Genomic DNA, 43,928 nt, shown 5'->3' with positions numbered 1-43,928 from the left:
TTCTTGACGACCATAGAGCATTGGAACCACCTGATCCCATCCCGAACTCAGCAGTGAAACGATGCATCGCCGATGGTAGTGTGGGGTTTCCCCATGTGAGAGTAGGTCATCGTCAAGATTAAATTCCAAAACCCCTATCTGCGTATGCAGGTAGGGGTTTTGTTTTTGTTCGCAGGAAATCCGACCCCCAGGGTTTCTATGCAACGGCTCGGTGCATGGCTATCATGCGGACCTCATTGTGAGGCGAGACTTGCATGCTGACGTTGTTAGAGCTTCTTAAAGATGGTCGGTTTCATTCCGGCCAGGCCCTGGGCATTGCCTTGGGTATCAGTCGTAGCGCGGTATGGAAGCAGCTTCAGCATTTGGAAGCTGAGCTTGGCTTGTCCATTCACAAGGTACGCGGGCGCGGGTATCAGCTGGCTGCACCCTTGACGCTGCTTGATCCTCTCGGCATCAGCGCGCGGGCCCCTTCCTGCGACTGGCCCGTTCTGGTCTTCGACTCAATCGACTCCACCAACGCCGAAGCCTTGCGCGCCATCGAGCGCGGCCAAGCTGCGCCATTCCTGGTGCTTGCCGAGCGGCAGACTGCCGGGCGAGGGCGGCGCGGGCGAAAATGGGCCAGCCCTTTTGCGGAAAACATCTATTACAGCCTGGTGTTGCGTATTGAGGGGGGAATGCGGCAGCTGGAGGGCTTGAGCCTGGTCGTCGGGCTTGCGGTAATGCAGGCCTTGCGAGAGCTGGGTATTTCGGCAGCAGGGCTGAAGTGGCCGAATGATGTGCTGGTAGGGCAAAAAAAGATCGCAGGGATATTGCTCGAATTGGTGGGGGATCCCGCTGATGTCTGCCATGTGGTCTTGGGTGTCGGGATTAATGTGAACATGCAGATGACTGACGAGGTTGATCAGCAGTGGACGTCCATGCGGCTTGAGTCAGGCAAGGTATTTGATCGCAATCACCTCGTTGCCGCCTTGGGGGAGAAGCTCCAGGCCTATTTGAGTCAGCATCAGGTCGGCGGATTTTCAGCTATCCAGGCGGAGTGGGAGCAAAATCATCTTTGGCAGGGGCGCGCTGTGTCGCTGATTGCAGGCGTAAACCAAATAGATGGCGAAGTGCTGGGTATTGATAACCAGGGTGCCTTGCGCTTGAAGGTGGGCGGTTTGGAAAAAGTCTTTAGTGGTGGTGAGCTCAGCCTGAGGTTGCGTGATGATTCTTGAGCTCGACTGCGGAAACAGTTTCATCAAGTGGCGGGTGCTCCATGCGGATGTCCGTCGGGTGGTGGGTGAGGGTGTCGTTGATTCGGATCTCGCTTTGCTGGAGAGCTTGGAGGCGCTCAAGGGGATCGCTCTCAAGTTTTGCCGGTTGGTCAGTGTCAGGACCCCTGAAGAAACCCAGGCGTTGATTGCGCTGCTCACGCAAGCTTTCGGTGTGTCGGTGGTCTGTGCGGCGCCGGCTCGCGAAATGTCTGGTGTCCGTAACGGGTATGAGGAATTCGAGCGGCTGGGGCTCGATCGTTGGCTGGCGATGCTCGGCGGGTTTCACCTGGCCTCGGGTGCCTGCCTGGTACTCGATTTCGGTACTGCAGTCACTGCCGACTTCATTGCCGGCGATGGGGAGCATCTCGGCGGCTTCATCTGCCCGGGAATGCCCCTGATGCGCAATCAGTTGCGGACCCATACTCGTAGAATCCGCTATGGGGATCTCGCCGCTGAGCGCGCCCTGGAAAGTCTCGTCCCGGGTCGCACCACCGTCGAGGCAGTGGAGCGAGGGTGTTCGCTGATGCTCAGGGGTTTTGTCCTGACCCAGCTGGAGATGGCGCGCAGCTACTGGGGGGAGGATTTTACTGTGTTCCTCACTGGGGGGGGATGCAGATCTGGTCTCCGGGATCGTGCCCGAGGCCAGGGTGGTTCCAGACCTGGTGTTCGTAGGCTTGGCTATGGCATGTCCCCTGTCCTGAGGTTTTTATGCGTTGGTTGTTCCTGCTGCTGCTCGTTCTCAATGTGTTCTATTACATCTGGCACCAACAAGAGGCGCCTCTGCGTGCGAAAGATGTAACGCCGTTGAGCTTGTACCGAGGTTCGCAGCAGGATATCCGCCTGTTGAGTGAGGCGAGTGACGCGGCTCGAGATAAAGAAAAATCGCCCCGGGCGGATGATGGTTGCCTGTATCTGGGCGGTTTTGCACGTCAGGACGCCGCGCAGGCGGTCGAGCGGCGATTGAATGGCATGGAAATCAAATTCCAGTCATTGCCGAAGGATTCCGCTGAATCTGCAGGTTACTGGGTGCGTGTGGCACCCGAAAGCCGGCGTTGGCTGGATGATTCGCAGCTGAAAAACCTTTCCAAAGAATTCAATGAGTTAAAACATAAAATAATGCCATGCGAGGGGGTTGCACCTGCTCAATAGTTTGCATAGAATGGCGCCCGCTCCGCAGTGAACACCTTTAACGGTTAACGCTGCGAAGCGAGGTCAACGCAGCTAACCTCAGGTTTTTAATGAGAAAATGCTTGACAGAAGGCCGGCGTAGTATAGAATGCCGGCTCGCTTAGGAGGGGTTCCCGAGCGGCCAAAGGGATCAGACTGTAAATCTGACGTCTACGACTTCGAAGGTTCGAATCCTTCCCCCTCCACCATTTTTAGCGAGAGCTGCAAGCCTCGCGGGTATAGTTTAGTGGTAGAACCTCAGCCTTCCAAGCTGATGATGCGGGTTCGATTCCCGCTACCCGCTCCAAGTTTGCAGATCCTGCAAAGTGTTACGCTCTTGTAGCTCAGTTGGTAGAGCACACCCTTGGTAAGGGTGAGGTCAGCGGTTCAAATCCGCTCAAGAGCTCCATATAACAAGGCAGATATGAAAATATCTGCCTTTGTTTTAATGGTCTGGTTGTGTTTCGTTGTCCCTGAGGGTGGTTTGAGCCCCGGTGCTGGCGGAGTGCAAAGGTCATTGAGTAAATTGTTGTAAAGTCTTTTTCGGGCCGGCATAATGGTCGGCCTGATTTTGTTCTAGGTCAGTAGCTCAATTGGCAGAGCGACGGTCTCCAAAACCGTAGGTTGGGGGTTCGATTCCCTCCTGACCTGCCAGATTCACTTGGTGGGTTTGGCTTTCTTTTCACAGGATCTTCATAGATGACTCCTAAAGCTGAAGCTCAAGGCTCTCGCTTCGATCTGCTCAAGTGGCTAGTAGTGGCTGCTTTGGTGGTTGTTGGCGTTGTTGGCAATCAGTATTACTCTGCTTCGCCGATCCTGTACCGTGTACTTGCTTTGCTTGTCATTGCTGCTGTAGCTGCCTTTGTAGGCCTGCAGACAGTCAAGGGCAAGTCTTTCTTTGTGCTGGTGAAGGAAGCTCGCACCGAGATTCGTAAAGTCGTATGGCCAACTCGCCAAGAAACCACGCAGACCACGTTGATCGTTGTGGCTGTTGTCCTGGTTATGGCGTTGCTGTTGTGGGGGCTTGATTCCCTGCTCGGCTGGCTTGTTTCCTTGATTGTCGGCTAAGGGTGTCCCGTGGCTAAGCGTTGGTACGTTGTGCATGCTTACTCCGGTTACGAGAAGCATGTCATGCGCTCGTTGGTAGAGCGCGTAAAGCTGGCTGGCATGGAAGATGGCTTCGGCGAAATTCTGGTTCCCACTGAAGAAGTGGTTGAAATGCGTAATGGCCAGAAACGCAAAAGCGAGCGCAAATTCTTCCCAGGTTATGTGCTGGTCCAGATGGACATGAACGAGGGTACTTGGCACTTGGTCAAGGATACGCCTCGGGTGATGGGTTTCATCGGCGGTACTGCTGATAAGCCTGCACCGATCACAGATAAAGAGGCAGAAGCGATTCTGCGTCGTGTTGCTGACGGTAGCGACAAGCCGAAGCCGAAGACGTTGTTCGAGCCGGGCGAGTCGGTACGGGTCAACGACGGGCCGTTTGCCGATTTTACCGGCACGGTTGAAGAAGTTAACTACGAAAAGAGCCGGATCCAAGTGGCAGTGCTTATTTTCGGACGCTCTACTCCGGTAGAGCTTGAGTTCAGCCAGGTCGAAAAGGTCTAGCTGAGCAAGCATCCCAACCCCGCAGCCTCAGGCTGTGGGGTTTTGTCGTCACTGGGATAAACGCGCAAGTAACCGGGGAGCCTTTCGAGGCGTTTGAACCCGTAATTGGAGTGCCTCATGGCCAAGAAAATTACCGCTTACATCAAGCTGCAAGTGAAGGCCGCTCAGGCTAACCCAAGCCCACCTGTTGGTCCTGCTCTGGGTCAGCACGGCGTGAACATCATGGAATTCTGCAAGGCTTTCAACGCCCGTACTCAGGGTATTGAGCCAGGCCTGCCGACTCCAGTGATCATCACTGTCTACAGCGACCGTAGCTTCACGTTCGAAACCAAATCCACCCCTGCTTCGGTTCTGCTGAAGAAGGCGGCCGGTCTGACCAGCGGTTCCGCTCGTCCGAACACCGTTAAGGTTGGCACCGTGACCCGTGCTCAGCTGGAAGATATCGCGAAAACCAAAAACGCGGATCTGACTGCAGCTGATATGGATGCAGCCGTGCGTACTATCGCCGGTTCTGCTCGTAGCATGGGCCTTAACGTGGAGGGTGTGTAATGGCTAAGCTGACCAAGCGTCAAAAGGCTATCGCCGGCAAAATCGAAGCAGGCAAGTCCTACAACTTTGTAGACGCTGCCGCCCTGCTGGCCGAGCTGTCGACTGTCAAGTTCAGCGAGTCGTTCGACGTTGCTGTAAACCTGGGTGTTGACCCGCGTAAATCCGACCAGGTCGTTCGTAGCGCTACTGTGCTGCCACACGGCACTGGCAAGACCGTTCGCGTTGCCGTGTTCACCCAGGGTCCAGCTGCCGAGGCCGCTCTGGCTGCCGGCGCTGACCGTGTAGGCATGGACGACCTGGCTGCCGAAATGAAAGGCGGCGACCTGAACTATGACGTAGTGATCGCATCCCCGGATGCCATGCGCGTTGTAGGCCAGTTGGGTCAGATCCTCGGTCCACGTGGCCTGATGCCTAACCCTAAAGTCGGCACCGTAACCCCAGACGTAGCTACCGCGGTTAAAAACGCCAAGGCTGGTCAGGTTCGTTATCGCACCGACAAAAACGGCATCATCCACACCTCCGTTGGCAAAGTCGGCTTCGATGCCGTCAAGCTGAAGGAAAACGTTGAAGCCCTGATCTCTGATCTGAAGCGTATCAAGCCGGCTTCCTCGAAAGGCATTTATGTCAAGCGCATCACCCTGAGCACCACCATGGGCCCGGGCCTGGTCATCGACCAAGGTTCGCTGGAAGCGTAAGACAAAAATTGGCGCAAGCGATTGTGCCAATTGAAAGATTGGGGTCCCTGCCTGGCGGGGGCTATCCAAGACCGTAGGCGACGCAAGTCTTAAACCTCAAGCCTACGCAGATGGTGCTCCCGGTTCCTTACCGAATCAGACACCAAAACGACATCCGGCTTCGGTTGGATGAAACGGTAACAAGCAGGAGTTTTTCCCGTGGCAATTAAACTTGAAGACAAGAAGGCCATCGTCGCTGAAGTCAACAAGGCTGCCCAAGTTGCTCTGTCCGCTGTCGTGGCTGATGCCCGTGGCGTAACAGTAGGCGCTATGACCGGACTCCGTAAAGAGGCTCGTGAAGCTGGCGTTTACGTACGTGTTGTACGTAACACCCTGCTCAAGCGCGCCGTTGCTGGCACTCAGTATGACGTGCTCAACGACGTGTTCACCGGCCCGACCTTGATTGCATTCTCCAAAGATCATCCGGGCGCTGCTGCCCGTATTTTCAAAGAGTTCGCAAAAGGTCAGGACAAGTTCGAGATCAAGGCAGCTGCGTTCGAGGGCAAGTTCCTCGCAGCTAATCAGATCGACGTACTGGCAAGCCTGCCGACCCGTGACGAAGCAATTTCTCAGCTGATGAGCGTGATTCAAGGCGCAACCAGCAAATTGGCTCGTACTCTGGCGGCTCTTCGCGACCAGAAAGAAGCTGCTGCAGCCTAAGGCTGAGCGACTCCTTTCAGCGTTTTTTGTTTATTTCGATGGCCGCGTAGGCTGTCACCCCAATACAGGAATTTATAGTCATGTCTCTGACTAACGACCAAATCATCGAAGCAATCGGCGAAAAATCCGTTCTGGAAATCGTTGAGCTGATCAAGGCCATGGAAGAGAAGTTCGGCGTTTCCGCTGCCGCTGCTTCCGCAGGTCCAGCCGCTGTTGCTGCCGTTGTTGAAGAACAAACTGAATTCAACGTCAATCTGGTTGAGACTGGCGAGAAGAAAGTTAACGTGATCAAGGCTGTACGTGAGCTGACCGGTCTGGGCCTGAAAGAAGCCAAGGCTGTAGTTGACGGCTGCCCAGGCATGGTTCTGGAAGCAGTATCGAAAGACGCTGCTGAAAAAGCCAAAGCTGTTCTGGAAGAAGCAGGCGCTAAAGTCGAGCTGAAGTAAGCATCGACTTTGCGTCTCCAGCCCGAGCGTTAAGCGAAAGGCTGATGGCTGGTGGCTCTTGCCACCGGCCTTTTTCCGTTATTGGCAGCCGACTGGGTCGGCGCTGGTAACGAGCTGTAACCACCCGATGCGGTGGCGCAAACCATGGGGTTTGCACGATTTTCTGGCTGCTCCCGTCGGGAGGGGCCAAACAAGCAGGTGACCAAGCTGGGGAACGCTGATGGCTTACTCATATACTGAGAAAAAACGTATCCGCAAGGACTTTAGCAAGTTGCCGGACGTCATGGATGTGCCGTATCTCCTGGCAATCCAGCTGGATTCGTATCGTGAATTCTTGCAGGCGGGAGCGACTAAAGATCAGTTCCGCGACGTGGGCCTGCATGCGGCCTTCAAATCCGTTTTCCCGATCATCAGCTACTCCGGCAATGCTGCGCTGGAGTACGTCGGTTATCGCCTGGGCGAACCGGCATTTGATGTCAAAGAATGCGTATTGCGCGGTGTAACTTACGCCGTACCTTTGCGGGTAAAAGTGCGCCTGATCATTTTCGACAAAGAATCGTCGAACAAAGCGATCAAGGACATCAAAGAGCAAGAAGTCTACATGGGCGAAATCCCGTTGATGACTGAAAACGGTACCTTCGTAATCAACGGTACCGAACGAGTAATCGTTTCCCAGCTGCACCGTTCTCCAGGCGTGTTCTTCGACCACGACCGTGGCAAGACGCACAGCTCCGGCAAACTGCTGTACTCCGCGCGCATCATTCCTTACCGCGGTTCGTGGCTGGACTTCGAGTTCGACCCGAAAGACTGCGTGTTCGTGCGTATCGACCGTCGTCGCAAGCTGCCTGCATCGGTACTGCTGCGCGCGCTCGGCTATACCACTGAAGAAGTGCTCGACGCGTTCTACACCACCAACGTTTTCCACCTGAGCGGCGAAACCCTCAGTCTGGAACTGATTGCTTCGCGTCTGCGTGGTGAAATCGCTGTTCTTGATATTCAGGACGAGAAGGGCAAGGTCATCGTTGAGGCTGGTCGCCGTATTACTGCGCGCCACATCAACCAGATCGAAAAAGCCGGTCTCAAGACCCTGGAAGTGCCTCTGGACTACGTCCTGGGTCGCACTACCGCCAAGGTCATCGTGCATCCGGCAACCGGCGAAATCCTGGCAGAGTGCAACACCGAGCTGAACACCGAGATCCTGGCAAAAATCGCCAAGTCCCAGGTTGTTCGCATCGAAACTCTGTACACCAACGATATCGACTGCGGTCCGTTCGTCTCCGACACCCTGAAGATCGACTCCACCAGCAACCAATTGGAAGCGCTGGTCGAGATCTATCGCATGATGCGTCCAGGCGAGCCGCCAACCAAAGACGCTGCCGAGACTCTGTTCAACAACCTGTTCTTCAGCCCTGAGCGCTACGACCTGTCTGCGGTCGGCCGGATGAAGTTCAACCGTCGTATCGGTCGTACCGAGATCGAAGGTTCGGGCGTGCTGTGCAAGGAAGACATCGTCGCGGTCCTGAAGACTCTGGTCGACATCCGTAACGGTAAAGGCATCGTCGATGACATCGACCACTTGGGTAACCGTCGTGTTCGCTGCGTAGGCGAAATGGCCGAGAACCAGTTCCGCGTTGGCCTGGTACGTGTTGAGCGTGCGGTCAAAGAGCGTCTGTCGATGGCTGAAAGCGAAGGCCTGATGCCGCAAGACCTGATCAACGCCAAGCCAGTGGCTGCGGCGGTGAAAGAGTTCTTCGGTTCCAGCCAGCTGTCCCAGTTCATGGACCAGAACAACCCGCTGTCCGAGATCACCCACAAGCGTCGTGTGTCTGCACTCGGCCCTGGCGGTTTGACTCGTGAGCGTGCCGGCTTTGAAGTTCGTGACGTACACCCGACTCACTACGGTCGTGTTTGCCCGATCGAAACGCCGGAAGGTCCGAACATCGGTCTGATCAACTCCCTGGCCGCCTATGCGCGCACCAACCAGTACGGCTTCCTCGAGAGCCCGTACCGTGTGGTGAAAGACGCTCTGGTCACCGACGAGATCGTGTTCCTGTCCGCCATCGAAGAAGCTGATCACGTGATCGCTCAGGCTTCGGCCACGATGAACGACAAGAAAATGCTGATCGACGAACTGGTAGCTGTTCGTCACTTGAACGAGTTCACCGTCAAGGCGCCGGAAGACGTCACCTTGATGGACGTATCGCCGAAGCAGGTAGTTTCGGTTGCAGCGTCGCTGATCCCGTTCCTCGAGCACGACGACGCCAACCGTGCGTTGATGGGTTCGAACATGCAGCGTCAAGCTGTACCCACCCTGCGCGCTGACAAGCCGCTGGTCGGTACCGGCATGGAGCGTAACGTAGCCCGTGACTCCGGCGTTTGCGTCGTGGCTCGTCGTGGCGGCGTGATCGATTCCGTTGATGCCAGCCGTATCGTGGTTCGTGTTGCCGATGACGAAGTTGAAACCGGTGAAGCCGGTGTCGACATCTACAACCTGACCAAGTACACCCGCTCCAACCAGAACACCTGCATCAACCAGCGTCCGCTGGTGCGTAAAGGTGATCGGGTTCAGCGCAGCGACATCATGGCTGACGGTCCGTCCACCGACATGGGTGAGCTGGCGCTGGGTCAGAACATGCGCATCGCGTTCATGGCCTGGAACGGTTACAACTTCGAAGACTCCATCTGCCTGTCGGAACGAGTTGTTCAAGAAGATCGCTTCACCACGATCCACATTCAGGAACTGACCTGTGTGGCACGTGACACCAAGCTTGGGCCAGAGGAAATCACTGCCGACATCCCGAACGTGGGTGAAGCGGCACTGAACAAACTGGACGAAGCCGGTATCGTTTACGTAGGTGCTGAAGTTGGCGCAGGCGACATCCTGGTCGGTAAGGTCACTCCGAAAGGCGAGACCCAACTGACTCCGGAAGAAAAACTGCTGCGTGCCATCTTCGGTGAAAAAGCCAGCGACGTTAAAGACACCTCCCTGCGCGTGCCTACCGGCACCAAGGGTACCGTCATCGACGTACAGGTCTTCACCCGCGACGGCGTTGAGCGTGATGCTCGTGCACTGTCGATCGAGAAGACCCAGCTCGACGAGATCCGCAAGGACCTGAACGAAGAGTTCCGTATCGTTGAAGGCGCGACTTTCGAACGTCTGCGTTCCGCTCTGGTCGGCCGCAAAGCCGAAGGCGGCGCCGGCCTGAAGAAAGGTCAGGACATCACCGACGAAATTCTCGACGGTCTTGAGCATGGCCAGTGGTTCAAACTGCGCATGGCTGAAGATGCTCTGAACGAGCAGCTCGAGAAGGCTCAGGCTTACATCGTTGATCGCCGCCGTCTGCTGGACGACAAGTTCGAAGACAAGAAGCGCAAACTGCAGCAGGGCGATGACCTGGCTCCAGGCGTGCTGAAAATCGTCAAGGTTTACCTGGCAATCCGTCGCCGCATCCAGCCGGGCGACAAGATGGCCGGTCGTCACGGTAACAAAGGTGTGGTCTCTGTGATCATGCCGGTTGAAGACATGCCGCACGATGCCAATGGCACCCCGGTCGACGTCGTCCTCAACCCGTTGGGCGTACCTTCGCGTATGAACGTTGGTCAGATCCTTGAAACCCACCTGGGCCTCGCGGCCAAAGGTCTGGGCGAGAAGATCAACCGCATGATCGAAGAGCAGCGTAAAGTTGCCGATCTGCGCAAGTTCCTGCACGAGATCTACAACGAGATCGGCGGTCGCAACGAAGATCTGGACAGCTTCTCCGACCAGGAAATCCTGGATCTGGCGAAGAACCTGCGTGGCGGCGTTCCAATGGCCACTCCAGTGTTCGACGGTGCCAAGGAAAGCGAAATCAAGGCCATGCTGAAACTGGCAGACCTGCCAGAAAGCGGCCAGATGCAGCTGACCGACGGCCGTACCGGCAACAAGTTCGAGCGCCCGGTTACTGTTGGCTACATGTACATGCTGAAGCTGAACCACTTGGTAGACGACAAGATGCACGCTCGTTCTACCGGTTCGTACAGCCTGGTTACTCAGCAGCCGCTGGGTGGTAAGGCGCAGTTCGGTGGTCAGCGTTTCGGGGAGATGGAGGTCTGGGCACTGGAAGCATACGGTGCTGCTTACACTCTGCAAGAAATGCTCACAGTGAAGTCGGACGATGTGAACGGCCGTACCAAGATGTACAAAAACATCGTGGATGGCGATCACCGTATGGAGCCGGGCATGCCCGAGTCCTTCAACGTGTTGATCAAGGAAATTCGTTCCCTCGGCATCGATATCGATCTGGAAACCGAATAACACGTGACGCGAATCGAGAGCGGGGCAGGATTGCCCGCTCTCTGCTCCGCCAGGAGGAAAGGCCTTGAAAGACCTACTGAATTTGCTGAAAAACCAGGGTCAAGTCGAAGAGTTCGACGCCATCCGTATTGGATTGGCATCGCCTGAGATGATCCGTTCGTGGTCGTTCGGTGAAGTTAAAAAGCCGGAAACCATCAACTACCGTACGTTCAAACCTGAGCGTGACGGCCTGTTCTGCGCCAAGATCTTTGGCCCGGTAAAGGATTACGAGTGCCTGTGCGGTAAGTACAAGCGCTTGAAGCACCGTGGTGTGATCTGCGAGAAGTGCGGCGTTGAAGTCGCGCTGGCCAAAGTTCGTCGTGAGCGCATGGCGCACATCGAACTGGCTTCCCCGGTTGCCCACATCTGGTTCCTGAAATCGCTGCCGTCGCGTATCGGCTTGCTGATGGACATGACCCTGCGTGATATCGAACGCGTTCTCTACTTCGAGAGCTATGTCGTTATCGATCCAGGCATGACCACCCTTGAAAAAGGTCAGCTGCTCAACGACGAGCAGTACTTCGAAGCGCTGGAAGAGTTCGGCGACGATTTCGATGCCCGCATGGGTGCTGAAGCTGTCCGTGAACTGCTGCACGCTATCGACCTGGAACACGAGATTGGCCGTCTGCGCGAAGAAATTCCGCAAACCAACTCCGAAACCAAGATCAAGAAGCTGTCCAAGCGTCTGAAGTTGATGGAAGCCTTCCAGGGTTCCGGCAACCTTCCAGAATGGATGGTGCTGACCGTTCTGCCGGTTCTGCCGCCAGATCTGCGTCCACTGGTCCCGCTGGATGGCGGTCGCTTCGCGACTTCCGACCTCAACGATCTGTATCGTCGAGTGATCAACCGTAACAACCGCTTGAAGCGTCTGCTCGATCTGTCCGCTCCGGACATCATCGTGCGCAACGAAAAGCGTATGTTGCAGGAAGCCGTCGATGCACTGCTCGACAACGGTCGTCGTGGCCGCGCTATCACCGGTTCCAACAAGCGTCCTCTGAAATCCCTGGCTGACATGATCAAGGGTAAGCAAGGTCGTTTCCGTCAGAACTTGCTCGGTAAGCGTGTTGACTACTCCGGTCGTTCGGTAATTACCGTAGGTCCGACCCTGCGTCTGCACCAGTGCGGTCTGCCGAAGAAAATGGCCCTCGAGCTGTTCAAGCCGTTCATTTTCGGCAAGCTGGAAATGCGTGGTCTCGCGACCACCATCAAAGCTGCCAAGAAAATGGTCGAGCGCGAGCTGCCAGAGGTTTGGGACGTTCTCGCTGAAGTGATCCGTGAACACCCGGTTCTCCTCAACCGTGCACCGACCCTTCACCGTCTGGGTATCCAGGCGTTTGAACCGGTACTGATCGAAGGTAAGGCTATCCAGCTGCACCCTCTGGTCTGTGCTGCGTACAACGCCGACTTCGACGGCGACCAAATGGCCGTGCACGTACCGCTGACGCTGGAAGCCCAGCTGGAAGCGCGTGCGTTGATGATGTCGACCAACAACATTCTGTCGCCAGCCAACGGTGAGCCAATCATCGTTCCGTCGCAGGACGTTGTATTGGGTCTGTACTACATGACGCGTGAAGCGATCAACGCCAAGGGCGAAGGTCGTGTGTTCGCGGATCTGCAAGAAGTTGACCGTGTGTTCCGTGCCGGCGAAGCCGCACTGCATGCCAAGGTCAAAGTGCGGATCAACGAAACCGTCAACGATCGTGATGGCGGCAGCGTCAAGAACACCCGTATCGTCGACACCACTGTCGGCCGTGCGCTGTTGTTCCAGGTTGTTCCACCTGGCCTGTCGTACGACGTCGTCAACCAGCCGATGAAGAAAAAGGCGATCTCCAAGCTGATCAACCAGTGCTACCGCGTGGTTGGTTTGAAAGAGACCGTGATCTTCGCTGACCAGTTGATGTACACCGGTTTTGCCTATTCGACCATTTCCGGCGTTTCCATCGGTGTTAACGACTTCGTTATCCCGGATGAAAAAGCCCGCATCATCAATGCTGCTACTGATGAAGTGAAAGAGATCGAAAGTCAGTACGCCTCCGGCCTGGTAACCCAGGGCGAGAAGTACAACAAAGTGATCGACCTTTGGTCCAAGGCGAACGACGAAGTTTCCAAGGCGATGATGGCCAACCTCTCGAAAGAGAAAGTCATCGACCGTCATGGCGTCGAAGTCGACCAGGAATCCTTCAACTCGATGTACATGATGGCCGACTCGGGCGCACGGGGTTCTGCTGCGCAGATCCGTCAGCTCGCCGGTATGCGTGGCCTGATGGCCAAGCCGGACGGTTCCATCATCGAAACGCCGATTACTGCGAACTTCCGTGAAGGTTTGAGCGTACTTCAGTACTTCATCTCCACTCACGGTGCTCGTAAAGGTTTGGCGGATACCGCGTTGAAAACGGCGAACTCCGGTTACCTGACTCGTCGTCTGGTAGACGTGGCGCAGGATCTGGTCGTGACCGAGATCGATTGCGGCACCGAGCATGGCCTGGTAATGACGCCGCACATTGAAGGCGGTGACGTTGTCGAGCCGCTGGGTGAGCGCGTATTGGGTCGTGTCATTGCCCGTGACGTATTCAAGCCGGGTACCGAGGAAGTTATCGTTCCTGGCGGCACTCTGGTTGACGAGAAGTGGGTCGAGTTCATCGAGCTCAACAGCATCGACGAAGTGATCGTGCGTTCGCCGATCAGCTGCGAAACCCGCTACGGCATTTGCGCCAAGTGCTACGGCCGTGACCTGGCTCGTGGTCACCAGGTGAACATCGGTGAAGCGGTCGGCGTTATCGCTGCCCAGTCCATCGGTGAGCCGGGTACCCAGCTGACCATGCGTACGTTCCACATCGGTGGTGCGGCAAGCCGGACCTCCGCAGCCGACAGCGTTCAGGTGAAGAATGGCGGTACCGTCCGTCTGCATAACCTGAAGCACGTTGAGCGAGTGGATGGTTGCCTGGTTGCCGTGTCCCGTTCCGGTGAGCTGGCGATCGCTGATGACTTCGGTCGTGAGCGCGAGCGTTACAAGCTGCCGTACGGTGCCGTGATTTCGGTTAAAGAAGGTGACAAGGTCGACGCTGGCGCAATCGTGGCCAAGTGGGATCCGCACACTCACCCGATCGTTACCGAAATGAAAGGTACCGTGACCTACGTGGGCATGGAAGAAGGCATCACGATCAAGCGTCAGACTGACGAATTGACCGGTATGACCAACATTGAAGTACTCGACGCCAAAGACCGTCCAGCTGCCGGTAAAGATATCCGTCCTGCTGTGAAGATGGTTGATGACAACGGCAAGGATCTGTTGCTGCCAGGCACTGACGTTATCGCTCAGTACTTCCTGCCAGCCAACGCCCTGGTCGGTGTTGCGGATGGTGCGAAGATTGCGATCGGTGATGTTATCGCTCGTATCCCGCAAGAGACTTCGAAGACCCGTGACATCACCGGTGGTCTGCCGCGTGTTGCCGACTTGTTCGAAGCCCGTCGTCCGAAAGAAGCCTCGATCCTGGCGGAAGTCAGCGGCACCATCGCGTTCGGTAAAGAGACCAAAGGCAAGCGCCGTCTGGTTATTACCCCGAACGACGGTACCGATCCGTACGAAGAGCTGATTCCGAAGTGGCGTCACCTGAACGTCTTCGAAGGCGAACAGGTAAACCGCGGCGAAGTTATCTCCGACGGCCCGAGCGATCCACACGACATCCTGCGTCTGCTGGGTGTGAGTGCGCTGGCCAAGTACATCGTGAACGAGATCCAGGACGTTTACCGTCTGCAAGGCGTGAAGATCAACGACAAGCACATCGAGACCATCCTGCGTCAGATGTTGCGTAAGGTTGAAATCGCTGAATCCGGCGACTCGACTTTCATCAAGGGCGACCAGATGGAGTTGACTCACGTTCTGGTAGAGAACGAACGTCTGGCTGGCGACGAGAAATTCGTTTCCAAGTTCACTCGTGTGTTGCTGGGTATCACCAAGGCGTCGTTGTCCACCGAATCGTTCATCTCGGCGGCTTCCTTCCAGGAAACCACTCGCGTACTGACCGAAGCGGCGGTAACCGGCAAGCGCGATTACCTGCGCGGCCTGAAAGAAAACGTGGTTGTGGGTCGTCTGATCCCGGCCGGTACCGGTCTGGCTTATCACAGCGAGCGCAAGCGTCGCCGTGAAGCGGACAAACCGTTGCGCGTAAGCGCCAGTGAAGTGGAAGCTGCACTGACCGAAGCGCTGAACTCGAGCGGTAACTGAGTTCTGCGGTAAATGAGCGTAAGGCCCTGGTCGCTCCGTTCATCGAATCGAGACAATTTGTCGAGGTTGGATGAGCGGGGAGGTCGGGGCCTTGCCTTGACTGGGGGCAAGATCCTCTTTAGACTCTTGTACCCCTAAATTTGGCGGGAATTCGTTCCTGCCATTTTGCTTTTCTTGCAAGACAATAGCGTCGCAAGACAACAGTGGAGCTAGTAGATGGCAACTATCAACCAGCTGGTACGTCAGCCGCGTAAGCGTATCGTCGAGAAATCCGACGTGCCTGCGCTGCAGAACTGCCCGCAACGTCGTGGCGTATGCACCCGTGTGTATACCACCACGCCGAAAAAACCTAACTCGGCACTGCGTAAAGTATGCCGTGTGCGTCTGACCAACGGTTTCGAGGTTTCCTCGTACATCGGCGGTGAAGGCCACAACCTGCAAGAGCACAGCGTGGTACTGATCCGCGGCGGTCGTGTAAAAGACTTGCCAGGTGTTCGTTACCACACCGTACGCGGTTCTTTGGATACTTCCGGCGTTAAAGGTCGTAACCAGGGTCGTTCGAAGTACGGTACCAAGAAGCCTAAGTAGTAGTGGCTTTTTGTAAAAACCGATTTTCTATTTTTCTGAGTCGATAAGAGTAAGGTCGGAGGCGTCCCGAAAGGGCACCGATTCCGAGCGAACCTGAAGACCGTTTGAGGGCTTATCCATGCCAAGAAGACGCGTAGCAGCCAAGCGCGAAGTGCTTGACGATCCAAAATACGGCAGCCAGATCCTGGCCAAGTTCATGAACCACGTGATGGAAAGCGGCAAGAAAGCCGTTGCCGAGCGTATCGTTTATGGCGCGCTGGAAAAGGTTAAAGAACGCAAGAACAGCGACCCCCTGGAAATCTTCGAGAAAGCTCTCGACGCCATCGCTCCGCTGGTCGAAGTGAAGTCGCGCCGTGTAGGCGGTGCTACTTACCAGGTTCCGGTTGAAGTTCGTCCGTCCCGTCGTAATGCTCTGGCAATGCGCTGGTTGGTAGACTTCGCCCGCAAGCGCGGCGAGAAGTCTATGGCTCTGCGTTTGGCCGGTGAACTGCTGGACGCTGCTGAAGGCAAAGGTGCTGCAGTTAAGAAGCGTGAAGACGTGCACCGTATGGCTGAAGCCAACAAGGCTTTCTCGCACTACCGCTTCTAATTTTAGCGTCACTAATTTTGCGAGGGCTTTATGGCTCGTACTACACCGATTAATCGCTACCGTAACATTGGTATCGTTGCTCACGTGGATGCTGGTAAAACCACCACCACCGAGCGCGTCCTTTTTTACACTGGCAAAAGTCACAAAATGGGCGAGGTGCATGACGGCGCCGCGACCACAGACTGGATGGTGCAGGAGCAGGAGCGTGGTATTACCATTACTTCTGCTGCTATCACCGCCTTCTGGCAGGGTTCCGAGAAGCAGCACAAGGACCAATACCGCTTCAACGTCATCGACACCCCGGGCCACGTTGACTTCACTATTGAAGTTGAACGTTCCCTGCGTGTTCTCGACGGCGCGGTCGTTGTGTTCTGCGGCACCTCGGGTGTTGAGCCTCAGTCGGAAACCGTATGGCGTCAAGCCAACAAATACGGCGTTCCACGTCTTGTTTACGTAAACAAGATGGACCGTGCTGGTGCGAACTTCCTGCGCGTGATCGGTCAGATCAAGCAGCGTCTGGGTCACACTCCAGTGCCGATCCAGTTGGCCATCGGTTCCGAAGACAACTTCCAGGGTCAGATCGATCTGATGGCCATGGAAGCTGTTTACTGGAACGACGCTGACAAAGGCATGGTTCCAGTTCGCAAGCCTATCCCTGCTGAATTGCAGGAACTGGCTGACGAATGGCGCGGCAACATGGTTGAGGCTGCGGCCGAAGCCAGCGAAGAGCTGATGAACAAGTACCTCGAAGGTGAAGAACTCACCAACGCGGAAATCAAGGCCGCTCTGCGTCAGCGTACTATCGCTGGTGAGATCGTCTTGGCTGTTTGCGGTTCTTCCTTCAAGAACAAGGGCGTTCCCCTGGTTCTCGACGCCGTGATCGACTACCTGCCGGCTCCTTCCGACATTCCTGCCATCAAGGGTACCGACCCGGATGACGAGACCAAGGAAATGGAGCGTCATGCAGACGACAGCGAGCCGTTCTCGGCCCTGGCGTTCAAGATCGCTACCGACCCATTCGTGGGTACCTTGACCTTCGTCCGCGTTTACTCGGGCGTGTTGGCCTCCGGCGACGGCGTGATCAACTCGGTCAAAGGCAAGAAAGAGCGCGTGGGTCGTATGGTGCAAATGCACGCAAACGCCCGTGAAGAAATCAAGGAAGTACGCGCTGGTGACATCGCGGCCTTGATCGGCATGAAGGACGTCACCACTGGTGAGACTTTGTGCAACGCTGACAAGCCAATCATCCTGGTTCGCATGGACTTCCCGGAGCCGGTTATTTCGGTTGCCGTAGAGCCTAAGACCAAGGACGACCAGGAAAAAATGGGTATCGCTCTGGGCAAACTTGCTCAGGAAGACCCGTCTTTCCGCGTCAAGACTGATGAAGAGACTGGTCAAACGATCATCTCCGGCATGGGCGAGTTGCACCTGGACATCCTGGTTGACCGGATGCGCCGTGAGTTCAACGTCGAAGCCAACATCGGTAAGCCGCAAGTTTCGTACCGTGAGCGCATCACGAAGAGCTGCGAAATCGAAGGCAAGTTCGTTCGCCAGTCCGGCGGTCGTGGCCAGTTCGGTCACTGCTGGATTCGTTTTGCACCTGCTGACGAAGGTCAGGAAGGTCTGCAATTCCTGAACGAAGTAGTGGGTGGTGTAGTTCCCAAGGAATACATCCCGGCTATCCAGAAGGGTATCGAAGAGCAGATGAAGAACGGTGTTGTTGCCGGCTATCCGCTGATCGGCCTGAAGGCTACCGTGTTTGATGGTTCCTACCACGACGTCGACTCGAACGAGATGGCGTTTAAGGTGGCTGCTTCCATGGCGACCAAGCAACTGGCCCAGAAGGGCGGTGGTGAGTTGCTTGAGCCGATCATGGCGGTAGAGGTGGTTACACCTGAAGACTATATGGGTGACGTGATGGGCGACCTTAACCGTCGTCGCGGCATGATCCTGGGTATGGAAGACACGGTCTCCGGCAAAGTGATTCGCGCCGAAGTTCCGCTGGGTGAGATGTTCGGTTATGCGACCGACGTCCGTTCCATGTCCCAAGGTCGCGCAAGCTACTCTATGGAATTCAAAAAATACAATACAGCTCCGTCGCACATCGTCGAAACTGTTACCAAAAAACAAGGCTGATTCAGCCCCTTTAGGCTAGGAGTTAATTGTCGTGGCTAAAGAAAAATTTGACCGTACCCTCCCGCACGTCAACGTTGGCACCATCGGTCACGTCGACCACGGTAAAACCACGCTGACCGCTGCTCTGACTCGCGTCTGCTCCGAAGTTTTCGGTTCGGCCGTTGTTGCTTTCGACAAGATCGACAGCGCTCCGGAAGAAAAGGCTCGTGGTATCACCATCAACACCGCGCACGTTGAATACAACTCGCTGATCCGTCACTACGCTCACGTTGACTGCCCAGGTCACGCTGACTATGTGAAGAACATGATCACCGGTGCTGCTCAGATGGACGGCGCTATCCTGGTTTGCTCGGCCGCTGATGGTCCGATGCCACAAACCCGTGAGCACATCCTGCTGTCCCGTCAGGTTGGCGTTCCGTACATCGTTGTCTTCCTGAACAAGGCTGACATGGTTGACGACGCTGAGCTGCTGGAACTGGTTGAGATGGAAGTGCGCGATCTGCTGAGCACTTACGACTTCCCAGGTGACGACACTCCGATCATCATCGGTTCGGCTCTGATGGCTCTGAACGGCCAAGACGACAACGAAATGGGCACCACTGCCGTTCGTAAACTGGTTGAGACTCTGGACAGCTACATCCCAGATCCAGTCCGTGTTATCGACAAGCCGTTCCTGATGCCAATCGAAGACGTATTCTCGATCTCCGGTCGCGGTACTGTTGTAACTGGCCGTATCGAGCGCGGTATCGTCAAGGTTCAGGATCCACTGGAAATCGTTGGTCTGCGTGACACTACCGTCACCACCTGCACCGGTGTTGAAATGTTCCGTAAGCTGCTCGACGAAGGTCGTGCTGGCGAGAACTGCGGCGTTCTGCTGCGTGGTACCAAGCGTGACGACGTTGAGCGTGGCCAGGTTCTGGTTAAGCCAGGTTCGGTCAAGCCGCACACCAAGTTCGAAGCTGAAGTGTACGTACTGAGCAAAGAAGAAGGCGGTCGTCACACTCCGTTCTTCAAAGGCTACCGTCCACAGTTCTACTTCCGTACTACTGACGTGACTGGTAACTGCGAACTGCCGGAAGGCGTTGAAATGGTAATGCCAGGCGACAACATCAAAATGGTTGTCACCCTGATCAAGACCATCGCAATGGAAGACGGTCTGCGTTTCGCTATCCGTGAAGGCGGTCGTACCGTCGGCGCTGGCGTCGTAGCCAAAATCATCGAGTAAGCTCTTTTTGAGCAGGCTTCGATGAGTTGAAGAGGCCCCCCGCTCAGCGGGGGGCTTTTTTATTGGGTTGACACCCATATGGGGCGTCTATAGAATTGCGCCTCCTTTTAACGGGCGTATTGCGCTCGGTGGGAATAGCAGCCGGAGTCTGAAATCCAATGCAAAATCAGCAAATCCGTATCAGGTTGAAGGCTTTTGACCATCGCCTGATCGACCAATCCACCCAGGAAATCGTGGAAACCGCGAAACGTACTGGTGCTCAAGTGCGTGGTCCAATTCCACTGCCTACCCGTAAAGAGCGGTTCACCGTTCTGGTCTCCCCGCACGTCAACAAAGACGCGCGTGACCAGTACGAGATCCGTACTCATAAGCGCGTTCTGGACATCGTCCAGCCAACGGATAAAACCGTTGATGCTCTTATGAAGCTTGATCTTGCGGCCGGTGTGGAAGTGCAGATCAGCCTCGGCTAAGACTCGGTCTTAGTCGTGTAACGCTCTGAAATGGGCGGCCATAGCGGGTGAAAGCCCCGTACACTCATGAGGTTTACAACATGACTATTGGTGTAGTCGGTCGTAAATGCGGTATGACCCGTATTTTCACCGAAGAAGGTGTCTCCATTCCGGTCACGGTCATTGAGATCGAGCCGAATCGCGTCACCCAGTTCAAAACTGAAGAGACCGATGGCTATCGTGCAGTGCAAGTCACTGTAGGCGAGCGTCGTGCTTCGCGTGTTACAGCTGCTCAGGCTGGCCACTTCGCTAAAGCGAACGTTGCCGCTGGTCGTACCGTAATGGAATTCCGCCTTGAAGAAGGCGAGTACCAGGCCGGCGATCTGATCAACGCTGAAATCTTCGCCGCTGGTCAACTGGTTGATGTAACCGGTCAGTCCAAGGGTAAAGGCTTCCAGGGTACGATCAAGCGTTGGAATTTCCGCGGGCAAGATAATACCCACGGTAACTCCGTGTCCCACCGCGTTCCAGGCTCTATCGGCCAGTGCCAGACTCCTGGTCGTGTATTCAAGGGCAAAAAAATGTCCGGTCATATGGGCGCTGAGCGCGTGACCGTGCAGTCCCTCGAAGTAGTGCGCGTGGACGCTGAACGCAATCTGTTGTTGGTCAAGGGTGCTGTTCCTGGCGCTACTGGCGGCAACTTGGTTGTACGTCCAGCAGCCAAGGCTCGCGGTTAAGGGGAAGCTGACATGCAATTAAATGTAAATGACGCTCAAGCGATCGAAGTTTCCGAACTGACATTTGGCGGCGAATTCAACGAGACGCTGGTTCACCAAGCAGTCGTGGCCTACATGGCCGGCGGCCGTCAAGGTAGCAAGCAGCAAAAGACCCGTTCCGACGTTCGTGGTGGCGGTAAGCGCCCATGGCGTCAGAAAGGTACTGGCCGTGCTCGTGCCGGTACTATCCGTAGCCCAATCTGGCGTGGCGGCGGTACCACTTTCGCAGCTCGTCCTCAGGATCACACCCAGAAGCTGAACAAGAAGATGTATCGCGCAGCAATGCGTTCCATCCTTGCTGAGCTGGTGCGTACTGATCGTCTGGTTGTGGTTCAGGACTTCGCTGTTGATGCACCGAAGACCAAAGATCTGCTGAACAAACTGACCGGCATGGGCCTGACTGACGTCTTGATCGTGTCTGAAGTGGTTGATCAGAACCTGTACCTGGCTGCTCGCAACCTGCCACACGTTGATGTACGTGACGTGCAAGGTTCCGATCCAGTTAGTCTGATCGCATACGACAAGGTGTTGATCACCGTGTCGGCCGTGAAGAAATTCGAGGAGCTGCTGGGATGAACCAGGAACGCGTATTTAAAGTTCTGCTTGGCCCGCACGTTTCCGAGAAGGCTACGGTTCTGGCTGACAAGAAAGGCCAGTTCGTTTTCAAGGTTGCAACTGACGCAACCAAGCTGGAAATCAAGAAGGCCGTCGAAAGCCTGTTCAGCGTGAAAGTAGAGCGTGTTACTACCCTGAATGTTCTGGGTAAGAGCAAGCGCACTGCTCGCGGTCTGGGCAAGCGTAATGACTGGAAGAAGGCAGTTATCTCCCTTCAGCCAGGCCAAGATCTCGATTTCAGCAGCAGTGCTGAGTAAGGAAGGGGTGCATCATGGCAATCGTTAAATGCAAACCGACTTCCCCTGGCCGCCGTTTTGTGGTCAAGGTGGTCAACCAGGAGCTGCATAAAGGCGCTCCTCACGCACCGCTGCTCGAGAAAAAATCGAAGACTGGTGGTCGTAACAACAATGGTCGCATTACCACTCGTCACATCGGTGGTGGCCATAAGCAGCATTATCGTCTGGTCGATTTCCGTCGCAACGACAAAGATGGCATCACTGCCACTGTCGAGCGTATCGAATACGATCCAAACCGTACTGCTCACATCGCTCTGCTGCTGTACGCAGATGGCGAGCGTCGCTACATCATCGCGCCTAAAGGCGTGAGTGCTGGCGACCAGCTGATCGCAGGTGCCCTGGCACCGATCAAGCCGGGCAACGCTCTGCAACTGCGTAACATTCCAGTTGGTAGCACCGTACACGGCATCGAATTGAAGCCAGGTAAAGGCGCTCAGATCGCTCGTTCCGCTGGTGCTTCGGCTCAGCTGATCGCTCGTGAAGGTGTCTACGTGACCCTGCGTCTGCGTTCTGGTGAGATGCGTAAAGTGCTGGCTGAATGCCGCGCGACCCTGGGCGAAGTCTCGAACTCCGAGCACAGCCTGCGTTCGCTGGGTAAAGCTGGTGCCAAACGCTGGCGTGGCGTTCGCCCAACCGTTCGTGGTGTTGCCATGAACCCGGTTGACCACCCACATGGTGGTGGTGAAGGTCGTACCTCTGGTGGTCGTCATCCGGTATCGCCATGGGGCTTCCCGACTAAGGGCGCGAAGACTCGTGGTAATAAGCGTACCGACAAAATGATCGTCCGTCGTCGCAAGTAAATAGAGGGATACGACAGTGCCACGTTCTCTGAAAAAAGGTCCTTTTATTGATCTTCACCTACTGAAGAAGATCGAAGTGGCGGCGGAAAAGAACGATCGCAAACCAGTGAAAACCTGGTCGCGTCGTTCGATGATCCTGCCACAAATGGTCGGTTTGACCATTGCAGTGCATAACGGTCGTCAACATGTTCCAGTTCTCGTGAACGAAGACATGGTCGGCCACAAACTGGGCGAGTTTGCCGGTACCCGCACATATCGTGGGCACGTGGCAGACAAGAAAGCCAAGCGTTAAGGGGTAAGGAACGATGGAAGTAGCCGCTAAGTTGTCGGGCGCTCGAATCTCCGCCCAGAAAGCCCGCTTGGTCGCCGACCAGATCCGCGGGAAGAAGGTGGGCGAAGCGCTCAACCTGTTGGCTTTCAGCAGTAAGAAAGCCGCCGAGATCATGAAGAAAGTGCTGGAGTCGGCCGTAGCCAACGCCGAGCATAACGAAGGCGCAGACGTTGATGACCTTAAAGTCAGCACCGTTTTCGTCAACGAAGGGCGTTCGCTGAAGCGAATCATGCCACGTGCCAAAGGCCGTGCTGATCGCATCGTCAAGCGGTCTTGCCATATCACTGTCAAGGTTGCTGACAAGTAACGGAGTCGAAGAGATGGGTCAGAAAGTACATCCCATTGGCATTCGCCTGGGAATCGTCAAGGAGCACACCTCCGTCTGGTACGCAGACGGTCGGACTTATGCGGACTATTTGTTCGCTGATCTGAAGGTGCGTGAGTATCTCCAAGACAAACTAAAAAGCGCGTCCGTAAGCCGTATCGATATCCATCGTCCGGCTCAAACTGCACGTATCACCATCCACACCGCTCGTCCAGGTATCGTTATCGGGAAGAAAGGTGAAGATGTTGAGAAACTGCGTCAGGACCTGACCAAACAAATGGGTGTGCCTGTGCACATCAATATCGAAGAAATCCGCAAGCCGGAACTCGACGGTATGTTGGTTGCGCAGAGCGTAGCTCAGCAGCTGGAGCGTCGCGTAATGTTCCGTCGCGCTATGAAGCGCGCTGTACAGAACGCCATGCGCATTGGTGCCAAAGGCATCAAAATCCAAGTGAGCGGTCGTCTCGGCGGTGCTGAAATCGCACGTACTGAATGGTATCGCGAAGGTCGTGTGCCACTGCACACCCTGCGTGCCGACATCGACTATGCCAACTACGAAGCTCACACCACTTACGGTGTGATCGGTGTAAAGGTTTGGATCTTCAAGGGCGAAGTAATTGGTGGTCGCCAAGAAGAACTGAAACCACAAGCACCAGCGCCTCGTAAAAAAGCTGCTAAGTAAGGGGTACGCCAAATGTTGCAACCAAAGCGTACGAAGTTCCGCAAGCAGATGACAGGCCACAACCGTGGTCTGGCTCAGCGCGGTAGCAAAGTCAGCTTCGGCGAATATGCGCTGAAGTCTGTAGCTCGTGGTCGTCTCACCGCTCGTCAGATCGAGTCAGCGCGTCGTGCACTGACCCGTCACGTTAAACGTGGCGGCAAGATCTGGATCCGTGTATTCCCGGACAAGCCTATTTCCAAAAAGCCCCTCGAAGTTCGGATGGGTAAAGGTAAGGGTAGTGTGGAGTACTGGGTTGCCCAGATTCAGCCAGGCAAAGTCCTGTATGAAATCGAGGGCGTTTCTGAAGAGCTGGCGCGTGAGGCTTTTGCCCTGGCTGCTGCAAAGCTGCCGCTCGCCACCGCTTTTGTTAAACGGACGGTGATGTGATGAAAGCGAACGAACTTCGTGAAAAAGACGCGCCGCAGCTTAACGAGCAACTGCTCGGCCTGCTGCGCGACCAGTTCAATCTGCGTATGCAGAAAGCAACTGGCCAGTTGGGGCAGTCTCACCTGCTCCGGCAAGTTAAGCGTGACATCGCTCGCGTGAAGACTGTGCTCAAACAGCAGGCAGGTAAGTAATCATGGCTGAAGCCGAAAAAACCGTCCGTACGCTGACTGGCCGTGTTGTCAGCGACAAAATGGACAAGACCATCACCGTTCTGATCGAGCGTCGCGTAAAGCACCCGATCTACGGTAAATACGTTAAGCGTTCGACTAAGCTGCACGCGCACGACGAAACCAATCAGTGCCACATCGGCGACAAAGTCACTATTCGTGAAACTCGTCCTTTGGCCAAGACCAAGTCTTGGGCGCTGGTTGATGTTCTCGAACGCGCTGTGGAAGTCTAAGGACTAGGGGTCGGAGAAATTATATGATTCAGACTCAATCCATGCTCGATGTGGCCGATAACAGCGGCGCACGCCGCGTTATGTGCATCAAGGTGCTGGGTGGCTCCCATCGTCGTTACGCTGGTATCGGTGACATCATCAAAGTTACCGTGAAGGAAGCAATTCCTCGCGGTAAAGTGAAAAAAGGCCAAGTGATGACTGCTGTTGTAGTCCGCACTCGTCACGGCGTACGTCGTGCTGATGGCTCCATTATCCGCTTTGATGGCAACGCTGCTGTTCTTCTGAACAACAAGCAAGAGCCGATCGGCACCCGTATCTTTGGGCCAGTGACCCGTGAACTTCGTACTGAGAAGTTCATGAAGATCGTCTCGCTCGCCCCAGAAGTGCTGTAAGGAGATCCGACATGCAAAAGATTCGTCGTGACGACGAGATCATCGTGATCGCCGGCAAAGACAAAGGTAAGCGCGGTAAGGTGCTTAAGGTTCTCGCTAATAACCGTCTGGTTATCGGCGGTCTGAACCTGGTAAAGCGTCATACCAAGCCTAACCCGATGTCGGGCGTGCAAGGCGGTATCGTCGAAAAAGAAGCTCCACTGGACGCTTCTAACGTCGCCATTTTCAACGGCGAAACCAACAAGGCTGATCGCGTTGGTTTCAAAGTAGAAGACGGCAAGAAAATTCGTGTCTTCAAGTCGACCCAAAAAGCGGTTGATGCTTGAACACTGCTAGGTAGATAAGACCATGGCACGACTAAAAGAGATTTACTGGAAGGAAATCGCACCGAAACTTAAGGAAGAACTTAAGCTTTCGAACGTGATGGAAGTTCCACGCGTTACAAAAATCACCCTGAACATGGGTCTGGGCGAAGCGGTCGGTGACAAAAAAGTCATCGAGCACGCTGTTGCCGACCTGGAAAAGATCACCGGTCAGAAAGTCGTTGTGACTTACGCTCGGAAATCCATCGCTGGCTTTAAAGTCCGTGAAGGTTGGCCGATCGGCGTCAAAGTGACCCTGCGCCGTGAGCGTATGTACGAGTTCCTGGATCGTCTGCTGTCGATCTCCCTGCCTCGGGTTCGCGACTTCCGCGGCCTGAATGCCAAGTCCTTCGATGGTCGTGGTAACTACAGCATGGGCGTTAAAGAGCAGATCATCTTCCCGGAAATCGACTACGACAAGATCGATGCTCTCCGCGGTCTGGACATTACCCTGACCACCACTGCCAAGAACGATGATGAAGGTCGCGCCCTGTTGCGTGCTTTCAAATTCCCGTTCCGCAACTGATTGGAGTAGGAAAATGGCCAAGATGAGCATGAAAAACCGCGAGCTGAAGCGTCAGCTCACGGTTGCCAAGTACGCCAAAAAGCGTGCAGCACTGAAAGCTATCATCGTTGATCTGAACGCAAGTCCAGAAGCACGTTGGGAAGCTACAGTCGCTCTGCAGAAGCAGCCACGTGACGCAAGCGCTTCGCGCATGCGTAACCGCTGCCGCCTGACCGGTCGTCCACACGGCGTTTACCGCAAGTTCGGCCTTGGCCGTAACAAGCTGCGTGAAGCTGCAATGCGTGGTGACGTACCTGGTCTGGTTAAAGCCAGCTGGTAAGCACTGTCAAAGTCTCGGCGTCCAGGCTCGCAAGATCCTGACCGCCGGTGACCTTGAACTTGAATCAAGCCCCTTTTGGGGCTTGATTCATTTGTGGGGTGTGTCTAGAATACCCGGCTCGCCTGAGCCCGTGCTTTTTTCGCATGGATGGCTCGGCGACACGTAGTAGCCGCAAGGCTAATTTTTTGTGTATTAGGAGCGTCTAGCCCATGAGTATGCAGGACCCGTTAGCGGACATGCTAACTCGAATCCGTAATGCCCAGATGGCTGAAAAGTCCGTCGTAAGCATGCCATCTTCTACTTTGAAGGTAGCTGTTGCCAAAGTCCTGAAGGACGAAGGTTACATTGCGGGTTATCAGATCAGCAGCGAAATCAAGCCACTGCTGTCTATCGAGCTGAAATATTTCGAAGGCCGTCCGGTCATCGAAGAAGTGAAGCGCGTTAGCCGTCCAGGCCTGCGTCAGTACAAGTCCGTCGATGATCTGCCGAAAGTTCGTGGCGGTCTCGGTGTGTCTATCGTCTCCACCAACAAAGGTGTGATGACGGATCGTGCTGCGCGCGCTGCCGGTGTCGGCGGCGAAGTTCTTTGCACTGTGTTCTAAGGGGGGATAAGCATGTCACGCGTCGCTAAGAACCCCGTTAAGCTGCCAGCCGGTGTCGAAGTCAAATTCGCAGGCCAACAGCTTTCGGTGAAGGGTGCCAAGGGCACTCTCGAACTGAACATCCATTCGTCCGTTGAGATTGTTGAAGAAGCCGGTGAGCTGCGTTTTGCTGCTCGCAATGGCGATCAACAGACTCGCGCAATGGCTGGTACCACTCGTGCGTTGGTAAACAACATGGTCCAAGGCGTAAGCCAAGGCTTCGAGCGCAAGCTCCAGCTGGTCGGTGTTGGTTACAAAGCGCAAGCAAAAGGCACAGTGCTGAACCTGGCTCTTGGCTTCTCGCACCCAGTGGATTATGAACTGCCGGAAGGCATCACCGCTGAGACTCCTAGCCAGACCGATATCCTGATCAAGGGCATCGATAAGCAGCTGGTAGGTCAAGTGGCCGCCGAGATCCGCGACTTCCGTCCACCAGAGCCGTACAAAGGCAAAGGTGTGCGCTACGCGGACGAAGTCGTCCGTCGTAAAGAAGCCAAGAAGAAGTAGGGCATAGCAAATGACCGACAAAAAAGTTACTCGACTGCGTCGCGCTCGCAAAGCACGCCTGAAAATGCACGAACTCGAAGTCGTGCGTCTCTGCGTGTTCCGCTCGTCGCAGCACATCTACGCCCAGGTCATTTCGGCCGACGGCAACAAAGTCCTGGCATCTGCCTCGACTTTGGATAAAGAACTGCGTGATGGCGCCACTGGCAACATCGACGCGGCCACTAAGGTTGGCCAGCTGGTCGCTACGCGTGCAAAAGCCGCTGGCGTCTCGCAGGTGGCTTTCGACCGCTCTGGCTTCAAGTATCACGGCCGCGTCAAGGCGCTGGCTGATGCTGCTCGTGAAGCTGGGCTGGAGTTCTAAGTTATGTCAAATAACGACCAAAAGCGCGACGAAGGCTACATTGAGAAGCTGGTTCAAGTTAACCGCGTAGCCAAAACCGTTAAAGGCGGCCGTATCTTCACTTTCACCGCGTTGACCGTGGTTGGTGATGGTAAAGGGCGTGTTGGCTTCGGCCGTGGCAAGTCACGTGAAGTGCCTGCTGCGATCCAGAAGGCAATGGAAGCTGCTCGCCGCAACATGATCCAAGTTGATCTGAACGGCACCACGCTGCAGTACGCAATGAAGTCCGGTCACGGCGCTTCGAAGGTGTACATGCAGCCTGCTTCTGAAGGTACCGGTATCATCGCTGGCGGCGCTATGCGTGCTGTCCTCGAGGTTGCTGGCGTTCAGAACGTTCTGGCCAAGTGCTACGGCTCGACTAACCCGGTAAACGTGGTTCACGCCACTTTCAAAGGTTTGAAGGCCATGCAGTCTCCTGAATCCATTGCCGCCAAGCGTGGCAAAAGCGTCAAGGAGATCTTCTGATCATGGCTACCGTTAAAGTTACGCTGATCAAAAGCATGACCGGCCGCATCCCTAACCACAAACTGTGCGTTAAGGGTCTGGGTCTGCGTCGCATCGGTCACACTGTAGAAGTACTTGATACTCCCGAGAATCGCGGGATGATCAACAAGGCTTACTACATGCTGCGTGTCGAGGGTTAATCGATGAAACTCAATGATCTGAGTCCAGCGCCGGGTTCCCGTCGCGAAAAGCATCGTCCGGGCCGTGGTATCGGTAGTGGTTTGGGCAAGACCGGTGGCCGTGGCCACAAAGGTCAGTCCTCCCGCTCCGGTGGCACCATCGCTCCAGGCTTTGAAGGCGGTCAACAGCCGCTGCATCGTCGCCTGCCGAAGTTCGGTTTCGTTTCCCTGAAGGCCATGGACCGCGCAGAAGTGCGTCTGTCCGAGCTGGCTAAAGTGGAAGGCGACATCGTCTCCGTGCAGTCCCTGAAAGATGCCAACGTGATCAACGTCAACGTACAGCGTGTGAAAATCATGCTGTCCGGCGAAGTTACTCGCGCTGTCACCATCGGAAAGGGAATCGGCGCCACCAAAGGTGCGCGTGCGGCTATCGAAGCAGCTGGCGGCAAGTTCGAGGAATAAATGGCTAAGCAAGGTGCTCTCTCTGCGCTCGGCAAAGGCGGTATGTCTGAACTCTGGGCTCGTCTGCGTTTTCTGTTCCTGGCGATTATCGTCTACCGAATAGGCGCACACATCCCGGTTCCAGGTATCAACCCGGACCGACTCGCGGACCTGTTTCGACAGAATGAGGGGACCATTCTTAGCTTGTTCAACATGTTTTCCGGCGGCGCGCTGGAACGGATGAGCATCTTTGCACTGGGGATCATGCCGTACATTTCGGCATCGATCATCATGCAACTGATGTCCGCCGTCAGCCCGCAACTGGAGCAGTTGAAGAAGGAAGGTGAATCTGGGCGTCGCAAGATCGCCCAGTACACCCGCTACGGCACTGTCGTCCTCGCTCTTGTTCAGGCCATTGGCATGTCCATTGGTCTGGCGGGGCAGGGCGTATCGTTCACTGGTGACTTTGGCTTCCATTTCGTCGCGGTATCCACTTTTGTGGCTGGTGCGATGTTCATGATGTGGCTGGGTGAGCAGATTACTGAGCGTGGTGTTGGCAACGGTATCTCGATGTTGATTTTCGCAGGTATCGTCGCCGGTCTTCCGAGAGCGATCGGGCAGTCTTTCGAGTCTGCGCGTCAGGGTGATATCAACATTTTCGCCCTGGTTGCCATCGGTTTGCTGGCAGTAGCGATTATCGGTTTCGTGGTGTTCATTGAGCGTGGTCAGCGTCGTATTGCTGTTCACTACGCCAAGCGCCAGCAGGGCCGCAAGGTCTTCGCTGCGCAGACCAGCCACTTGCCGCTGAAGGTGAACATGGCCGGTGTTATTCCGGCTATTTTCGCGAGCAGCATCTTGCTGTTCCCGGCTTCGTTGGGTACCTGGTTCGGCCAGTCCGAAGGTTTGGGCTGGTTGCAGGACATCTCGCAGTCGATCGCTCCTGGTCAGCCGTTGAATATTCTGCTGTTTAGTGCAGGGATTATTTTCTTCTGCTTCTTCTATACGGCGTTGATGTTCAATCCGAAAGACGTAGCGGAAAACCTGAAGAAGTCCGGTGCCTTTATTCCGGGCATCCGTCCAGGCGAGCAGTCGGCGCGCTACATTGATGGCGTTCTGACCCGTTTGACCCTGTTCGGTGCTCTATATATGACGGCCGTGTGCCTGTTGCCCCAGTTCCTGGTGGTTGCAGCAAACGTTCCGTTCTACCTTGGCGGGACCTCGTTGCTGATCGTCGTCGTGGTTGTGATGGACTTCATGTCCCAAGTACAATCGCACCTCGTTTCGCACCAGTACGAATCCCTGATGAAGAAAGCCAACCTGAAGGGCTACGGCAGCGGCATGTTGCGCTGAGTACCCCATAAGGTTCGAGGAGTTGGTGATGAAAGTTCGTGCATCGGTGAAAAAGCTGTGCCGTAACTGCAAGATTATTCGCCGCGAAGGTGTTGTTCGAGTAATTTGCAGCGCGGAACCGCGTCACAAACAGCGCCAAGGCTGAGTGTGATCCGCTTGAAGCCCGGCAGCTAGTGCGCTGCCGGGTTGATTATTTGTTATTACAGCGATATTATCTCGCGCCCTATTTCTTGGCTTCCGGGGCGTAGGTAGCTGTCAATTGGAGTCCCACTGAATGGCCCGTATTGCAGGCGTTAACATTCCAGATAACAAGCACACTGTTATCTCGCTGACCTACATCTATGGTGTTGGTCGCACAACTGCACAGAAAATTTGTGCAGTGACTGGGGTAAACCCAGCCGCAAAGATCAAGGATCTGAGCGACGAGCAGATTGAACAGCTGCGTGGCGAAGTGGCGAAGTTCACCACTGAAGGTGACCTGCGTCGCGAAATCAACATGAAAATCAAGCGTTTGATGGACCTCGGTTGCTATCGCGGTCTGCGTCATCGTCGTGGTCTTCCAGTACGCGGTCAGCGTACCAAGACTAACGCGCGTACCCGTAAAGGTCCGCGTAAGCCGATCCGCAAGTAATCGCCCCAGCGAATCGACAGGAAAATTATCATGGCAAAACCTGCTGCTCGTCCTCGTAAAAAAGTTAAAAAGACAGTGGTTGATGGCATCGCCCACATCCATGCTTCTTTTAACAACACAATCGTGACCATCACCGACCGTCAAGGTAACGCGCTTTCTTGGGCTACCTCCGGTGGTTCGGGTTTCCGCGGTTCCCGCAAGTCCACCCCGTTTGCTGCTCAAGTAGCTGCTGAACGTGCTGGTCAAGCTGCGCTGGAATACGGCCTGAAAAACCTCGACGTTAACGTCAAAGGTCCAGGTCCAGGTCGTGAGTCTGCTGTCCGTGCTTTGAACGGCTGTGGCTATAAGATCGCCAGCATCACCGACGTGACGCCAATCCCGCACAACGGGTGCCGTCCGCCGAAGAAGCGCCGCGTGTAATCCAGGAGATTGTAAAGAATGGCTCGTTACATTGGTCCAAAATGCAAACTCGCTCGTCGCGAAGGCACCGATCTCTTCCTGAAGAGCGGCGTGCGCGCGATCGAATCGAAGTGCAACATTGAAGCAGCACCTGGTATCCACGGCCAACGCCGCGGTCGCCAGTCCGATTACGGCACCCAACTGCGTGAAAAGCAGAAGGTCCGTCGTATCTACGGCGTTCTCGAGCGTCAATTCAGCGGCTACTACAAAGAAGCTGCTGGCAAGAAAGGTGCAACCGGCGAAAACCTGTTGCAACTGCTCGAATGCCGTCTGGACAACGTTGTATACCGTATGGGTTTTGGCTCTACTCGTGCCGAATCCCGTCAGCTGGTATCGCACAAATCCGTCAGCGTTAACGGTCAGACCGTAAACGTGCCGTCGTACCAGGTTCGTGCTGGTGACGTGGTCGCGATTCGCGAGAAAGCAAAGAACCAACTTCGCATTGTCCAAGCTCTCGATCTGTGTGCCCAACGTGGCCGCGTAGAATGGGTAGAAGTAGACACTGAGAAGAAGTCGGGCGTTTTCAAGAACGTTCCAGCTCGCAGTGATCTGTCCGCCGACATCAACGAAAGCCTGATTGTCGAGCTCTACTCCAAGTAAGGGCTAGAAAATAGGTGCATCCATGCAGATTTCGGTAAATGAGTTCCTGACACCCCGCCATATTGATGTGCAGGTTGTCAGTCCAACCCGCGCCAAGATCACTCTCGAGCCTCTCGAGCGTGGTTTTGGCCACACCCTGGGCAACGCGCTGCGCCGCATCCTGTTGTCCTCAATGCCCGGCTGTGCAGTAGTCGAGGCCGAGATTGACGGTGTGCTCCACGAGTACAGCGCCATCGAAGGTGTACAGGAAGACGTAATTGAAATCCTGTTGAACCTTAAAGGTCTGGCTATCAAGCTGCACGGCCGTGACGAAGTTACGCTGACCTTGTCGAAGAAGGGTTCGGGGGTGGTTACCGCTGCCGATATTCAGCTGGATCATGATGTCGAGATCGTTAACCCCGATCACGTAATCGCTAACCTGGCGTCTAACGGCGCCTTGAACATGAAGCTCACCGTAGCTCGTGGTCGTGGTTATGAACCGGCAGACTCGCGTCAGAGCGATGAAGACGAAAGCCGCAGCATCGGTCGCTTGCAGCTTGACTCTTCGTTCAGCCCGGTTCGCCGTATCGCATACGTGGTGGAAAACGCCCGTGTCGAGCAGCGTACTAACCTGGACAAGCTGGTTATTGATCTGGAAACCAACGGTACCCTGGATCCTGAAGAGGCTATCCGCCGTGCTGCAACCATTCTGCAACAGCAGTTGGCTGCGTTCGTCGACCTCAAAGGTGACAGCGAACCAGTGGTAATCGAGCAGGAAGACGAGATCGATCCGATCCTGCTTCGCCCGGTTGACGATCTGGAACTGACTGTACGTTCGGCTAACTGCCTTAAGGCGGAAAACATCTACTACATCGGTGACCTGATTCAGCGTACCGAAGTAGAGCTGTTGAAGACTCCGAACCTTGGCAAGAAATCCTTGACTGAAATCAAGGACGTTCTGGCCTCCCGCGGTCTGTCCCTCGGCATGCGCCTCGACAACTGGCCGCCTGCAAGTCTTAAGAAGGACGACAAGGCGACTGCCTGATCGTCGTAATCACCGAACGTTGTGTTTGGTAAGGAATGAACCATGCGTCATCGTAAAAGTGGTCGTCACCTGAGCCGCACTAGCTCGCACCGCAAGGCCATGTTTCAAAACATGGCAGTGTCGCTGTTCGAGCACGAGCTGATCAAAACTACACTGCCGAAAGCTAAAGAACTGCGTCGCGTTGCTGAGCCGCTGATCACTTTGGCCAAGACAGACAGCCTGGCTAACCGCCGTCTGGCTTTCGACCGTACTCGTTCGAAAGCTATCGTTGGTAAGCTCTTCAACGACCTGGGCAAGCGTTACGCTACCCGTGAGGGTGGCTACCTGCGCATCCTCAAGTGCGGCTTCCGCACTGGCGACAACGCGCCTATGGCGTACGTCGAGTTGGTTGATCGTCCTGCCGGTGGTGAAGCTGTATCCGCTGAGTAAGACGTCAGTCTGAAACGAAAAACCGGGCCTTGTGCCCGGTTTTTTGTGCGCGCTCGAAAAGCCTTGGCCGTCGCCGTCATGCTAAGGATTAGTATTTTCTATCGGTGCAGGCGATTTAATAAATTTGATGGCGTCGTGTTCCTGGTCGATACTCCGAGTCAGCCGATTAGCCGGCCGTTCAAGACCGACAAAGGATGAGATCGCATGAGCCAAAGTAAAACGCTTACCACCGCCAGTGGCGCTCCTGTCGCCGACAACCAGAATTCCCGTTCCGCTGGCCCTCGTGGCCCGCTGCTGCTCGACGACTTCCACCTGATCGAGAAGCTTGCGCACTTCAACCGTGAAAACATCCCTGAGCGCCGTGTACACGCCAAAGGCTCGGGTGCTTACGGTACGTTCACTGTAACGCGTGACATCACCGGGTACAGCAGCGCCAAGCTGTTTGAGTCCATCGGCAAGCAAACCCCAACCTTCCTGCGGTTTTCCACCGTCGGCGGTGAGCGCGGTTCGGCCGACACCGAGCGCGATCCACGCGGATTCGCCCTGAAGTTCTATACCGAGGAAGGTAACTGGGACATTGTCGGCAACAACACGCCGGTATTTTTCATTCGTGACCCACTCAAATTTCCGGATTTTATCCACACCCAAAAGCGCCTGCCGCAAAGCAACCTGAAAAGTGCGCAGATGATGTGGGACTTCTGGTCGCATTCACCTGAGGCGTTGCACCAGGTCACCATTCTGTTCTCGGACCGCGGCATTCCCGACGGTTACCGTCACATGCACGGCTTTGGTAGCCACACCTACAGCCTGATCAACGCCAATGGCGAGCGGCACTGGGTGAAATGGCACTACAAGACCCAGCAAGGGATCAAAAACCTGGCCCCGGCAGATGCGGCACGCCTGGCCGGTACCGATCCGGATTACGCACAGCGTGACCTGTTCGAGGCGATCGAACGTGGTGATTTTCCGAAATGGCGCGTGTGCATTCAGATCATGACCGAGGCTCAAGCCGCGGCGCACCATGAGAACCCTTTCGACGTGACCAAGACCTGGTCGCAGAAACAATTTCCGCTGATCGAAGTCGGCGAACTGGAACTCAACCGCAATCCGCTGAATTACTTCGCAGAAGTGGAACAGGCTGCGTTCGGTCCGAGCAACATGGTACCCGGCGTCGGGCTGTCGCCAGACCGCATGCTGCAAGGTCGGGTGTTCGCTTACGCGGATGCTCACCGCTACCGTATCGGCACCAACCACCAGCAACTGCCGGTGAACGCGCCTCGCAGTCCGGTGAACAGCTACCAGCGTGATGGGTCGATGGCGTTCGGCGCCAATGGCGGTGCGGCACCTAACTATGAGCCAAACAGCTACGTCGAGTCGCCGAAACAGGCTCCTCGTTATGCCGAGCCTGCCTTGGCGCTGAGCGGCGCGGCGGATCGCTACGATCACCGCGAAGATACCGACTACTACAGCCACGCCGGCGCACTGTTTCGGTTGATGAGCGCTGAGCAGAAAAACCTGCTGGTCAACAACATCGCCGGTGCAATGGCCGGGGTTTCCGGTGATGTGATTGACCGTCAATTGCAGCATTTCTTCAGGGCCGATCAGGCGTATGGAGAAGCAATCGCAAAGGTATTGGGCGTACAGCTTAACGAAGTCTAAACGAGAAGCAGAACCGCCCTCATTTGGGCGGTTTTTGCGTTATTTAAGCTGCTTTTCTCAGAATATCTTCGCTTTTATAGCGCGAAGTGAGTGACCTTGCGCCGAGGTTGGTTCAAACTACAGACTTTAAAGCAGGGAGATGTAGGGCGATGCAAGGCCACCCAGACGTAATCGATTACCTCAACACGTTGCTGACCGGCGAGCTGGCGGCGCGTGATCAATATTTCATCCATTCGCGGATGTACGAGGACTGGGGTTTCACCGAGCTCTACGAACGTATCAATCACGAGATGGAAGAAGAAGCCGGACACGCTGATGCCCTGATGCGCCGGATTCTGATGCTCGAAGGCACACCGCGTATGCGTCCGGACGACCTTGATGTTGGCACCACTGTGCCTGACATGCTCGCTGCTGACCTGCGCCTGGAATACAAAGTCCGCGCCGCGCTCTGCAAGGGCATCAAACTCTGCGAGCAGCATAAGGACTATGTCAGCCGCGAGATGCTGCGGGTTCAATTGCATGACACCGAAGAAGACCACACCTATTGGCTTGAAAAGCAGATGGGTCTGATCAAGTTGATCGGGCTGGAGAATTACCTGCAATCGCAGTTCTGATGCTGCGGAACTGTAGGAGCCCGGCTTGCCGGCGAAGGCGTCCATGAGACCGCTATCGCCAGCAAGCTTGGCTCCCACAGGTTCTTAACAAAAAGCCCCTGTCACCGACAACGTGACAGGGGCTTTTTCATGGGCCGGATTCAGGCCCGATCCCGCTCCAACAACGGCTTGAGGTAGAACCCGGTGTGAGACTGCTTCATCTCCGACACTTCTTCCGGCGTGCCGACAGCAATGATCTGCCCGCCCTTGGAACCGCCTTCCGGCCCCAGATCCACCAACCAGTCGGCCGTTTTGATCACGTCGAGGTTGTGCTCGATGACCACCACGGTATTACCGTGGTCGCGCAGACGATGCAGGACGTCGAGCAGTTGTTGGATATCCGCGAAATGCAGGCCGGTGGTCGGCTCATCGAGGATGTACAACGTCTTGCCGGTGTCGCGTTTGGACAGTTCGCGGGACAGTTTCACCCGCTGGGCTTCACCCCCCGACAACGTGGTCGCCGATTGCCCCAGCTTGATGTACGACAGGCCCACATCCATCAGCGTCTGAAGCTTGCGCGCCAACGCCGGAACCGCGTCGAAGAACACTCGAGCTTCCTCGATGGTCATCTCCAGGGTTTCGTGAATGTTCTTGCCCTTGTACTTGATCTCCAGCGTTTCGCGGTTGTAGCGCTTGCTTTTGCAGACGTCGCACGGGACATAGATGTCCGGCAGGAAGTGCATCTCTACCTTGATCAGGCCATCGCCCTGGCAGGCCTCGCAGCGCCCGCCCTTCACGTTGAAGGAGAAACGTCCTGGACCATAGCCACGCGAGCGGGACTCCGGCACGCCGGCGAACAGTTCGCGAATCGGCGTGAACAGCCCGGTATAGGTCGCCGGGTTGGAGCGCGGCGTACGCCCGATCGGGCTCTGGTCGATGTCGACCACCTTGTCCAGATGTTCCAGGCCCTTGATGCTGTCGTGGGCGGCAGCCTCCAGGGTCGTGGCACCGTTGAGGGCCGTGGCGCTCAACGGAAACAGGGTGTTGTTGATCAGCGTCGACTTGCCCGAACCGGACACGCCGGTCACGCAGGTGAGCAGGCCGATCGGGATGTCCAGGTCGACATCGCGCAAGTTATTGCCGCGTGCGCCCTTGAGCGACAGCGACAACTTTTTATTGCGCGGAGTGCGTTTGGCTGGAACGGCGATCTTTACCCGTCCCGACAAATACTTGCCCGTCAGCGAGTCAGGGTGAGCCATGACCTCGGCCGGCGTGCCTTCGGCGACGATATGCCCGCCATGCACGCCAGCGCCCGGGCCAATGTCGACCACGTAATCGGCCAGACGAATCGCATCTTCGTCGTGCTCGACCACGATCACCGTGTTGCCGATATCCCGAAGGTGCTTGAGCGTGCCGAGCAACCGGTCATTGTCGCGCTGGTGCAGGCCAATCGATGGCTCGTCGAGGATGTACAGAACCCCCACCAGGCCGGCACCAATCTGGCTGGCCAGACGAATCCGCTGGGCCTCACCGCCAGACAGCGTATCCGCACTGCGATCCAGCGACAGATAATCAAGACCCACGTTGACCAGGAACTGCAGGCGCTCGCGGATTTCCTTGAGAATCTTGTCGGCAATCTCACCGCGGCGGCCAGTCAGCTTCAGCCCGCCAAAATATTCGCAAGCATCGCCAATCGGCAGATTGGTCACCGCCGGCAGCGTTTTCTCGCCGACCCAAACGTGCCGCGCTTCGCGACGCAGACGAGTACCACGGCAATCAGGGCAAGGCTGGGTGCTGAGGAACTTGGCCAATTCCTCACGGACCGAGGCCGACTCGGTTTCGCGGTAGCGACGCTCGAGGTTCGGCACGATGCCTTCGAACGGGTGCGAGCGTTTGACGATATCGCCACGGTCGTTCAAGTATTTGAAGTCGACGTTCTGCGAGCCACTGCCATGCAGGATGAATTTCTGCTGATCGGCCGGCAGTTCGTTGAACGGCACTTCCAGGCTGAACTTGTAGTGCGAGGCCAGCGACCCGAGCATCTGGAAGTAATACACGTTGCGCCGGTCCCAGCCGCGTATCGCGCCCTCGGCCAGGGTCAGTTCGCCATTGACCAGGCGCTTGATGTCGAAGAACTGCTTTACGCCCAGGCCATCGCAGGTCGGGCACGCACGGCCGGGTTGTTGAAAGAGAACAGCTTGGGTTCGAGCTCGCTGATGGCGTGGCCGCAGATCGGGCAGGCGAAGCGCGCGGAGAAGATGATCTCTTCACCCGGCTCGTCGTCCATCGGCGCCACCAGAGCGATGCCGTCCGCCAGCTTCAGCGCGGTCTCGAACGACTCGGCCAGACGCTGTTGCAGATCGGGGCGCACTTTGAAGCGGTCGACCACCACATCGATCGAATGCTTCTTCTGTTTGTCCAGCTTCGGCAGCTCGTCCAGCTCGCACAGCCTGCCGTTGACCCGGGCCCGAACGAAGCCTTGTGCGCGCAGCTCTTCGAAAACCGACAGGTGTTCGCCTTTACGCTCGCGGATCACCGGGGCCAGCAGCATCAGCTTGCTGCCCTCCGGTTGCGCGAGGACCAGGTCGACCATCTGGCTGACGGTCTGGGCTTCCAGCGGAATGTCGTGATCCGGGCAGCGCGGAATACCTACGCGAGCGTAGAGCAGGCGCAGGTAGTCGTAGATCTCAGTGATGGTGCCGACCGTCGAACGCGGGTTGTGCGAAGTCGATTTCTGTTCGATGGAAATGGCTGGCGACAAACCTTCGATGGTGTCGACGTCAGGTTTTTCCATCATCGACAGGAACTGCCGGGCGTAGGCCGACAGCGATTCGACGTAGCGGCGCTGCCCTTCGGCGTACAGCGTGTCGAATGCCAAGGAAGATTTGCCGGATCCGGACAGTCCGGTGATAACGATCAGTTTGTCCCGTGGCAGGGTCAGGTCGATGTTCTTCAGGTTGTGGGTTCGGGCCCCACGAATCAGGATCTTGTCCAAAATGGCCTCGCTTGGCGGGCGTCGAAAACGTAGGAGTATACGGCCAAATACTGGATGGATGCACACTGTCAAACGAGCGGATTGTTGCCTTACATGAAGAGTCTGTCAGCGAAGCGCGTCAAAGCGTCGCGATATACCCCGTCAATCGATGGGACTGGTAGAATCGCCGCCGGTTCACATGAGGTTTTTCCATGCACGATCCCCACAGCGAACGCATGAGTGGCAGTGAGACACGCGCAGCAAGCGGTCTGGCCCTGGTGTTCGCGTTCCGTATGCTTGGCATGTTCATGGTGTTGCCGGTACTGGCGACCTATGGCATGGATCTGGCGGGAGCGACCCCGGCCCTCATCGGGCTGGCGATCGGCGCTTACGGCCTGACCCAGGCGATTTTTCAGATTCCTTTCGGTTTCATATCCGATCGCATCGGCCGCCGCCCGGTGATTTACCTGGGACTGATCGTCTTCGCCCTCGGCAGCGTCCTGGCGGCCAATGCCGATTCGATCTGGGGCGTGATTGCCGGACGCATCCTGCAAGGTGCCGGGGCGATTTCAGCGGCGGTGATGGCGCTGTTGTCGGACCTGACCCGCGAACAGCACCGGACCAAGGCCATGGCCATGATCGGCATGACTATCGGTCTGTCGTTCGCTGTCGCCATGGTGGTGGGGCCGCTGCTGACGCGCGCTTTCGGTCTGTCCGGGCTGTTCCTGGCCACGGGCGGCATGGCGCTGTTCGGCATTCTGGTCGTGATGTTCATGGTGCCGCGCTCCACCGGACCGTTGCAGCATCGCGAGTCCGGCGTCGCGCGTCAGGCGCTGCTGCCGACGCTCAAGCACCCGGACCTGCTGCGCCTGGACCTGGGCATTTTTGTGTTGCACGCGATGTTGATGTCGAGCTTCGTTGCATTGCCCCTGGCCCTGGTCGAAAAAGCCGGTCTGCCCAAGGAGCAGCACTGGTGGGTGTACCTGACCGCGCTGCTGATTTCGTTCTTCGCCATGATCCCGTTCATCATCTACGGCGAGAAGAAACGCAAAATGAAACGAGTTTTATTGGGCGCAGTGCTGACGCTGATGCTCACTGAGCTATTCTTCTGGCAGTTCGGCGATAGCTTGCGGGCTCTGGTGATCGGGACGGTGGTGTTCTTCACCGCGTTCAACTTGCTGGAAGCTTCATTGCCATCGCTGATCAGCAAGGTTTCACCAGCGGGCGGCAAGGGCACGGCGATGGGGGTTTATTCCACCAGCCAGTTCCTCGGTTCGGCGCTGGGCGGGATCCTCGGCGGCTGGCTGTTCCAGCATGGCGGTTTGTCGGTTGTCTTCCTTGGATGCGCCGGGCTGGCTGCCCTCTGGTTGGCCTTTGCTGTTACCATGCGCGAACCGCCCTACGTCACGAGCCTGCGCTTGCCGCTGTCGCCCGAGGCAATCCGCGAAGCGGGTCTGGTCGAGCGCCTGATGGCCGTCGTAGGGGTAACAGATGCAGTGATAGTCGCGGATGAAGCGGCCATTTACATCAAATTGGACACAGAACTATTGGATCGCACCACCCTCGAGCGTCTGGTGAACAACCCGGCCGCGACAGCGTGCGAAGCCTAGGAGAACGTTATGGCCCGTGGGGTTAACAAAGTCATATTGGTCGGCACTTGCGGCCAGGATCCCGAAGTTCGCTACCTGCCGAACGGTAACGCCGTGACCAACCTGAGTCTGGCGACCAGCGAACAGTGGACCGACAAGCAAACCGGTCAAAAGGTCGAGAAGACCGAATGGCACCGTGTGTCGATGTTCGGCAAGGTGGCGGAAATCGCCGGCGAATACCTGCGTAAAGGTTCGCAGGTTTACATCGAAGGCAAACTGCAGACCCGCGAGTGGGAAAAAGACGGCATCAAGCGTTACACCACTGAAATCGTGGTCGACATGCAAGGCACCATGCAACTGCTGGGCGGCCGTCCACAGCAGGGCGATCAACAAGGCGGGGGCAATAACTACCAGCAGTCCGCTCCGGCCCCACGCCAACAGGCTCCGCGTCCACAGCAGTCGGCACCGCAACAGTCGCGTCCGGCGCCACAGCAGCAGGCCGCTCCGCAGCCGGCTCCGGATTTCGACAGCTTTGATGACGATATCCCGTTCTAGGATACGGGTTGGACTTTCTTGTAAGGTTTAGCCTCGAAACCCCCGATCAGTCCTCTCGACTGGTCGGGGGTTTTCTTTTGCGCACCAGTTGTAGGAGCCGGCTTGCTGGCGATGAACGATACGCGGTTTACCTGATTAACCGCGCTGCCTGGATCGCCAGCAAGCCGGCTCCTACAGGATCGAGGTCAACGGGATGAAGTCGTTACGTTAGCCCGAGCCGTGTGCAGTTTCTTGTAGCTGTCGATCAGGCGCAGGTGTCTATCGAGCCCCTCCAGTTTCATGCTGGTCGGCGTCAAGCCATGGAAGCGCACGCTGCCGTTGACCGATCCGATCGCTGCGTCCATCCGCTCGTTGCCAAACATCCGGCGGAAGTTGGCTTCGTAGTCTTCGAGTTCCAGGTCTTCGTCCAGCTTCATCTCCAGCACCACGTTGACGGCCTGATAGAACAAGCCACGCTCAACCGTGTTGTCGTTGTACTGCAGGAACATTTCCACCGCTTCTTTCGCCTCTTCAACTTGCTGCAAGGCGAGATAAATCAGCAGCTTCAACTCCAGGATCGTCAGCTGGCCCCAGGCGGTATTGTCGTCGAATTCGATGCCGATCAAGCTGGTGATGTCGGTGTAGTCGTCCAGCTCGCTTTCCACCAGGCGCTCGACCAGCGCTTTCAGTTCATCTTCGTCCAGGCGATGCAGGTTCAGGATGTCGGCGCGGAAGAACAGCGCCTTGTTGGTGTTATCCCAGATCAGATCGTCTACCGGGTAAATTTCCGAATAGTCCGGCACCAGGATGCGGCACGCCTTAGCGCCGATATGCTCGTAGACCGCCATGTACACTTGCTTGCCCATGCCTTCGAGAATGCCGAACAAGGTCGCGGCTTCCTCGGCATTCGAGTTTTCACCCTGGCCGGAGAAGTCCCACTCCACGAACTCGTAATCCGACTTCGAGCTGAAGAAGCGCCACGACACCACGCCGCTGGAGTCGATGAAGTGCTCGACGAAGTTATTCGGCTCGGTCACCGCATGGCCTTCAAACGTCGGCTGGGGCAAGTCGTTGAGGCCTTCGAAGCTGCGGCCCTGCAGCAATTCGGTCAGGCTGCGTTCCAGCGCCACTTCCAGGCTCGGGTGAGCACCGAACGAGGCGAACACACCGCCGGTACGCGGGTTCATCAGCGTGACGCACATCACCGGGAACTCACCGCCCAGGGACGCATCCTTCACCAGCACGGGGAACCCCTGTTCTTCCAGCGCCTGAATCCCGGCCAGGATCCCGGGGTATTTCGCCAGCACATTGGCCGGCACATCCGGCAGGGCAAATTCGCCTTCGATGATTTCGCGTTTCACCGCGCGCTCGAAAATCTCCGACAGGCACTGCACCTGGGCTTCGGCCAAGGTGTTACCGGCACTCATGCCGTTGCTCAGGAACAGGTTTTCAACCAGGTTGGACGGGAAATACACCACTTCGCCGTCCGACTGGCGCACGTACGGCAGTGAGCAGATGCCGCGCTCTTCATTGCCCGAGTTGGTATCGATCAGATGGGAACCGCGCAGCTCGCCGTCACGGTTGTAAATCTTCAGGCAGTACTCGTCGAGAATCTCGGCTGGCAGTGCATCTTTGCGCCCAGGCTTGAACCAGCGTTCATCCGGGTAGTGCACAAACGCTGCGTTGGCGATGTCTTCGCCCCAGAACTGGTCGTTGTAGAAGAAGTTGCAGTTGAGTCGCTCGATAAACTCGCCCAACGCCGACGCCAACGCGCCTTCCTTGGTCGCACCCTTGCCGTTGGTAAAGCACATCGGCGAGTGCGCATCGCGGATGTGCAGCGACCAGACATTGGGCACGATATTGCGCCACGAGGCGATTTCAATCTTCATGCCCAGGTCCGCCAGGATGGCCGACATATTGGCGATGGTCTGCTCCAGCGGCAGATCCTTGCCCACGATGTAGGTGCCCGTCTCGGAATTGGCAGCAGGCATCAGCAACGCCTGGGCATCGGCGTCGAGGTTTTCCACCTCTTCGATCACAAACTCAGGCCCGGCTTGCACCACTTTTTTCACGGTGCAACGGTCGATGGAACGCAGGATGCCCTGGCGGTCCTTGTCCGAGATGTCCGCCGGCAGTTCGACCTGGATCTTGAAAATCTGGTTGTAGCGGTTTTCCGGGTCAACAATATTGTTCTGCGACAGGCGGATGTTATCGGTGGGGATATTACGGGTACTGCAGTACAACTTCACAAAGTACGCCGCACACAGTGCCGACGACGCCAGGAAGTAGTCGAACGGACCCGGCGCCGAGCCATCGCCCTTGTAGCGGATAGGTTGATCGGCCACCACCGTGAAGTCATCGAACTTGGCTTCAAGCCGAAGGTTGTCGAGAAAGTTGACCTTGATTTCCATGGGGGATTACCAGAATAACGGGATAGACGATTTGGCCGCCATTATCCGGCTTTTCAGCGGTAAGTCTTGTGGTTGTCTGGTCCTGAGCCAGGTTTACCAAAAGGCCAATAGCGGGCGAGCGCTACTGGCCTTATGGTTTTGAGGGCGTTTTAGCCGTTGGCGGCCAGGAACTCGTCGGTGGACACCACGCTCGCATAGGCAAAACCCAAGGCCGACATGAAGGCCGCGTGTACGTGGGCTGCCGGAACGGTAAGACCGTTGAATTCCAGATCGCGGGACGCACAGGCGTCATGAATGACGGTGACGGTGTAGCCCAGGTCGGCTGCGGCGCGGGTGATGCCGTCGACACACATGTGGCTCATGCTGCCGACCACCACCAGATCCTTGATGCCTTGCTCGTCGAGGATCGATTTCAGTTCGGTTTCGCGGAATGAATTGACGAAGTGCTTGAGCACGACCGGCTCGTCGGCGCGGTTGAGCACCTTGGGGTGCAGCTTCGCGCCTTCAGAGCCGGGGGTGAAGAACGGTGCGTCGTCGGAGGCGAACTCGTGGCGGATGTGCACCACCGAATCACCGGCGTCGCGAAAGGCTTTGAGCAAGCGTACGGCGTTGTCCGCAGCGGCGTCGGCACCGACCAGTGGCCACTTGCCCTGTGGGAAGTAGTCGTTCTGGATATCGACTACGATGAGTGCTTGCCTGGTCATGATTGTTTCCTCGAAGTGTGTCTTGGTGTGGAATGAAGTATTGGGTCTGGCAGGCCGTCCGAGGATTGGCCGCACCGACAATAA

The 43,928-nt window shown here is 56.2% G+C and carries 48 protein-coding genes, 4 tRNA genes, 1 rRNA gene and 2 pseudogenes; 52 read left to right on the top strand and 3 right to left on the bottom strand.

The features are described from left to right. The first annotated feature begins 2 nt into the window (after positions 1 to 2). The 50 genes and pseudogenes from rrf (at position 3) to bfr (ending at position 35,653) form a co-directional block, all read left to right on the top strand. A 5S ribosomal RNA gene (gene rrf / locus BZ163_RS21625) occupies positions 3 to 118 on the top strand. Between the two features lie 136 nt (positions 119 to 254). Continuing rightward, positions 255 to 1,214, top strand: a complete 960-nt coding sequence (birA, locus tag BZ163_RS21620) for a bifunctional biotin--[acetyl-CoA-carboxylase] ligase/biotin operon repressor BirA (RefSeq protein ID WP_128872510.1) — start codon at positions 255 to 257, stop codon at positions 1,212 to 1,214. After that, positions 1,204 to 1,954 (top strand): annotated as a pseudogene (locus BZ163_RS21615) (pantothenate kinase). Before birA ends, BZ163_RS21615 begins: the two are co-directional and overlap by 11 nt. Positions 1,955 to 1,961: 7 nt before the next feature. Next, on the top strand, positions 1,962 to 2,402 hold the full coding sequence (locus BZ163_RS21610) for a hypothetical protein (protein WP_128872509.1): 441 nt from the start codon (positions 1,962 to 1,964) through the stop codon (positions 2,400 to 2,402). Between the two features lie 142 nt (positions 2,403 to 2,544). Further along, positions 2,545 to 2,629, top strand: a tRNA-Tyr gene (locus BZ163_RS21605). Between the two features lie 24 nt (positions 2,630 to 2,653). After that, a tRNA-Gly gene (locus BZ163_RS21600) sits at positions 2,654 to 2,727 on the top strand. A gap of 26 nt (positions 2,728 to 2,753) precedes the next feature. Beyond that, a tRNA-Thr gene (locus tag BZ163_RS21595) sits at positions 2,754 to 2,829 on the top strand. A 169-nt stretch (positions 2,830 to 2,998) separates the two neighbouring features. Continuing rightward, positions 2,999 to 3,074, top strand: a tRNA-Trp gene (locus BZ163_RS21590). Positions 3,075 to 3,119: 45 nt separating this feature from the next. Next, complete coding sequence (gene secE / locus BZ163_RS21585; protein ID WP_128872508.1) at positions 3,120 to 3,488, top strand: preprotein translocase subunit SecE; 369 nt, start codon at positions 3,120 to 3,122, stop codon at positions 3,486 to 3,488. A gap of 9 nt (positions 3,489 to 3,497) precedes the next feature. Further along, a complete protein-coding gene (gene nusG, locus BZ163_RS21580; RefSeq protein WP_007896622.1) occupies positions 3,498 to 4,031 on the top strand; it encodes a transcription termination/antitermination protein NusG in 534 nt (177 codons plus the stop codon). Between the two features lie 117 nt (positions 4,032 to 4,148). Next, positions 4,149 to 4,580: a 50S ribosomal protein L11 gene (gene rplK, locus BZ163_RS21575; protein ID WP_128872507.1), complete on the top strand. Its 432-nt coding sequence runs from the start codon at positions 4,149 to 4,151 to the stop codon at positions 4,578 to 4,580. After that, positions 4,580 to 5,275, top strand: coding sequence for a 50S ribosomal protein L1 (rplA, locus tag BZ163_RS21570; RefSeq protein WP_128872506.1), 696 nt, complete (start codon positions 4,580 to 4,582; stop codon positions 5,273 to 5,275). The genes rplK and rplA overlap by 1 nt, the downstream gene beginning before the upstream one ends. Before the next feature lie 198 nt (positions 5,276 to 5,473). Beyond that, the gene (gene rplJ / locus BZ163_RS21565) at positions 5,474 to 5,974 is read left to right on the top strand and encodes a 50S ribosomal protein L10 (protein ID WP_008145489.1); all 501 of its coding nucleotides are present in this window, start codon (positions 5,474 to 5,476) and stop codon (positions 5,972 to 5,974) included. Between the two features lie 80 nt (positions 5,975 to 6,054). Next, on the top strand, positions 6,055 to 6,420 hold the full coding sequence (rplL, locus tag BZ163_RS21560; RefSeq protein WP_128872505.1) for a 50S ribosomal protein L7/L12: 366 nt from the start codon (positions 6,055 to 6,057) through the stop codon (positions 6,418 to 6,420). A 220-nt stretch (positions 6,421 to 6,640) separates the two neighbouring features. Next, entirely contained in the window at positions 6,641 to 10,714 is a 4,074-nt protein-coding gene (gene rpoB, locus BZ163_RS21555) for a DNA-directed RNA polymerase subunit beta (RefSeq protein ID WP_128872504.1), read from the top strand. A 64-nt stretch (positions 10,715 to 10,778) separates the two neighbouring features. Then, positions 10,779 to 14,978, top strand: coding sequence for a DNA-directed RNA polymerase subunit beta' (gene rpoC / locus BZ163_RS21550; protein WP_128872503.1), 4,200 nt, complete (start codon positions 10,779 to 10,781; stop codon positions 14,976 to 14,978). Positions 14,979 to 15,194: 216 nt separating this feature from the next. After that, the gene (rpsL, locus tag BZ163_RS21545) at positions 15,195 to 15,566 is read left to right on the top strand and encodes a 30S ribosomal protein S12 (RefSeq protein ID WP_002555494.1); all 372 of its coding nucleotides are present in this window, start codon (positions 15,195 to 15,197) and stop codon (positions 15,564 to 15,566) included. A gap of 118 nt (positions 15,567 to 15,684) precedes the next feature. Then, on the top strand, positions 15,685 to 16,155 hold the full coding sequence (rpsG, locus tag BZ163_RS21540; protein ID WP_002555493.1) for a 30S ribosomal protein S7: 471 nt from the start codon (positions 15,685 to 15,687) through the stop codon (positions 16,153 to 16,155). A gap of 30 nt (positions 16,156 to 16,185) precedes the next feature. After that, positions 16,186 to 18,291 (top strand): elongation factor G, encoded by a 2,106-nt coding sequence (gene fusA / locus BZ163_RS21535; RefSeq protein WP_128872502.1) that lies wholly within the window; start codon positions 16,186 to 16,188, stop codon positions 18,289 to 18,291. A 31-nt stretch (positions 18,292 to 18,322) separates the two neighbouring features. After that, on the top strand, positions 18,323 to 19,516 hold the full coding sequence (gene tuf, locus BZ163_RS21530; RefSeq protein ID WP_007896660.1) for an elongation factor Tu: 1,194 nt from the start codon (positions 18,323 to 18,325) through the stop codon (positions 19,514 to 19,516). 158 nt (positions 19,517 to 19,674) lie between these two features. Continuing rightward, a complete protein-coding gene (gene rpsJ, locus BZ163_RS21525) occupies positions 19,675 to 19,986 on the top strand; it encodes a 30S ribosomal protein S10 (RefSeq protein WP_003186070.1) in 312 nt (103 codons plus the stop codon). 80 nt (positions 19,987 to 20,066) lie between these two features. Further along, the gene (rplC, locus tag BZ163_RS21520; protein ID WP_003186059.1) at positions 20,067 to 20,702 is read left to right on the top strand and encodes a 50S ribosomal protein L3; all 636 of its coding nucleotides are present in this window, start codon (positions 20,067 to 20,069) and stop codon (positions 20,700 to 20,702) included. A 12-nt stretch (positions 20,703 to 20,714) separates the two neighbouring features. Then, a complete protein-coding gene (rplD, locus tag BZ163_RS21515) occupies positions 20,715 to 21,317 on the top strand; it encodes a 50S ribosomal protein L4 (protein ID WP_007896707.1) in 603 nt (200 codons plus the stop codon). Beyond that, the gene (gene rplW / locus BZ163_RS21510; protein ID WP_002555488.1) at positions 21,314 to 21,613 is read left to right on the top strand and encodes a 50S ribosomal protein L23; all 300 of its coding nucleotides are present in this window, start codon (positions 21,314 to 21,316) and stop codon (positions 21,611 to 21,613) included. The genes rplD and rplW overlap by 4 nt, the downstream gene beginning before the upstream one ends. A 14-nt stretch (positions 21,614 to 21,627) precedes the next feature. Continuing rightward, complete coding sequence (gene rplB, locus BZ163_RS21505) at positions 21,628 to 22,452, top strand: 50S ribosomal protein L2 (RefSeq protein ID WP_032884535.1); 825 nt, start codon at positions 21,628 to 21,630, stop codon at positions 22,450 to 22,452. Between the two features lie 16 nt (positions 22,453 to 22,468). Beyond that, positions 22,469 to 22,744, top strand: a complete 276-nt coding sequence (gene rpsS / locus BZ163_RS21500; RefSeq protein WP_002555486.1) for a 30S ribosomal protein S19 — start codon at positions 22,469 to 22,471, stop codon at positions 22,742 to 22,744. Between the two features lie 13 nt (positions 22,745 to 22,757). Next, positions 22,758 to 23,090: a 50S ribosomal protein L22 gene (gene rplV, locus BZ163_RS21495; RefSeq protein ID WP_003103908.1), complete on the top strand. Its 333-nt coding sequence runs from the start codon at positions 22,758 to 22,760 to the stop codon at positions 23,088 to 23,090. A 13-nt stretch (positions 23,091 to 23,103) separates the two neighbouring features. Then, positions 23,104 to 23,790 carry a 30S ribosomal protein S3 gene (rpsC, locus tag BZ163_RS21490; protein WP_003176422.1) on the top strand — a complete coding sequence of 229 codons (687 nt, stop codon included), beginning with the start codon at positions 23,104 to 23,106 and terminating at the stop codon, positions 23,788 to 23,790. Positions 23,791 to 23,802: 12 nt separating this feature from the next. After that, positions 23,803 to 24,216 carry a 50S ribosomal protein L16 gene (gene rplP, locus BZ163_RS21485; protein WP_007943783.1) on the top strand — a complete coding sequence of 138 codons (414 nt, stop codon included), beginning with the start codon at positions 23,803 to 23,805 and terminating at the stop codon, positions 24,214 to 24,216. After that, complete coding sequence (rpmC, locus tag BZ163_RS21480) at positions 24,216 to 24,407, top strand: 50S ribosomal protein L29 (protein WP_008030901.1); 192 nt, start codon at positions 24,216 to 24,218, stop codon at positions 24,405 to 24,407. The genes rplP and rpmC overlap by 1 nt, the downstream gene beginning before the upstream one ends. 2 nt (positions 24,408 to 24,409) lie before the next feature. Then, on the top strand, positions 24,410 to 24,676 hold the full coding sequence (gene rpsQ / locus BZ163_RS21475; protein WP_003176419.1) for a 30S ribosomal protein S17: 267 nt from the start codon (positions 24,410 to 24,412) through the stop codon (positions 24,674 to 24,676). A 23-nt stretch (positions 24,677 to 24,699) separates the two neighbouring features. Next, positions 24,700 to 25,068: a 50S ribosomal protein L14 gene (rplN, locus tag BZ163_RS21470; protein ID WP_002555479.1), complete on the top strand. Its 369-nt coding sequence runs from the start codon at positions 24,700 to 24,702 to the stop codon at positions 25,066 to 25,068. 11 nt (positions 25,069 to 25,079) lie between these two features. Continuing rightward, positions 25,080 to 25,394, top strand: coding sequence for a 50S ribosomal protein L24 (gene rplX, locus BZ163_RS21465; RefSeq protein ID WP_003176416.1), 315 nt, complete (start codon positions 25,080 to 25,082; stop codon positions 25,392 to 25,394). Positions 25,395 to 25,416: 22 nt separating this feature from the next. Then, positions 25,417 to 25,956, top strand: a complete 540-nt coding sequence (gene rplE, locus BZ163_RS21460) for a 50S ribosomal protein L5 (protein WP_003176415.1) — start codon at positions 25,417 to 25,419, stop codon at positions 25,954 to 25,956. A gap of 13 nt (positions 25,957 to 25,969) precedes the next feature. Continuing rightward, positions 25,970 to 26,275, top strand: a complete 306-nt coding sequence (gene rpsN / locus BZ163_RS21455; RefSeq protein WP_003176414.1) for a 30S ribosomal protein S14 — start codon at positions 25,970 to 25,972, stop codon at positions 26,273 to 26,275. 209 nt (positions 26,276 to 26,484) lie between these two features. Then, the gene (gene rpsH / locus BZ163_RS21450; RefSeq protein ID WP_003186040.1) at positions 26,485 to 26,877 is read left to right on the top strand and encodes a 30S ribosomal protein S8; all 393 of its coding nucleotides are present in this window, start codon (positions 26,485 to 26,487) and stop codon (positions 26,875 to 26,877) included. Positions 26,878 to 26,889: 12 nt separating this feature from the next. Next, positions 26,890 to 27,423, top strand: a complete 534-nt coding sequence (gene rplF, locus BZ163_RS21445; protein WP_003176412.1) for a 50S ribosomal protein L6 — start codon at positions 26,890 to 26,892, stop codon at positions 27,421 to 27,423. 10 nt (positions 27,424 to 27,433) lie between these two features. Then, positions 27,434 to 27,784, top strand: coding sequence for a 50S ribosomal protein L18 (gene rplR, locus BZ163_RS21440; RefSeq protein WP_003186037.1), 351 nt, complete (start codon positions 27,434 to 27,436; stop codon positions 27,782 to 27,784). Positions 27,785 to 27,787: 3 nt separating this feature from the next. Beyond that, positions 27,788 to 28,288, top strand: a complete 501-nt coding sequence (gene rpsE / locus BZ163_RS21435; RefSeq protein WP_007943782.1) for a 30S ribosomal protein S5 — start codon at positions 27,788 to 27,790, stop codon at positions 28,286 to 28,288. Positions 28,289 to 28,290: 2 nt separating this feature from the next. Then, positions 28,291 to 28,467: a 50S ribosomal protein L30 gene (rpmD, locus tag BZ163_RS21430; RefSeq protein ID WP_003186033.1), complete on the top strand. Its 177-nt coding sequence runs from the start codon at positions 28,291 to 28,293 to the stop codon at positions 28,465 to 28,467. A gap of 3 nt (positions 28,468 to 28,470) precedes the next feature. Then, positions 28,471 to 28,908 (top strand): 50S ribosomal protein L15, encoded by a 438-nt coding sequence (rplO, locus tag BZ163_RS21425; RefSeq protein WP_064680056.1) that lies wholly within the window; start codon positions 28,471 to 28,473, stop codon positions 28,906 to 28,908. Further along, on the top strand, positions 28,909 to 30,237 hold the full coding sequence (gene secY, locus BZ163_RS21420) for a preprotein translocase subunit SecY (protein ID WP_128872501.1): 1,329 nt from the start codon (positions 28,909 to 28,911) through the stop codon (positions 30,235 to 30,237). It abuts the gene before it with no gap. Positions 30,238 to 30,265: 28 nt separating this feature from the next. After that, positions 30,266 to 30,382 (top strand): 50S ribosomal protein L36, encoded by a 117-nt coding sequence (gene rpmJ, locus BZ163_RS21415; protein ID WP_002555468.1) that lies wholly within the window; start codon positions 30,266 to 30,268, stop codon positions 30,380 to 30,382. A 129-nt stretch (positions 30,383 to 30,511) separates the two neighbouring features. Next, entirely contained in the window at positions 30,512 to 30,868 is a 357-nt protein-coding gene (gene rpsM / locus BZ163_RS21410) for a 30S ribosomal protein S13 (RefSeq protein WP_003186020.1), read from the top strand. Between the two features lie 30 nt (positions 30,869 to 30,898). Continuing rightward, on the top strand, positions 30,899 to 31,288 hold the full coding sequence (gene rpsK / locus BZ163_RS21405) for a 30S ribosomal protein S11 (RefSeq protein ID WP_002555466.1): 390 nt from the start codon (positions 30,899 to 30,901) through the stop codon (positions 31,286 to 31,288). A gap of 18 nt (positions 31,289 to 31,306) precedes the next feature. After that, positions 31,307 to 31,927 (top strand): 30S ribosomal protein S4, encoded by a 621-nt coding sequence (rpsD, locus tag BZ163_RS21400; RefSeq protein WP_003210056.1) that lies wholly within the window; start codon positions 31,307 to 31,309, stop codon positions 31,925 to 31,927. A 22-nt stretch (positions 31,928 to 31,949) separates the two neighbouring features. After that, positions 31,950 to 32,951, top strand: coding sequence for a DNA-directed RNA polymerase subunit alpha (gene rpoA / locus BZ163_RS21395; protein ID WP_003176403.1), 1,002 nt, complete (start codon positions 31,950 to 31,952; stop codon positions 32,949 to 32,951). A 42-nt stretch (positions 32,952 to 32,993) separates the two neighbouring features. Beyond that, a complete protein-coding gene (gene rplQ, locus BZ163_RS21390; RefSeq protein ID WP_008145500.1) occupies positions 32,994 to 33,380 on the top strand; it encodes a 50S ribosomal protein L17 in 387 nt (128 codons plus the stop codon). Between the two features lie 204 nt (positions 33,381 to 33,584). Continuing rightward, positions 33,585 to 35,039, top strand: a complete 1,455-nt coding sequence (locus BZ163_RS21385) for a catalase (RefSeq protein WP_128872500.1) — start codon at positions 33,585 to 33,587, stop codon at positions 35,037 to 35,039. A gap of 149 nt (positions 35,040 to 35,188) precedes the next feature. Next, positions 35,189 to 35,653: a bacterioferritin gene (bfr, locus tag BZ163_RS21380; protein WP_128872499.1), complete on the top strand. Its 465-nt coding sequence runs from the start codon at positions 35,189 to 35,191 to the stop codon at positions 35,651 to 35,653. Positions 35,654 to 35,793: 140 nt separating this feature from the next. Here bfr and uvrA read toward each other — a convergent pair. Continuing rightward, positions 35,794 to 38,627 (bottom strand): annotated as a pseudogene (gene uvrA, locus BZ163_RS21375) (excinuclease ABC subunit UvrA). A gap of 191 nt (positions 38,628 to 38,818) precedes the next feature. Between uvrA and BZ163_RS21370 the strand changes: the two are divergent. After that, complete coding sequence (locus tag BZ163_RS21370; protein WP_128872498.1) at positions 38,819 to 40,216, top strand: MFS transporter; 1,398 nt, start codon at positions 38,819 to 38,821, stop codon at positions 40,214 to 40,216. Between the two features lie 9 nt (positions 40,217 to 40,225). Beyond that, positions 40,226 to 40,750: a single-stranded DNA-binding protein gene (locus BZ163_RS21365; RefSeq protein ID WP_007896798.1), complete on the top strand. Its 525-nt coding sequence runs from the start codon at positions 40,226 to 40,228 to the stop codon at positions 40,748 to 40,750. Positions 40,751 to 40,935: 185 nt separating this feature from the next. Here the strand turns inward: BZ163_RS21365 and BZ163_RS21360 are convergent, their stop codons facing one another. Together BZ163_RS21360 and BZ163_RS21355 are read right to left on the bottom strand one after the other, a co-directional pair. Continuing rightward, a complete protein-coding gene (locus BZ163_RS21360; RefSeq protein ID WP_128872497.1) occupies positions 40,936 to 43,140 on the bottom strand; it encodes an OsmC domain/YcaO domain-containing protein in 2,205 nt (734 codons plus the stop codon). 149 nt (positions 43,141 to 43,289) lie between these two features. After that, positions 43,290 to 43,844 carry a cysteine hydrolase family protein gene (locus BZ163_RS21355; protein WP_128872496.1) on the bottom strand — a complete coding sequence of 185 codons (555 nt, stop codon included), beginning with the start codon at positions 43,842 to 43,844 and terminating at the stop codon, positions 43,290 to 43,292. Between the last annotated feature and the right edge of the window lie 84 nt (positions 43,845 to 43,928).

Source organism: Pseudomonas sp. VI4.1 (genome assembly GCF_002029345.1).
Taxonomy (GTDB): Bacteria; Pseudomonadota; Gammaproteobacteria; order Pseudomonadales; family Pseudomonadaceae; genus Aquipseudomonas.
Note: the sequence above shows the minus strand (reverse complement) of the source record. Positions and strands in the feature narration are given on the sequence as shown.

What these genes read in the sequence shown, in the direction of transcription:
- secE (WP_128872508.1), top strand. Translation starts at nt 3,120, where the DNA reads ATGACTCCTAAAGCTGAAGCTCAAGGCTCTCGCTTCGATCTGCTCAAG.
- BZ163_RS21355 (WP_128872496.1), bottom strand. Translation starts at nt 43,844, where the DNA reads ATGACCAGGCAAGCACTCATCGTAGTCGATATCCAGAACGACTACTTC.
- rpsD (WP_003210056.1), top strand. Translation starts at nt 31,307, where the DNA reads ATGGCTCGTTACATTGGTCCAAAATGCAAACTCGCTCGTCGCGAAGGC.
- rplK (WP_128872507.1), top strand. Translation starts at nt 4,149, where the DNA reads ATGGCCAAGAAAATTACCGCTTACATCAAGCTGCAAGTGAAGGCCGCT.
- rpsK (WP_002555466.1), top strand. Translation starts at nt 30,899, where the DNA reads ATGGCAAAACCTGCTGCTCGTCCTCGTAAAAAAGTTAAAAAGACAGTG.
- rplE (WP_003176415.1), top strand. Translation starts at nt 25,417, where the DNA reads ATGGCACGACTAAAAGAGATTTACTGGAAGGAAATCGCACCGAAACTT.
- rplF (WP_003176412.1), top strand. Translation starts at nt 26,890, where the DNA reads ATGTCACGCGTCGCTAAGAACCCCGTTAAGCTGCCAGCCGGTGTCGAA.
- secY (WP_128872501.1), top strand. Translation starts at nt 28,909, where the DNA reads ATGGCTAAGCAAGGTGCTCTCTCTGCGCTCGGCAAAGGCGGTATGTCT.
- rpsQ (WP_003176419.1), top strand. Translation starts at nt 24,410, where the DNA reads ATGGCTGAAGCCGAAAAAACCGTCCGTACGCTGACTGGCCGTGTTGTC.
- rpsJ (WP_003186070.1), top strand. Translation starts at nt 19,675, where the DNA reads ATGCAAAATCAGCAAATCCGTATCAGGTTGAAGGCTTTTGACCATCGC.
- rpoB (WP_128872504.1), top strand. Translation starts at nt 6,641, where the DNA reads ATGGCTTACTCATATACTGAGAAAAAACGTATCCGCAAGGACTTTAGC.
- BZ163_RS21360 (WP_128872497.1), bottom strand. Translation starts at nt 43,140, where the DNA reads ATGGAAATCAAGGTCAACTTTCTCGACAACCTTCGGCTTGAAGCCAAG.
- rplR (WP_003186037.1), top strand. Translation starts at nt 27,434, where the DNA reads ATGACCGACAAAAAAGTTACTCGACTGCGTCGCGCTCGCAAAGCACGC.
- bfr (WP_128872499.1), top strand. Translation starts at nt 35,189, where the DNA reads ATGCAAGGCCACCCAGACGTAATCGATTACCTCAACACGTTGCTGACC.
- rplB (WP_032884535.1), top strand. Translation starts at nt 21,628, where the DNA reads ATGGCAATCGTTAAATGCAAACCGACTTCCCCTGGCCGCCGTTTTGTG.
- rpsL (WP_002555494.1), top strand. Translation starts at nt 15,195, where the DNA reads ATGGCAACTATCAACCAGCTGGTACGTCAGCCGCGTAAGCGTATCGTC.
- fusA (WP_128872502.1), top strand. Translation starts at nt 16,186, where the DNA reads ATGGCTCGTACTACACCGATTAATCGCTACCGTAACATTGGTATCGTT.
- birA (WP_128872510.1), top strand. Translation starts at nt 255, where the DNA reads ATGCTGACGTTGTTAGAGCTTCTTAAAGATGGTCGGTTTCATTCCGGC.
- rplL (WP_128872505.1), top strand. Translation starts at nt 6,055, where the DNA reads ATGTCTCTGACTAACGACCAAATCATCGAAGCAATCGGCGAAAAATCC.
- rplC (WP_003186059.1), top strand. Translation starts at nt 20,067, where the DNA reads ATGACTATTGGTGTAGTCGGTCGTAAATGCGGTATGACCCGTATTTTC.
- rpsC (WP_003176422.1), top strand. Translation starts at nt 23,104, where the DNA reads ATGGGTCAGAAAGTACATCCCATTGGCATTCGCCTGGGAATCGTCAAG.
- rplP (WP_007943783.1), top strand. Translation starts at nt 23,803, where the DNA reads ATGTTGCAACCAAAGCGTACGAAGTTCCGCAAGCAGATGACAGGCCAC.
- rplD (WP_007896707.1), top strand. Translation starts at nt 20,715, where the DNA reads ATGCAATTAAATGTAAATGACGCTCAAGCGATCGAAGTTTCCGAACTG.
- rplA (WP_128872506.1), top strand. Translation starts at nt 4,580, where the DNA reads ATGGCTAAGCTGACCAAGCGTCAAAAGGCTATCGCCGGCAAAATCGAA.
- BZ163_RS21385 (WP_128872500.1), top strand. Translation starts at nt 33,585, where the DNA reads ATGAGCCAAAGTAAAACGCTTACCACCGCCAGTGGCGCTCCTGTCGCC.
- rplN (WP_002555479.1), top strand. Translation starts at nt 24,700, where the DNA reads ATGATTCAGACTCAATCCATGCTCGATGTGGCCGATAACAGCGGCGCA.
- rpsN (WP_003176414.1), top strand. Translation starts at nt 25,970, where the DNA reads ATGGCCAAGATGAGCATGAAAAACCGCGAGCTGAAGCGTCAGCTCACG.
- rpmJ (WP_002555468.1), top strand. Translation starts at nt 30,266, where the DNA reads ATGAAAGTTCGTGCATCGGTGAAAAAGCTGTGCCGTAACTGCAAGATT.
- rplW (WP_002555488.1), top strand. Translation starts at nt 21,314, where the DNA reads ATGAACCAGGAACGCGTATTTAAAGTTCTGCTTGGCCCGCACGTTTCC.
- rpsM (WP_003186020.1), top strand. Translation starts at nt 30,512, where the DNA reads ATGGCCCGTATTGCAGGCGTTAACATTCCAGATAACAAGCACACTGTT.
- rpsH (WP_003186040.1), top strand. Translation starts at nt 26,485, where the DNA reads ATGAGTATGCAGGACCCGTTAGCGGACATGCTAACTCGAATCCGTAAT.
- rpsE (WP_007943782.1), top strand. Translation starts at nt 27,788, where the DNA reads ATGTCAAATAACGACCAAAAGCGCGACGAAGGCTACATTGAGAAGCTG.
- BZ163_RS21365 (WP_007896798.1), top strand. Translation starts at nt 40,226, where the DNA reads ATGGCCCGTGGGGTTAACAAAGTCATATTGGTCGGCACTTGCGGCCAG.
- BZ163_RS21370 (WP_128872498.1), top strand. Translation starts at nt 38,819, where the DNA reads ATGCACGATCCCCACAGCGAACGCATGAGTGGCAGTGAGACACGCGCA.
- rpsG (WP_002555493.1), top strand. Translation starts at nt 15,685, where the DNA reads ATGCCAAGAAGACGCGTAGCAGCCAAGCGCGAAGTGCTTGACGATCCA.
- rplO (WP_064680056.1), top strand. Translation starts at nt 28,471, where the DNA reads ATGAAACTCAATGATCTGAGTCCAGCGCCGGGTTCCCGTCGCGAAAAG.
- rplV (WP_003103908.1), top strand. Translation starts at nt 22,758, where the DNA reads ATGGAAGTAGCCGCTAAGTTGTCGGGCGCTCGAATCTCCGCCCAGAAA.
- rpmC (WP_008030901.1), top strand. Translation starts at nt 24,216, where the DNA reads ATGAAAGCGAACGAACTTCGTGAAAAAGACGCGCCGCAGCTTAACGAG.
- BZ163_RS21610 (WP_128872509.1), top strand. Translation starts at nt 1,962, where the DNA reads ATGCGTTGGTTGTTCCTGCTGCTGCTCGTTCTCAATGTGTTCTATTAC.
- rplQ (WP_008145500.1), top strand. Translation starts at nt 32,994, where the DNA reads ATGCGTCATCGTAAAAGTGGTCGTCACCTGAGCCGCACTAGCTCGCAC.
- rplX (WP_003176416.1), top strand. Translation starts at nt 25,080, where the DNA reads ATGCAAAAGATTCGTCGTGACGACGAGATCATCGTGATCGCCGGCAAA.
- rpoA (WP_003176403.1), top strand. Translation starts at nt 31,950, where the DNA reads ATGCAGATTTCGGTAAATGAGTTCCTGACACCCCGCCATATTGATGTG.
- rpmD (WP_003186033.1), top strand. Translation starts at nt 28,291, where the DNA reads ATGGCTACCGTTAAAGTTACGCTGATCAAAAGCATGACCGGCCGCATC.